Here is a 56,732-nt window from a genome sequence, read left to right on the forward strand (position 1 = left end):
CCGTGATGACTAAGGTTGGTTTACAATCTTCAATGCGACCAAGGAGTGCTTCTGGAGAAAAACCACCAAACACTACGGAATGTACGGCTCCAATGCGAGTGCAAGCAAGAGTGGCGATGGCAAGTTCGGGAACCATGGGAAGGTAGATAAGAACCCGGTCTCCTTTTTTCACTTTGAACTTTTTTAAAACGTTTGCGAAGTGATTCACTTCCCTATGTAAGTCGTGGTAGGTGAGGACCTTGGATTCGTCTGGATTGTCACCTTCCCAGATGAGAGCAGCTTTGTTTTTTAAGGGAGAGTTGAGGTGTCGGTCTAAACAATTGTAAGAAACATTGAGTTTTCCACCCAAAAACCATTCTACTTTCGCTTTCGCAAAGTCATGTTTTAAAACTTTTGTCCATTTTTTAAACCAAGTTAGGCGTTTTGCTTGTTCCGCCCAAAATGTTTCAGGTTTTTCGATCGATTCTTTGTATTTTGCTTTGTATTCTTTTAAGCTAACATTTGCAAGTTTGGCAAATTCTTTGGATGGTGCCACGATTCTTTCTTTCGGCATAATGTCCCTCTAGAGGAAAAAGACTGAACTTTTCCATCAAAAAGTCCAGCATGAATCTGAAAAAAAGAATTTAAAAAATGAACTTAGTGGGAACCGGTTCGGATCAAATCTAAAAATTCGCTGCGGGTTGTTGGATCCGTTTTAAACAAACCAAGTAAACTAGAAGTGAATAGTTCTGAGTTTTGTTTTTCCACACCACGCATCATCATACACAAATGTTTTGCTTTGATGACAACACCTACTCCCAGTGGATCCAAAGTTTCTTGGATGGCTTGTGCAATTTGGTCGGTAAGGCGCTCCTGTACTTGCAATCGTCTCGCAAAGACATCGACAATCCTTGGAATTTTACTGATCCCGATGATTTTTTTATTCGGAATGTAGGCAACATGTGCCCTTCCGTAAAAAGGAAGCAGATGGTGTTCACATAAGGAATACATTTCAATGTCACGAACAAGGACCATACCCGTCGTGTTTTCTTCAAAGATGGCACCATTCACCAATTGGTTGATGTCTGCTTTATACCCACTGGTTAAAAAATCATAAGCTTTTTTGACACGATTAGGTGTTTTGACGAGACCTTCTCGATTTGGATCTTCACCAATTTGTTTTAGGATTTCTTCGATTAAGTTTTCCATCCGATTCCTTTTTGAAAGTAAGTTCCTTGTGAACCTGCTTTTCAAAATTTGAATGCAGAATATTCACTACTTATTTGACTAGACTTGAGTTCTAAGGAAAACATACATTTCCTTTTTTTGATTCGAAAGGACATAATCAACATTCAAATGCAAAAAAAAATTGGATACGATGCAAGGATGATCGAAAATTCTGGGATCGGAATTCGCATCCAACATATTTTAAAGTTTTGGTCCTTAAACTCAAAGGAAGCCAAATTGTATATCTTTGGTGATCCAAGTCGTTTAAAAAAATACGATCTTCCAAAACATGCGGAAATCATTCCCTATCTAACAAAGATTTATTCACCGAAAGAATTTTTTGGTCATCCTAAAATGGCTGAAATGGATGTATTAGACATCCCTCATTTTAATGTACCACTTCGTTACCTTCGCAAGTGTATTGTTACCATCCATGATTTGATTCCATATCATTTCAAAGAAACTCATGCATCCATCGCCAAACGAATCTACTTACAAATTGTACTACGGTCCATCAAGTGGTTTGCAAAATCCATCATCGCTGTTTCAAAGTATACAAAAGATGATCTTATCAAAAGTTTTGGATACCGAAGTGAAACGATAACCGTTGTTTACAACGGAATTGATCTACATAATTTTGCAAAACACCCAACTGCAAAAGTGAATTCTTTTTTAAAGACTTATCATTTACCAAAACAGTATCTTTTTACGGTAGGGATTGGTAAAACTCACAAAAACTTTCCCTTTTTATTGTCCAATCTCGAAGTACTATGGAAGCAAGGAACTCTCAAACTTCCCCTAGTGATTGGCGGAATCAGTAAAGAGATTCCAAACGAACTTTTAGATTTCCAAAAAGAAAATCCAAATCGAATTTTCTTTTTAGAGCACCTTCCCTATGATTTATTACCTCTTGCTTACCAAGGTGCAACGTTGTTTGTGTACCCTTCTCTCTTTGAAGGGTTTGGTTTCCCCGTCCTAGAAGCTCAAACAGTGGGAACCGTTGTTTTGTCTTCGGATGCAAGCGTCCTACCAGAGGTATTACGTGACTCTGCCATTTTTTTTGACCCAAAAAACAATCAGAGTTTCCAAACGAAACTAACATCTCTCCTTTCAAACCAAAAATTGCAGAAAGAGACCCAAAAGAAGGGCCTTCTCAATGCCAATCGTTTCCTTTGGAAAAATGTCCTAAAACCTTACTACCAACTCTACCAACCGATTCTTAAGGAATCGTAATTATGGTAGAAGGTTTCATTTTTTGCCATCAAACTTTTGTTTTATGGTATAACACATAAGAAGTAACTAAAATTCCAAAGACCACGAAGGGTGCGATGACCATTGAAATTGGATCTCCACTTTGCGAGTGTGCAACGGCCGCCGAAATAAATGTAATTCCAAAACCAGCATACGCCCATTCTTTGATTTGCGATGGTATTTTTGGAAGTAAGAGAACGATGGCTCCCAATACCTTTGCAATTCCAAGTTCCACCCGAAAGTAATCAGGGAATCCAAGGTGTTTGAAACCATCTACAACTTCAGAGTTTGTAAAGTAACTGACAGCACTAAATGCCATCAAAGCAGAAATGGCCACTGTTGTGACCCAATAGAATATTGTTTTTACATTCATTTGATTCTCCACTAATTTACATTCAATAGTAACTATCTTTTATATAGTAACTATTTCTTAGATAGACAAATATTCGAATTGGAGAAAAAGAATCCTCAAATCTAGGAAATTTCGTTCGGTTGACGATACGGCTAGGGATGGAGAAGTTAGAAGCAGAGTGCTAAAAGGAAAAACTACAGACTGCCATCCTGACCATACGGAATGTGCCAATCTCATCTTACCTTTACGAGATGCTTTGGAGATCTTGAGTGGAAAATGGAAACTTCCCATCATTATGTCCTTATCATTCGGAAACAAACGATTCAAAGAAATAGGAGAAGAAATCCCTGGGATCACTGACAAGATGTTGTCAAAAGAACTGAAAGAATTGGAAAAAATCCAACTCATTGACCGAAAGGTCATCGATTCCTTCCCACCGGGCGTGGAATATTCCATCACTGCCCATGGCAAATCTCTGGAAAAAGTCATTTTGGAACTGACCCAATGGGCAGTCACCCACCAACAAAAAAACCAACCTTCCAAAAAATCGAAGAAGTAAAAATCTCCCATTTTCTTTCCAAAAGTACTTGTCAGTTTCTTTGCAAACTTCGAGACTGATTCTCAGAACCATGATCAAGTGTCACTGTGCAGAAGTTTTCTTTGAGACCATCTTAAATGTTGTCAAAGAAACGAACCGCCCCATACTAGAAGTCGCCCGTGAGATGGGAGCGGCTGATACGTGTACGGCATGTGTTCCGGATATGTTAGCCTTCATCGAGCAGGAATTGGAAGGTCAACTTGCAGGAAATTCAAATCATTGATTCCGATTTAATCGGATCCCTCGTCACAAAAGCAAAAAACGCAGAACGAAAACGAACGAACCATAACTTCCACAAACAACAGGAAGTGTACCAAAGGTTTCTAAATGTTTTATCAAAGGACACTTATATCCCACCTCACAGACATTTGTCGGATCCAAAACCGGAAACCTTTGTTGTCCTCGAAGGAGAAATTGGTTTTTTGATCTTCAAAGAAAATGGTGAAATCCAAGAATACCATAAACTCTCTTCCAAGGGACCAAAACGAGGGATAGATTTACAACCAGGTGTTTGGCATAGTTTGGTTTGTTTATCGGAGACAGCAGTTTGTTTTGAAGGAAAATCAGGACCTTATGATCCAACTGTTGATAAAGAATTTCACGCCAAATACCCATTGGAAGGTGAAACAAAAGTTTCAGAAACGATCAAATACTTTGAGTCTCTTTTTTTATGACTCTGATGTTTCGAAAATCAATTCGATTCACTCAATTACTTATGTTCACGATTCCCTTTTCTTTTTTTTGTAAATCATTACCCTCCGTGGTTCCAGTGAAGGATCATACATTGGAATCCATTGTTTCGGATGGAATCATTCGAACATTTCGTTACTACATTCCAAAAAATAGACCCAATACCCGACTTCCTATTGTGTTTATTTTACATGGTGGCGGAGGGAGTGGGGAAGGCATGATTTATCTATCACGAATGTCTGAGAAAGCAGAAGAATATGGTTTTATTGCCGTATATCCGGATGGATTCGCAAACAGGTGGAATGACGGAAGGAATATCCCACACTCGTTGACAGATAAACGGAATACAAAAGATGTTCTTTTCTTTCGGGATATGGTGCAGTTTTTGGACAAACAGATTCCAGTTGATTACAGTCGTATCCATTCAGTTGGGATATCCAATGGAGGATTTATGACACAGCGTCTGTTATGCGAAGCACAAGATTTGTTTCGATCTGGCTATTCGGTAGCTGCTGTGACGTCCAAGGGAATACAAGAAATTTGCCCGAATCCACCCACAAAATCCATTGGTTTTATCATGGGAACCGCTGATGATGTGATCCCCATTCATGGAGGAACCGTTTCGATTCCAAAGGATATGACTCCCAATGCAAACCGCATTCCTGCGGGAGAGGTTTTGTCCTTTGCGGATTCTCTACACTATTGGAGTAAAAGTTATACCTGTAAAACAGAGTCGAAAGGCAAAAAAAGGCATCTAAACCAATTTTGGAAACGAGATATCGAATACACAAAATATTCGGATTGTACACACGATGAAGTCGTAGAAGGGTATTTGATCCCAGGTGGGGGTCATATTTGGCCAAATGGTTTCTACTATCAAAATGAAAAACAATACGGTTATTTGAGTAAGGACTTGGATGCTAGAGAGATTGTGATACAATTTTTCCGAAAGGCCGAATCTAAAGAAAAGTTGGTAAACAATGCACCATTCGGAAATTAGAAATTCTTCTACTGTTTTTACCACATTGGAAACTGGATCTGGAGATCCCGTTTTATTTTTACATGGCTTTCCAGATAACCATAAAACGTTTTCACCCATTATGGAGACCATTGGGAAAAAAGGATTCCAGTGCATTGCACCCGTTATGCGAGGCTATGAAGCATCTACAATTTCCCATGCAAACAAACTCCATGTTGTTGATTTGGTGAATGATATCCTTGGGTGGATGGAAGATCGCCGTTTTGATACCGTGCACTTAGTAGGGCACAATTGGGGAGCAATCATCGCCTATGCCGCTGGGATGTATTATCCCAATCGTATCAAATCCATCACAAGTTTAGGTGTACCTCTTCTCAAAACTTTCCAAGATTCTTTTTTATGGGCACCTCTCCAAACCATTCACTCCTGGTATGTTGCTCTCTTCCAAATCCCTTATATTGCGGAGTTAACCATCAGATCCAATCAATTTGCTTTGGTTGATTTTTTGTGGAAAGATTGGTCACCTGGATTCACTCCGAACCAAGACCACTTGGCCGAAATCAAAGCCAATTTCCAAAACCCTGGAATCCTTTCTTCTGCCCTTGCTTATTATCGAAACTTAAATGATTTGTTCACCGAAACAGGAAGGGAAAGTATCGTTGGGATTTTTGATACCCATGTGACGGTTCCAACCCAAGTTCTTTATGGTTTGAATGATGGTTGTTTCCACAAAAATTTATTCGAACACCTTCTCGATGAAACCGATTTCCCAAGAGGATTTCGTAAAATCGGTTTTGACCATGCAGGTCATTTTCTCCATTGGGAAAAGCGGGACGAAGTCACCAAACTGATCTTAGAGTGGTTAGAAAAAAATAAATAGAATTTGTTAGATTGATTCGTCCCATAGGGACAGGAGACTGATTATGTTTCAAAATATGGGATTATACGATCGAATCATTCGTGTTGTTGTTGGACTTGTGTTAGGTGGATTGTACCTCGGTGGCGTTGTAGAAGGAACCACTGCAATTGTATTATTTGTGATAGGGCTTGTGATGATTGCAACCTCAGCAATCGGTTTTTGTCCTGCTTACTTACCTTTCAAAATTTCCACAAAAGGGAAATAAGGAAGGGAAACTTCTATACTCCTTTTTACCAACTCACCTTTCGGAAGTGAGTTGGTTGTTTATTTTTGTAACCTCACCAATGCTTCATAGTGATTGGTTCTCGGAAAAAAATCAAAAAGATGCAAACTGTCTATCTGGTATCCAAGCTCTTCCAATGAAGTGGTATCCCTTCGAAGTGTGTTCGGGTTACAACTGGAATAAAGAATCGTTTTTGGTTGCAAATGGGTTACACTTTCAATGAGTCCTTCGGAAAGCCCGGCTCGCGGTGGATTTACAATCCAAGTGGAATATTTGTTTAAATATTTTGGCAAAGGTTTCAAATACAAATCCATCACTTCATACACAAACGAATTTGCACCATTGGTCTTTGCATTTTGTTTTGCATATTGAATGCTTTTGTCATGGGATTCAATGCCATAAAGGGTTTTGATTTGATCACGAAGGGCAATGCCTATCGTCCCACAACCACAAAAGAGTTCCAAAACATTCGCTTCAATGGGAAGCAAACGTTTGATGGTTTGGATCCAAGTGTCCAATAAAAACTGATTGATTTGGAAAAATCCTTTTGAGGGAACCTTTAACCTCGTATTCAAAAAATGAAAATTCGTTTCTTCTAAATCATAAAAAACAACTTTTTCTTGCGATAAACGTAATGAGATCGGTTTTTCTTTTTTTTGGATCAAGGAATGGTTCTGGTTTTTTTTATGAATTCGAGTTTGAATTGGATGAGGAGTTTGTTTCTGATTCCATTTGGATCTTCGAATTTGGTTCTGTTTCCAAATTTCATTTGTCTCATCAATTAACAATCGTTTATCGACGTTTTTACATAGATTAGAAGAACTTGGAATGATGTTGTGTGAATTTTTTGCAAAAAAACCAATTTGATTCCCTTCCACCTGCCATTGTACATTATTCCGATAGCCTTCACTTGGACCAAAGGAAACTTCAATTTTCCCCTTTGCATTCGGAAACATAAACTCTAAGAGTGAGGTTTTGAGTTTTAACTCTTCCTCATAAGAAATATGGCGGTAACTACATCCTCCACATTCCAAATAGTCGGGACAATCGGATGGAATTCGTAAGGGGGAAGGCTCGATGACTGTTGCTACAATTCCAAACCACTCTTTTTTCCCTTGTTTGGACAGGGTTATGTCTACCGTCTCTCCCGGTATCCCACCTTCCACAAAGACAGCATGTCCATCATGGTGAGCGAGACAGTAACCACCATTTACCCACTTTTCTAATTTTATCCGCAACTTTTCCATTCTCTTGGACCATTCATTGAATATTCATTTGACACTGCACTCGCATTTAACATAACGGATAGGTACTCTTGGAGAAGTGGCTGAGTGGTCTAAAGCAGCGGTCTTGAAAACCGTCGTGGTAATCCCACCGTGGGTTCGAATCCTACCTTCTCCGAGTCGCTGGAGACGTGCCTGAGTGGCCGAAAGGAGCGGTTTGCTAAACCGTCGTACGAGCAATCGTACCCAGGGTTCGAATCCCTGCGTCTCCGATGTTACCGCCATGAAAATCACCCAATTCAAAGAAACATTACAAACCCTAAAAGCTTACCTTCTCACCGATGAGGCGGCGAAAATTTTTGCGGCATTACCATTGTATTTTTCTTGGGTTCCCATTTTCACTTGGAAACGCCAATTCCCTGAATTTGTAACGCTTTCTTTGTACTCTGCAGTTAATACTTGTTTGTTTTTATTGGGTATTTTACTTGCTCAGGTGCTTTCTTTACTCCCTTTTGTGGGTCTTTACTTTGCAGCAACCATCCACCTGGTCTCCATTCTACTTTATCTAGGAATTGCGGGATTTTTGATTTACTCCATCCGCTTGCAAAAAACCATAGTGATACCCGTTCTTTCGGACTGGGTAAAAATGCTTCAAGCATTCATTGCGCCCATAGCTCAACTGGATAGAGTATCTGACTACGGATCAGAAGGTTAGAGGTTCAAATCCTCTTGGGCGCGCGTGTTTCACTATGAGTCGTTTTTAGAACGATATTCAAAAGAAATTTCAAAATACCAAAACGAAATACCCTCGTATTCAGAAATTATCAAACAAGATGGAAACTTAGTTTCTTCTTCTTTTAATTCCGTAGAACAAACATTAAATCCTACAAAACATAGCGAACTTTTAGCCATTGAAATGGCACTTGGTAAAATTGAAGGTAGGTATCTCACGGAACATATTTTGATTACTGCTTTGGAACCTTGTTTGCTGTGCGCAGGAGCCATCCTACGAGTGAAAATACCAGAAGTAGTCTATTTTGTGCCGGCAAAGCCCGGTGAGGGCATTTCATCTTACACCACAGAATCCATTTACCTCATGAACCATTTTCCGAAATGCACTCTCATCCCCAAGTCGCACATAAAATTTGAATTTCTGAGTTTTTTCAAAGAGAAAAGGTAGAATTCTAAAGACCGTTTCTTTTTATGGAAGGCAGTAGAAATCACTGGAGAGATGTCAGAGTGGTCTATTGTGCATGCTTGGAAAGCATGTGTGCCAAAAGCACCCCGGGTTCGAATCCCGGTCTCTCCGCCACTTTTTCTAGCTTCATTCCGATTAAAACCCACACCCTTGGAAATTATTTCATTGCTTCTATGCCATGAATTTTCATACTCAAAGGGAAATCTAAAATTCGAATCCTCCTGAAAGTTGAATGTAGAATCACATGAGCGAAAACCACCAAGTACTCTTTCGAAAATACCGACCACAATTCTTTCGAGATGTGATTTACCAAGACCTAGCTGTTGGTTCTTTACAAAACGCATTTAAATCCAAAAAAATTGGCCATGCTTATATCTTCATTGGGCCACGTGGAGTTGGAAAAACTACCATTGCAAGGATCCTAGCCAAAAGGCTTAATTGCGAGAATCCTGATGGTGTTGAACCCTGCAACGAATGTACATCTTGTTTGGAAATCACAAAGGGAAATTCCAATGATGTTTTTGAGATTGATGCAGCTTCCAACAGTGGAGTTGATAATATCCGTGAACTACGAGAAAATGTAAAATTCAATGCAATGGGAGGTAAGTACCGAGTTTATATCTTGGACGAGGTACATATGCTCAGTGGTGCAGCTTTCAATGCCCTACTCAAAACTTTGGAAGAACCACCAGCCCATGTTGTTTTTATCTTAGCAACCACCGAATACCATAAAATTCCTGAAACTATTTTATCCCGCTGTCAAGATTTCCATTTTCGAAAAGTACCTGTTACTGTGCTGCAAAACTATATTGAAACCCTTTGTACAAAAGAAGGATTAAAATATGATACCGAAGGATTGTTTTGGATTGCAAAAAAAGGAGATGGTTCTGTTCGAGATACTCTCTCTTTTATGGAACAAGCAGTCATATTTACTGATGGTAACTTAACCGGCGTTAAGTTACGTAAAATGATTGGGTATCATGGAATTGATACATTCACTGATTTTCTAAACCAATTGATTGATTCTTCTCAAAGTGCACAAATATTTGAAACCTTAGAAAATTTATTCCAAGCAGGGATAGATTTAGGAAAATTTATCTGGGATTTCATTGAATTTTTAAATTCACTCTTACTGATTAAAGATAATTTAGCAGACCGCGAATCAATCAACATCCCTCAGGAAGATTTACAAAAACTCAAACAAAACTATAGAGAACTTGACCGTGAGATTTTGGTTTTGCTTGCGGAACGGATTTTTTCTATTCATGAAAAACTAAATTTAATGAAACTACGAAGTTCTTACGAAATGAAAGTGTACTTAGAAATTCAATTTCGTAAATTGATTTTGGACAGAGAAAAACCTAGTGTCTCTGGACTTTTAGCAAAAATATCAGAACTCACCAAACTCGTCCAAGGTGATATTAGTGTGTTGCCTGACAATGTGGAACATATAAAAAAACAATCAGCTTCTCAAACACCATCCGCGAGTAACACAAAAAAAGAACCATCATCGACGGTGTCACAAGCGATCATTGAATCACCAACGATTTCAAAACAACCCCTTACATCGAATCCAAATGTGGTTAAAGAATCAGATCCAATTGCAAAAAAAACAGAAAGTCCGATCCAAACTCAACCTAGTGCCACTTCCACCTCTTCAGAGGAGGAAATGGAAAAACTTTTAAAAGAAAAATTTTCTGGGATGGAAGTGGATCCAAACCAATTCAAAAATTTATAAGTCCAAAGGTAAGTATGGGAATTTTTGACCAAATGAAACAAATGCGAGAAGCTTTCTCGCAACTTGGAAATATCAAAGAAAAACAAGAAGAATTGCAAAAGAGACTCTCTCAGATCCGTGTGACCGCTTCAGCTGGTGCTGGTATGGTAGAAGTCACTGCGTCTGCGGATGGAACTCTTACCAATTTAAATATCAATCCAATCATGTTCAATGCTGATGACAAAAAGATGTTAGAAGATTTGATTTTATCTGCTTCCAATGAAGTGCAACGCAAAGCAAAGGAAGCAATGTCACATGAAATGAAAAATGTTTTGGGTTTCAACCCAAGTGATTTCGAAGGTGTATTCAACCAAATACAAAAAGACGGAGGGTTTCCTTCTGTCTGATCCTCAATTCCAAAAACTCATCCAATCATTTTCTAGTTTACCTGGGATTGGAAAAAAAAGTGCAACTCGCATTGGATTTCATATCTTACGAATGGATCCAACTTCTTTTCAATCTTGGATAGACAACATCGAAGAAGCTAAGTCCAAACTACGTTTTTGTGATGAATGTGGAGGTTTAACAGAAGAACCAATCTGTTCGATTTGTTTATCTGACAGACGAGAAAATGGAATTCTTTGTGTAGTAGAACAACCTGAAGACATTTTTTTTATAGAAAATACAAAGGAATATTCTGGCAAATACCATGTCCTCAATGGTGCCATCTCTCCCTTAGATGGGATTGGTCCAGAACAATTGCGTATCAAACAATTAATGAACCGATTGGACTCTGGTCAAATTAACGAAGTATTGATTGCTACAAATCCAACGCTTGAAGGAGATGCAACAGCTTCTTATCTATCAACCGTGATCAAACCAATGGATATCAAAATCACAAGGATTGCGCATGGCATCACAATTGGTGGAACCTTGGAATATTCAGACCAGTATACCTTAGGCAAAGCAATTAAATCAAGACTGACTCTTTAAACGAAATAATGCGAAAGTTTTATTTACTTTCTGCTAACTCTTTAATTTTTAATTTTGCCATTTTCAACCATTCGATGGAACTCTCATAGTAATCCTGAGAGTTTGGTAGAGGAGAAAAATCACCGATTTCAAAATCTAAAACGATTTCTCCATTTGATTTTAAAGAATATCGATAACTAACATCATATTGGGAAGGAACTAAGTTTACTTTAGGTAAATATAAATTTAGTTTTAATATTTTCATTTCTTCAAATTCAGTCACCACCATCTTGGCATGTCCTTCCCATTCGATAACTGAATTTAATGTCAGTAGTCCGCCTGTATAATTTTCAGGAATATCGTCCCATTCTTTGATAAACTTTGGATTCGTTAGTATATCCCATACCTTTTGGATAGGTGCATTGATGGAAATCTGATTTATTACAGTTAACATCATTTTCTCCGTTATTTTAAAAAGAAATCCATCTCATTGAGAGCTATTACAAATCATCCAAAAATGAAAAAAACTAAATTTTAGAATCGATGTTCAAACACGATAAATGCCTCTCGTAACACCCTTCCATACTTTGAATCTAACAAAACAAAGAGTGCATCACCTGCGACAAAATATCCTGATCGAAAGATGATTTGAAAATCTGAAGTTACGTTATAACGAATATTAAAATTATATTCCATACCCATATAAGTGGAAGTTCGATAACCATTTCTTTCACTAAATTCTCGATTGATTCGAATCTCAGGCGATTTTGTAGCCCATAGTTGGTAATAACCGAGTGTAAACTGATACGGACCAAAGGCTATGATATTGGAATAAAGTCCATATTCATTCAAACCTGAAAAACTTGATCCATTAAACAATGCATAACCACCTGTAAAGTCCGTTGCTATATTTGAAATTGAAAATCTAGGAGCAAGAGTTCGGTAACCATTTCCTTTTAAATTCGCTTCTTGTCCATTTTCATCATAACCTGGTCGGCCAGTTGTTCCTAAAGCAATTAAGTTAAAGTTTAAAGATTCATTCCATCGGTAGGTAAATTGAAAATCATACATACCTCCTTTGATAGAATGGCGTCTTGTTGTATTATAAATCGTGACATCATTCGCATCGTTAACTGCATTCAATTTTTTTACAATGCCAGTATTCAAAATTCCATGAACAATGAAGGAAAATTTTTGAAAATTGAATTCATTATGGAGTCCATACCAAGCAAGCCTTGCGGTTTCATTATCGGTTTTATCATTATCATCTAAAAAATATGCATACACTTCGTTACGAATGTTGCGAAAGTATTCAAACTTCAATCGGTTATAATAAATGTTTGAACTTTGATAATTTTTATCAGCAAATCCGTTTTTATCGACATCCAAAAAACTTTGGTCACGTGCACGCAATACTCCACCTTCCAAAGACAAACGCAAAAATTGAAAATTTTTTAAAATACTAACGCCTGTTCCAGTGGAAAATAAAACACGTCCCTGTGCCGAACTAAATAATTGTTGTCCAACTTTGATAAATAATCCAGATTCGGGGATTCGAAAATTTAAATATAAAAAGTTAGTTTGGACATTAACAGCAGCGGTTCTCCCTCTTTCACCACCTGACCCAGGACCTACGAGACCAGGATCAAATCCATCAGGACCCGTTGCTCTCAGACCTCTACCACCAAAAGGGATATCACCTACTTGCATTCCCCAGATTCCTTCTACATATTTGTTTGCAGAAAAACTCATATTATAAAGAAATCTTGAATCATAATAACTTACATCTTCTTTGCGACGAGTGATTTGACTTGGTAATCCTTGTTGCCTTCTTTCTAAATCAGATTGTATTGTTTGTTGTTCTGATTCTAATCTTTCGGCATTTTCTTTTTCTAAATTGGTAATTGGAGTGACTGGAGTTTTACGTTCTAATAATACATCTCTGCCTACATTGGTAGCTCGAACACGAAAGGATCCATTAAAATTCATTATGGTTCTTTGTGATTCTTCTTCTTGTGAATACAAAAATCCAAACGGCATCATTAAAAATAAGCAAACGGTAATAAAACGAGTTAACATTTTGTATTTATTCTTTTTTGACCCATTTATTGGATTTGAAATATTTGTTAATTAACTGTTGGATTTTTCCAGTTCGCTTTAGCTCTTTGATGAAAAAATTTAAGTGATACAGGAACTCAATATCCCTTTTGCCCACTGCCATACTAATATGATCTTCTTGGACAACGCCTAATATAGGTAAATAGTTTGCTCTAAGTGAGGAATCTTTTTGTAATAAAGCCTGGATATAAAACGAATCAGCAACGAAAGCATTCACATTGTTTTTCTTTAGTTCGCTTAATGCGGCTTCATTTGTAAAATAAGAAAAGACTTGTGCTTTAGGAAAGGTATCACGTAAAAATTGATGGTTCGAACTATTTGCAAGAACGGAATAAGAAATACCTGTAATATTTGTTAGGTCATTCAAATTACGAAATAACTGTACAGTGACAATCTGTCCCTCAGGCTCAGGAGGGAGTGCGGTTCTGTTTACGAGGGCAGCCGGTGTGGAAATGAGATAGGGATCTGTGAAATAAACATCTCGGAACCGATTGATCGAAGATGAAATTCCTGCCATTGCAACTTGAGTGTCTCCTTTTTCTAACATACGTGCATGTTGGTCAAAGGTTCGTAATGGAATGATTTTTAAATCAACATCCAAAAATTTTGCATATTCGTTCGCAAGTTCGACGTCTAGTCCCGGATAAAATTCATTTACTGAAACAGTAAGAGTTTTGGTTTTTTTTATTTTCTCTAACGTAGGACTTGTTTGCCCCAAAAGAAATGTTGGGACAAACGCAATCAGGAAAACTGTTTTCCAAACGAAAGGACGGAAAATAAGGAACATCCCATTAACCTTCTTTTTCGAAATGGAAACGGCAAGGAAAAATTAAGGATTGAGCAGAACAAATTCCGTTCTTCGATTTTTTTTAGAAGAGACTTCGTCGGTTCCTTGTACAACCGGTTGTGTTGGTCCTTTGCCTTCTGTCACCAAACGATTGGGATCAACTCCTTTAGAGACTAAATATTGTTTTACGGATTCAGCTCTTTCTTTTGATAAAACCATATTATCATCAAACGTTCCCGTTAAGTCCGTGTGACCAATGATTTTCATTTTTTTATCCGCATTTTCATGTAAATAATCTACGATTGCATCGAGAGGAACGGAAGACTCTGGTTTCAAAATGGAAGAGGCTCTTTCAAAATATACAGAATCTAAGGAAATTTTCTTAGTTTCTTCTAATTTTTTCTGCACGATATTTTCTTGTTTTGGAACGGAAGCGGTGAAGATATCAAATGATTTTCCTTCTACCCTCCTACAAAAAAGAAATGTTTTTTTCACCTGTTGGAAAACAATGTATGCTTCATCTTCCGCAGAATTGATGGGTTCTCCTAAATTCTCTACATCAGTAAAATTCTCTCCTTCAATCTTTGCCATATACAAATCGAATCCACCATACCCGCCAGGGCGATTGGAAGCAAAAAATAGGATTTTACCATCATCATTGAAGGCTGCCGCAATAGTCGCATTACCATCATTAATGGGGCTAGGAAGTAATTTAGGTTTTGTCCACTCCGAGTTTTTAAACTGGCTGTAGTAAACTTTTGCCAAGTTTGGTTTCCCAAAAGGATAACGTGTAAACAGCAGTGTATCACCTAACAAATGAGGATTTTCTTCAATCTCTTCTGTGTTGATTACCGGTGGCAAAGCGATAGGAGTTGACCATTCCTTACCATTCCAATTGGAAACATAAAGATCTCTTGAAATTCCCACTTTTCCATCCGGTAAAACCACCTCAACGGATCCATCTCGATTGGAAGATAGGAGCAGGGTTTTACCATCACGTGAGATAAAAGGACTTTGGTCATCGAATGGTGAATTTATAACGCTGACTTCTTCTGGAAAATCCCAACTTCCATCCTTTTTCCGATCTGATTTGAAAATTTCCGTATAACCTCGAGTGGATCGTTTTGAGTAAAAATATAATGTTTTTGCATCAGGTGTCATTGTAGGACCAAATTCTTGGAACTCGGAATTGATCGGTCCCTGGATTGGTGCCACGATTAAAGTTGGTTCTCGATCTGCTGATTGGCTCGAAATGGAGAGACTGACGGATAAGAAAATGAATAGAAAATGAAAGAGAGATAAAAAAGAAAATTTTTTATTCCGTACAATGGAATGATAATCAAATATTTCGCCTTTAAGCGAATTACGTTTATCATGGATTTTTTCCGAAATAAGTGAATTACGATTAACATCATGTTTTGTGATGTTATTTGAATTTCGAAAATTATGCAAAATACGTGATGTAAATGAATTACGCATAACAGTCAAAATTTGCGAAAAAAGCGAATTACTCTTAGCAATGAATACTGCGATCGTATACGAAATTGAATTTTCAAAAAACAATCGGTGCATATGCGATTTTCGCTTAACAACCAAATCTCGCAATTGGTACGAATTTCGTTGCTTGCCCAAATTGAAATAATGATAGGCAATAGAAATAATCTTAAACTGAAACACCTTAGTTTTGACTTTTGAGAAGAAACGTGTGGGCATTTGACACCTCGGTCATCTGCCCAAAAATTCTCAACGAATGTATTGTTTTAATACATCCGGAATTTGGAAGGTTCCATCTTCTGATTGGTAATTTTCAATCACTGCTGCCAGTGTTCGACCGATCGCAAGACCAGAACCATTCAAAGTATGGACGAGCAGGTTTTTTCCTTCCTTTGACTTGTATCGAATTTTTCCACGTCTTGCTTGATAGTCTTTGAAGTTAGAAACCGAAGAAATTTCCATAAATCGACCAAGTCCTGGCATCCAAACTTCGATATCATAGGTTTTAGAAGACGCACTCGACATATCTTTACTACAAAGTAACATCACTCGGTAAGGGAGTTTTAATTTTTGCAAAATGGATTCTGCATCCTTTAACATCTTTTCATGTTCTTCGTTCGATTTTTCCGGTTCTACAAATTTAACGAGTTCCACTTTTTGAAACTGGTGAACCCGTACGAGACCTCTTGTATCACGGCCATACGATCCAGCTTCTCGCCTGAAACAGGAAGTGTGAGCACATACAGAAATCGGTAATTCTTTCTCTTGGATGATTTCATCCCGGTAATAATTGGTAAGAGGGACTTCAGCAGTTGGAATGAGGTTCAGACCATCTTTTTCCAAACGATAAAAATCTTCTGCAAATTTAGGAAGTTGTCCGGTTGCCGTCATCGACTCATCATTTACAAGCACTGGAACCCACATTTCTTCATATCCATTTTCTGATGTATGGGTATCGAGCATTAGATTCATCAATGCTCGTTCCAATTTTGCACCTAAACCGCGATAGGTGTAAAAGCGAGCACCTGAAAGTTTCACTCCCCTTTCAAAATCAAAAATGCCTAATCTTTCTCCGATATCAAAATGGGTTTTTGCTTCAAAACTAAGTTTTGGAATTTCACCCCACTGACGAATGAGTACATTGTCTTCTTCTGATTTTCCTTCTGGAACGGATGGATCTAGTAAATTTGGGAAACCCAAATTCAGTTCATGTAAGGATTCTTCTTCTTTTGTCAGTTCTTCTTCGATCGCTTTGATTCGATCTCCCACACCTTTCATCGAATTGGAAATTTCAGTGATGTCTTTTCCTTGTGACTTCTGAATTCCAATTTCTTTGGAAACGCGGTTGCGCTCTGCACGAAGTTCTTCCACTTCTAATTTTAGTTTTCTTTGTTTTTCAGATACGGATTTGATTTTTGCTTCTATATCAGAAGAAACCACTCCTCGTTTTTGTAAGGTGGAAAGTAACTCTTCTGGGTTTTGAACGATTCGATTGATATCAAGCATGGTGATAGGCCTTTCTTTCTGTAAATTTTATTGAATTCTGATAGATACGATCTGCTACTTCTGCATTTGGTTCGGTGCGTAGGCTAAACATTTTTTCTAATACATAAGGCAAATGTGAAGAATCATTTCTTTTCCCTCTATGGGGCATTGGTGATAAAAATGGTGCATCTGTTTCGATTAACATTGATTCGAGTGGAATTTTTTTAGCTGCTTCTTGAATATCGGTAGCAGATTTAAACGTCACAATGCCCGAAAAAGAAATATAATACCCAAGATCGACAAATTGTTTAGCTGCTTCGTAATCATATGTAAAACAATGGATCACACCAAACGCTTTTGTTTTAAATTCTTTCAATGCTTCATAAGTATCGGAGAATGCATCGCGAGAATGGATGACAACTGGAAGTTTGTATTCTGATGAGAATTGTAAAAACTTTCGCAATACATCGTTTTGTTGGAAACGAGTGCTTGCATCATGGTACAAATCGACACCGATTTCACCGATTGCCGCAAAATGTGGATCATAGATTCGGGATTTGGCTAAATCTAAAATTTGGTCTGCGTTCGGAAATTCATGTGTTTCTGTTGGATGACAACCAATCGAATACGAAATTTGTAACTCATTGGTTGAATGTGTTTCAGAAATACGAACTGCTTCGATTGAACTTGGCAAATCAATGCCAATTTGAACCAGTCGGTCTACTCCAACCTTTCGGGATTTCTCCAGGGTTTCTTCGATGCTTTGTCCTTGTTCTCGAATTATGTCTAAGTGGCAATGTGTGTCTATGGTCGAATATCCCATAAATAGCAAGATTTGTAATTTCCACTGGATGAAAATGAAAATTCAATCGAAAGATATAGTGGGTAGATTAACTTTTGTTTAAATCATCGTAGGTCTATAACGAACGTGGAAGTAAAACAAAGATTACATTTAATTTTTTACCGACTTCGGTATAAAGTCCAGGAATGGAAGCTTAAGTTATCCCAACGTTATGAGGATTTGGACAAAAAAGGTCGTGAAAAGTTGACGATCATGGTCATTCCTCACACGGACCGCAAAACCATTAACTTCGTTATCTCTTACAAAGCCATTTCCATCTTTATTGGAATCATGGTAGTCTTACTTGTCATTAGTGCTGTAAACGTATTATCGCATAGTGGATCCATCCACCAACTCACAGAACTCAATCTTACAAACAAAGACTTTATCAGACAATCCTCGAAAATGAAAGAAGAGGTGAACTCTCTTCATGAAACAATCCAATACTACTACGAAAGAATTTCGAATCTTTATATCAAATTAGGTGGAGATCCATCTCGTGTTTCCAAAGGGATGGGTGGACAAGCAGGTCAGTTCCTTGCACTGCAAGGCACACCGCAAACCGACATCACAGATGAATCATTTCGCATCAAAGAAGACATTCACAATCTAAAGTTATCATCTGAACTATCTGAAGAGATCATCAAACTCATTAAAAAAAGAAAGAGCATTATTAAAAACACACCATCGATTTGGCCGACAAGGGGGTATGTCTTATTTCCTTTTGGTAAGTACATCTCTCCCATTACTGGAAAAGAAGAAATCAATCGTGGTTTAGATATTGGATCCTTTCCTGGTGCAGAAGTGATCGCAACGGCACCTGGTTTGGTGTTTGATACAGGGTATTCACCTGCCACTGGTTATTATGTAAAAATTTCCCACAGATTTGGATGGAAAACGATTTATTCTAATTTGGATCGTATCCGTGTGAAGAAAAACGAAAAACTCTCCAAGGGTGACATTCTTGGTTATGTTGGAAAATCTCCTGAAAATCCGATTTACCACCTCCATTATGAAGTACATGTTGGTACTCAGGCGTTGAATCCGTTTTCGTTTCTCAACCAAATCCAAGAATAATGTCGAACCCATCTACAGAAGAAGAATTTTTAGTTAATAGCATCATTGGAGAAGGGGCTGAGTTCACTGGTGAATTTAAGTTCCCTGGCCTCATACGAATCGATGGAAAATTCCGTGGAGTCTTAGAAACCACAGGAAAGGTCCTTATCGGAAAATCAGGAATCGTCGATACAGATATCAAAGCACGTGTGGTGGTTGCCGGCGGAGAAATTCGTGGCAACATTTATGCAACAGAACGTGTGACACTACTTTCCAGTTGCCGCCTCGAAGGAGACATTGTCACTCCAAGGCTCATCGTTGAGGAAGGTGTAGTGTTCCATGGAAAGTGTACGATTAACCCCACTCGTCATTAGGCGGGTTTATGATCATCCAAAACAACAACCCTAAGCCTGTATCCACTCAGACAAAAAAAGGTTCTAAAGACAAACTCTCTTCGCCTTCAGCTCCCATTGATGAATCCAAACAAAGTTTTTTGGAAATTTTAGAATCCATTGTTCCAGCAGGAAAAGAAGAAACAAGAGAACTGAATGAACTTTGGAAAGATTTACCCGATTTAGAAAAAGATCTTATCAAAGACCCAAACCATAAAAACCTTGAGTCTTACAAAAAACACATCAAACAAATCGCTGAATTGATTTTGAAAAAAAATTATAAGGTGATGCAGGCGCCACAACGTGGCCGTAACGACCAGAAAGATGTACGGTATGTAAAGGTAGTTGATGAAAAATTGGATTTATTGGCAAAAACAATGTTTTCTCCCAATAACAGTGCCTTTGTTATTTTGAAACAATTAGATGAAATAAGGGGTCTACTGATTGATCTAAAAGGATAATTCTTTGCAAACACCCGACCGACCTAAGTCAAAAAATCTTCGTGTACTTTCCAAAACATTTTCTTATCTCAAACCATACCGATTGCAAATGATCCTTTCTTCCTTTGCACTTTTGTTCACAGCAGGAGTCACTTTAGGACTTGGACAAGGTTTAAGGCATTTGGTGGATGCTGGATTTTCAGCACGATCCAAACAGGAATTAGGTTATGCTTTGGTTTTTATCATCTTTGTTGGAATCCTTCTCGCTATTGGAACTTACATCCGCCATTATACTGTTTCTTGGATTGGGGAACGAGTTGCCTCTGATATCAGAAAAGATGTTTTCCAACATATCATTTTCATCCATCCCAGTTTTTTTGAATCGAACTCACCAGGAGAAATCCAGTCGCGCATCACTACCGATACCACTCTCATCCAAACAGTAATTGGTTCCTCTGCTTCCATTGCTCTTCGGAATATTCTAATGTTTGTTGGTGGCATCATTTTTCTTTTTATCACCAATGCAAAACTCACGATGATTGTACTTTTCAGTGTACCGTTCATTGTATTTCCAATTCTGTTTTACGGCAAAAAAGTCAGAAACTTATCAAGAAACACACAGGATAAAATTGCAAACATTGGAACCTATGTAAGTGAATCCCTTCTCAATATAAAAATCTTACAATCCTTCCACCACCAAAACGTAGACATTCAAAAATTTTCGGAAACAGTAGAAGATGCATTTTCTGTGGCAGTTGCTCGAATCAGACAACGGGCGCTACTCATTGGAACTGTGATCCTTTTCATACTCACAGGGATAAGTTTTATGTTGTGGGTAGGGGGAACTGATGTCCTCGAAGGAAAGATCACGGGTGGGGAACTCATCGCTTTTTCATTTTATGCCATCATGGTTGCCAATAGTGTGGGGGCAGTTTCGGAAGTACTCGGTGATTTACAAAGAGCAGCTGGTGCTACAGAACGACTTATGGAATTATTATTATCCGAATCAGAAATCAAAGACCCAAATTTTCCAAAACCGATTTCAGAAATTTTCCAATCCATCGATACACATCCAAACCTAAATGGATCCAAAAAACAAAATGGTCTCACCATCCATTTAGAAAACTTGGAATTTTCTTATCCATCAAGGCCAGAACACAAAGCCATCAAAGGAATGAACTTAGAAATTCCAGCTAACAAAACAACGGCGCTTGTTGGTCCTTCAGGTGGTGGGAAAAGTACCTTATTTGAACTCATCCTTCGTTTTTATGATCCAACATCTGGAAAAATTTCCATCAGTGGAATCGATACCAAAGAATTAAAATTGGAAGATTTACGTTCTCTCATTGGTTTTGTTCCGCAACAACCCATTCTCTTTAGTGGAACACTCCGTGAAAACATTGCTTATGGAAAACCCAATGCAAGTTTTGAAGAGATCAAGTTAGCAGCGGAAAGTGCCTACGTAACAGAATTTTTTAACCAACTCCCCCAAGGTTATGATACCAATTTGGGTCATCTGGGAACTAGACTTTCGGGTGGTCAAAAACAACGGATCGCGATTGCAAGGGCCATCCTTCGCAATCCAAGAATTCTTTTGTTAGATGAAGCTACTTCCGCACTTGATTCCGAATCCGAACAAATGATCCAAAGGGCACTCGACCATTTGGTAAAAGAAAGGACTACCATCATGATCGCTCATAGGCTTTCGACAGTAGTTAAATCAGATCAGATTGTAGTGATTAGAGAAGGGGAGATTGAGTCCGTGGGAACACATGACGAACTCATAAAACAAAGTGAGTTGTATGAACGATTGGCGAAATTACAATTTCACACCGAGCTGCTCTAAGATTCTTTCCATATCAGATAAGTTCGCATACGAAAAAACAATCTTTCCTTTTCCGTTAGTTTCATTATGAGAGACTTCCACTTTGGAACTAAATTTGTTCCGTAACTTCGTTTCAAGTTTCACAATGCTTGCATCTCGTTTGTCAGGAACCTGGGATGAAGACTTCGATTTTTTATCTGGGTTCAATAAATTGGAAACATAGTTTTCCACTTCGCGAACATTCCAACCTTCACTAATCACTTTCTCTGCCACTTCTAATTGTTTTTTGTAATCAGGGATCGAAAGGAGTGGGCGGGCTTGACCCTCTGAAAGTTTACCTTCCTTTACCCTATCTTGTAATGGTTTCGGTAAGGAAAGGAGTCGTATCAAATTTGAAATGGTAGCTCGATTTTTTCCAACACGAGTTGCAAGATCAGTTACCTTTAATCCTCGTTTGTCGATGATTGCCTGGTAAGCATACGCTTCATCCATCGGATTTAAATTTTCCCTTTGGATATTTTCTATCAGTGCAAGTTCCATCATATCTGCTTCTGAAAGATCTCGGACAATGGCTGGAATTTTTGCAAAGCCAGCAAGTTTGCAAGCACGTAACCTTCTTTCGCCGGCTACCAAAATGAATCCAGACCCAGAAGGATTCTTTTGCACAACGATGGGTTGGATCACACCATGTTCAATAATGGTATTCGATAACTCTTGGATGGAAACATCCGAAAATTGTTTTCTTGGTTGGTGAGGGTTCGGTGCAATTTCAGAAACTTTGATCTCACGAAGACCCGATTGTTCCTCTTTGGAAATCTCAACATTGTTTTCGTTGACTGGGATTAAATTCCCAAGTCCTCTTCCTAAAACTTTTCCTTTGCCGAGTGCCATAACTTACGCCCTCCCTACAATTTCTTCCGCTAAACTTTTATAACTTTTTGCTCCAACTCCATCTGGATCATAGTAGTTGATGGGTTTTCCAAAAGAAGGTGCTTCAGAGAGTTTGATGTTTCTTGGAATCACCGTCTCATAAACTTTCTCTTTGAAATAGTTTCTCACATCTTCAGCGACTTGGTTTGCTAAGTTGGTTCGTTTGTCATACATCGTGAGAAGAACTCCTTCCAATGCAAGTGAAGGATTCCACTGCGATTGAACGAGAGAAATAATCTGCATGAGTTGTGAAAGTCCTTCGAGTGCAAAGTATTCAGTTTGCAAAGTGATCATCACTGATTGCGAAGCACAAAGCGCATTGATAGTCAAAACACCGAGTGAAGGAGGACAATCGATTAAAATATAATCATATGATTCTTTGATAGAAGCAAGGGCATCTTTGAGTTTGAATTCTTTTTTTTCGATACCAAGAAAGTCTACTTCAAGTCCCGAGAGGTTGATGTTCGAAGGAATGATATCCAAATTATTTATGAAAGTTTTTTGGATCGATTCTCTTGCAGATAACTCTCCAATCATCACTTCATATGTTGTTTTACTCAGTGACTGCACTTCGAGTCCAAGACCAGACCCTGAGTTCCCTTGTGGATCGATATCAAGGAGTAAAACTTTTTTACCCAAATCAACAAGATTGGATGCTAAGTTGATCGCCGTTGTTGTTTTTCCAACACCACCTTTTTGGTTACTGATCGAAACGATTTTACCCATTCTTGCTTTTTGTCTCCTTTACGATTTCTTTCCATTCACGGGGGTATCCCTTTTTCGGAAGTGAATTCTTTTGCAGTATTTTGATATGTCTCTTTCCAACAAACTCTAATTCAGGAATGGGAATTTCTTTTTTCATTACGAATCCATTATTGCTGAGAACTTCTGTTTCCTTCTCCAAATCTTGGTATGGTTGTGCCAGAAAGGGACATAAGATTCCTTTTTGCTTTACCATGCGTGTTGTGACTTCCGCAATATAAGGGTAGGGCACCATTGCTCGCGAAGTCACGACATCAAAATTGGAATTGATCTCTTCTGTCCTTGCATAGATAAACTCCACTCGTTTTGAAACTTTGGACAAACTTCCAGACGTTACCTCTGTTTCCAATAAGGCAAGTTTACGTTTTTGAGAATCCACAAGGAAGACATGGGGCGCTTTCTTCAAAACCGCAAACAGAAATCCTGGAAGACCTGGGCCAGTTCCGACATCGGCAATATTTGTTTCACGTGAAACATAGCCTGCCGTTTTCATTTTCCAAACGAATATGAGTGATTCTAGAATATGCCTCTCTAGGATTTTTTCAGAATCGTTTTTGGAAAAGAAACCTCCCTTTTCATTGTCTCGCTTTAAGAAATCATAAAAGTGTTTCACCAGTTCCCAATCAAATTCGGGTTCAAGGACAGGAAATAAATCAGGTATGATGGACTGGATTTCTTCTTGGATCGTTTTTTCTGACATAATCGTATTATCGTTTTATAGAATTTCGCCGATGTCTTCTGTAGGAGAAATCATTTCCATGTTCCGTACATTTATTTTTTTCATCATCTTATCCTTTCCTATCTTGGGTTACACTCCAGGCAAATGGTCCCACAAAGATGCTTATCTTTTTAAAAAAGTGAAAAAGGTTCCCACGAAAGAGATCGTTCGGAATGCAGAAGGGCAGGTTGTTTATGTTGCTGAATATGAATACAACTCGGATGGAAAATTGATCACCGAAACATACTCTGACAAAGAAGGGAAAGGAGACGGCAAAACTACTTTTCGATACACGGAAGGTTTGCTAACAAGCGAAGAAGTTTATGACAATGGTGGTCACCTTGTCGAACGGAAAGACTTTCAATTTAAGGGTCGTGCTTTGAAAAAAATGAATGTCAAAGACCGTGAAGGAAAACTGCTGATGGTGTATTCGATCGAGAGTGATGGTGAAGGAAATGTTTTTGCCGCAGAAGGAAAAAACATGGAAACCAAAGACAATGAATCCTTCCGCTTTCAAATTGATCCCAAAAGACCTAATGTCCAAATCCAATACCTTACTGATGACAAAAAGAAAGAACTGGGAGAGATACACTTCAAGTTTGATAGCAAAGGTAATTTGGTAGAGAGAGAATTTTTCCAAGGGGAAAATCGCCGCGTTCACAAATTAAAATACAAAGCCGATGGTAGTTTGGAGTCACATTCGTTTCACGTGAAACAAGGGGACAATTGGATCTTGGAAAAGACGCACGTCCTAGTTTACGATTAATTTTCAGTATCAGTTTATCCATAACCGTTCGTGAACATACAGTCTTACGAACGGAAAGCATCCTTTCTTATCACACTCCTCTCCATTGCCTTTCCAATTTGTGATGATTCATTTCATTCACGATTCTCCGTTACAACTCTTAGCCTAATGATGGAACAGAAGAATGTTTTCTAAAAGGTTGGTTACGACAGTTGATCAGTAGCTTACAAACTATGGAATTTTGGTAGATCTCATGGCACTACACTTTCCAATCTAAGAATCATTTGGCCATTATCGTTTTGATAATATGAAAATCGAAAATTCATACAAAAGAAAACCAACCAAGAAGTGATCACTCTTGATTGGTTGTTTTGTTTTCTCGATGGATGGTAGTGTCAGCGTGAAGACTAATTGTTTAAAATTATCTTCGATCCACCAAATGATAAAGGAGTAGGTCAACATCAGAAGGATCTACACCTGAAATGTGAAGCGCTGTTTCCAAATTGAGTGGTCTGTGTTTTTCCAATTTCACGATGGCTTCGGTTTTCAATCCTTTCACACTTGTGTAATCAAAATCAGAAGGGATCTGGAAGTTCAAAAACTTCTTACGGTATTCGATTGTTTCGAGTTCCCGTTTTAAATACCCCTCATACTTCACTTCCATTTCCAATACTGCTTTTTCATCTTCATTCAAAATTGAAAGTTCAGAAACAATGGGTTCTAAGTCTTTGATTTTGATATCGGATCGTTTGAGAAAAGAAGCAAGCGAGTGACCAAATTTATAATTTGTGATCTGTTTCTCTTCCAATACTTTTGTGAGTTCTTCGGATGGTTTCATCGCCGAAACAAACAAATGAGATTTGATGGATTCTATCCTAGCGTAACGATCTCTCATATCTTTGTATAAGGATTCTTCCACTAAACCCATCTCATATCCATACTGCATAAGCCTTTGGTCCGCATTGTCTTGTCGGAGGAGTAGGCGGTACTCGGCGCGACTTGTGAACATTCGATAGGGATCCTCAACACCTTTGTAAACAAGATCATCCACGAGTACTCCGATATAGGATTCACTTCGTTTGAATAAAATTGGTTCTTCTTTTCGAACCGAACGAATCACATTATATGCTGCGACAAGTCCCTGTGCTGCCGCTTCTTCATAACCAGTAGTTCCATTGATTTGTCCGGCATGGTAAAGGCCCTTTACCTTTTTTGTTTCAAGGGTTGGATTGAGTTCAGTTGGATCAACATAATCATATTCAATCGCATACCCAGGTCGCATAAGTTCCACTTCTTCTAAACCCTTGATGCTTCGAAGAAACTTCCATTGTACTTCTTCCGGTAAACTTGTGGAAACACCATTGAGATACATCTCGTTTGTTTCATAACCTTCTGGTTCGATAAAAATTTGATGTCTGTCTCGTTCTGCAAAACGAACAACCTTATCTTCAATCGAAGGGCAATACCTTGGGCCTATACTTTTGATCTGACCAGAATACATCGGAGAATATTCCAAGTTTTGTTTGATCAGTTCATGAGTCGTGTCATTGGTATAAGTGATGTAACAAGGGATCTGTTTTCGATCGATCTTCTTTGTGGAAAAAGAAAAGGGACGAGGGTTCTCATCACCATCTTGGATTTCAAGTCCTTCAAAGTTGATGGAGTTTTTGTGAACACGAGCAGGGGTTCCTGTTTTCAAACGACCAAGTCGTAATTCAAAACGGGCAAGTGTATGAGACAATCCTTTCGTAGTAGGCTCACCGATACGACCTGATTCTTTTTGATAGGTTCCAATATGGATCACACTCGATAAAAATGTACCTGTAGTTAAGATCACATGTTTCGTATAAAATGTAAAACCACGACCTGTAATGACACCAGTCACTTGGTTTCCTTCCACAATCAAATCTTCAACGGTATCTTGTCTGATCGAAAGCTGTTGTAATTTTTCCAACTGGTGTTTGATCATGAGTTGGTATTGTTTCTTCTCTGCTTGTGCTCGTGGTGCCCAAACAGAAGGACCTTTGGAAGTGTTTAACATTTTAAACTGAATCCCCGTTTGGTCGATCACTCGTCCCATAAGGCCACCGAGGGCATCCACTTCACGAACCATATGTCCTTTGGCAATCCCACCAATCGCTGGGTTGCAACTCATCTGACCAATGGTATCTAAGTTCATTGTGATGAGTAAGGTTTTGAGTCCTGCTTTGGCCGAGATATAAGCAGCTTCTGTTCCGGCATGTCCGGCACCAACAACGATACAATCAAATTGGTTGGGATAAAAGGATGGATTCATATTATGTCTTCTTAGTGTAACGATTTTTATGTCTTATGAAATTAAAGGAGAGATAAGACTACTCTCTAGAACGATATCAAAACCATCGGCCTATGCTTCGAGAGAAAAAAAGATAAAATTCATTTTCTAATTTCGAAACTCCTGAAGTTTGGAAGGATAGGAATCTCAATGGCTCAGAATTCATTCCCTTATACATACTTTGAAGGTAAAATTGTACCTTCCGAAGACGCAAAAGTCAGTGTCCAAACCCACGCCCTTCAATATGGCACAGGTGTCTTTGGAGGAATCCGAGGTTACTACAACGAAGCGAAACAAAATCTTTTTGTCTTTCGATTGCCTGAACATTGCAAACGTCTCGTGAACTCCACAAAGATCATGCAACTTCAAATCAAAATCACACCAGATGAAATCCAAAACATCATCTTGGATCTTCTTCGCAAAAATGAAGCGAAACAAAATGTATACTTACGACCTTTTATCTATACATCAGCCTTACAACTTTCACCGCGTTTCCATGATGTGAAAGCAGACATCACAGTGTATGCATTAAAACTAGATGATTACCTCGATACACAAAATGGACTCACAACAATGGTTTCCTCTTGGCAACGATTCTCAGACAACCAAATCCCAACTTTATCCAAAGTCAGTGGTGGCTATGTCAACTCTGCTCTTGCAAAATCAGAAGCCGTCCAAAACGGAATGGATGAAGCCATCTTCTTAGATGCAAGAGGGTTTGTATCAGAAGGGTCTGCTGAAAATCTTTTTATCGTTCGTGATGGAGTGATCCATACACCAACCATTCCTTCCTCGATCCTAGAAGGGATTACAAGAAGGAGTATCATTCAAATTGCAAAAGACCTTGGTTACCAAGTAATCGAAAGAGACATTGCTAGATCGGAACTCTATATCGCTGATGAATTATTTTTTTCAGGAACTGGTGTGCAAGTCGCTTGGGTGAAAGAAGTGGATCGTCGTGTGATTGGAAATGGAAACATGGGTCCCATCACAAAAAAAATCCAATCTATCTTTTTTGAAACTGTACGTGGCGACGAAGCTAAGTACATGAATTGGCTCACACCGGTTTATTAAAACAAAATGGCAGATACGTTGTTTTCATTTGAGCAGGTGTCTGGCCAAGATGTTGCGCTAACCTATTTAAATTCTTTTTTAAAAGATAGATCCAAAATTCCTGGTTCTCTTATTTTTTACGGCCCTGATGGCGTGGGAAAGTGGCTCGCTGCCGAAAGGTTTGCTCGTCATATTTTATGCCTGAATGGGACATCTTGTGGGAATTGTGATTCCTGTAGGCAATTCATGAAGGGAGTCCATCCAGACTTCATTCAATTTCCTAGACGAAAGAATATTGCCATAGGAAAGGAAAAGGATCCCGAAGAGTTAACAATCCGTTGGTTACTTTCTACAAGAATTCCTTACAAACCACATACCTCAGAATATCGAATTGTCCTTTTTCCTGAGGCAAATCGAATCAATAATGAGGCGGAAACTACTTTATTAAAAACGTTAGAAGAACCACCACCTCATACAAAATTCATTCTGATTGTTAATGATCTTCATAATTTAAAACCCACCATTGTCTCTCGTTCAGTGTGCATTCCTTTCCATTACCTTCCTCAATCCGAAATCAAAAAAATCAGAAGGGAAGAATTCACGGAATCAAAATTGTATTATGGAGGTTCTCTCAATCCATTTGAAATTGCTGATGAATATTTAGAAGAATGGCATGAAAATGTTAGGGAACATTGTCATGATTCCATTTTATTATTTAAATTAGAAAACTGGGTGAGAGACCAATTAGCTGAATTTCGATCCAACAAAGAAGGACTAACAGGAATCGATTTTTTAGAAATCATTTGTTTGTTATTACTGTTTGAATATAGACAAAAAAACTTTGAAGCCAATGTGGGAAGGATTGAAGCCATCCTAGATTTTAAAATGAAACTCCATTACGAAATTCCAGCTCTTGAATATGTTCTTTTATCACAACTTTTCTTGCGACTCGCAACTTAAGAAAAAAAAGATCCAACAAGTTTTGTTAAAACATCATTTCACAGTTTCCTTCTTTTATCTTCTGAAATCATTTTCAAAAGAAGAAGTTCATTTGAAACGTGAAATGAAACCACCTAACAAACATAAGACATTTTTTCTCTGTCAAACAAATAAAGTGACATAATTTTTTTATTCGGTTCGACTATTTTTCGGAGTTTGGAACGTTTTCCGATTTTTCATTTGAATTCTACCTACTTGCTAAAAGTATAGTACCCGATTTCACATTTAGGGCGGGGAAGCTTGGACAAACGTTGGGAAGAAATTTTAGAAGAAATATCGAAACAGATACCTCCCAAGTACTTTTCCAATTTCATTGTCCCACTCCGCTTCGATAAGTGGGAGAACCAAGTGGTTCACTTAATGGCACCCTCCAGCGGGATCAAACGCCATGTGGAAACAAAATACATCAGCTTCATCGAAGATGCGGTTTACCAAATCATCGGAGACAAATTTAAAGTTTCCATCCTTACCGAATCAGAAACATCTTCACATGTTTTAAAAGAAGTCATCCAATCAAAATTCGATGATTCTGATTCCGACCTCAATCCTGAGTATATCTTTCAAAATTATATCACATCTGATTCCAATCGTATTGCTTACACTGCCGCCAAAACTGTGGTGGAACAACCTGGTAAATACAATCCTTTGTATTTGTTTGGTCCCGTTGGAGTGGGAAAAACACATTTACTCCACGCCATTGGCAATGAGATCAAAAAAAAAGATCCATGGAAAACCGTTCGTTATGTAAACAGTACTTCATTTTTAAACGAATTCATTTTTACGGTTCGGCAAAACAATCGTGAGTCTCTCGAATCGTTTAAAATTCGTTACCAGTCATATAATGTTCTACTATTTGATGACATTCAATTTTTGAATGGTGGTGCCGAGAAAACCCAAGAAGAGTTTTTTGCTCTTTTTAATTTTTTATACGATCGCAAACGTCAAATCGTCATCGCATCGGATAGACCAAGTTACGAACTCCCTCTCCATGAGAGACTGAAATCTAGATTTGTACATGGTTTACAAGCGGATATCAAATCACATGATTTAGAATTACGTAAGTCGTTACTCAAAAATAGTTTTTCTGAATTTAATATTCCTGCAAGTGACAACTTAGTCCATTGGCTCGCCGAACGATTAGAAGGTGATTCCCGTGCCCTCATTGGAATTGTAAACGATTTGGTGATGTATAAAAAAGCCTATGAGTATTTTTTGCTCACGGAAGACAAAATCAAAGAAATTGCCGAAGCACGTTTCCTAACGAATAAAAAACGAATTGGATTCAGTCCTGATATGGTCATCGATTTGGTTTGTGAACGGACAAACGTCGCTAGAAAGGATTTACTTGGAAAAAGCCGGAAGGCAGATTTTATCCCACCTAGGCATCTATGTATGCTCCTCCTCCACGATGTTTTGCATGTGCCCAAGGCCCAAATTGGTCGTATTTTTTCCACGACTCATTCTACCGTCATCCACGGGATTGATAAGTTTAAGGAACGTATGAAGACGGAACCCCAATGGGAAGACCTTTTTCATACCATCAAACACAAGATTAGCTTCCAATAAACTGTGACTAACAAGAAGACAGACTGTCTATAAACTGTCGATAGGACATAGTCTCGACTTATGGTTCCAAAATTGTCGCATCAACTGTTCAAAGCGACATAAATATTCACACTTGCCAAATGGAAAAAAACTGACATAATTCAATAAAAATTGAACTTTCCAGGCTTTATCGACATACTGACAGAACCAACGGAAACGACATAATATATATAAAGATATATAATATAAATAAGAAGAAGAGGAAAAATGAAATTCACTGTCAATACTACAGAATTCCTAAAAGCAATTAACTCAGTGGATGGAGTGATCTCAGTACGTGAGATTAAGTCGGCTCTTTCCAATTTAAAAATACAAACTGGGGAAAACGAAGTGTACCTTTCTGCGACTGATTTGGAGATCGCAATCAAAACTTCTGTTCCTTCCACCATTGGAGAAAAAGGAACGGCATCACTTCCTGCAAAACAACTCTCTAGCATTTTTAAAAATTTGAACTTTGATACTAGTTTACTGACAACAACGGAACAATCGGAGAATTCAGAAACAACCATCACTGATGCTTCTGGTAAAATGGACACAAAGTTTAAAGTAAACGGAATTGATTCTGAGGATATCAAAATAATTCCAAAAGTGGATGAAGCGAGTGTTGTCGAATTTCCTTGCCAAACCATTCGAGAAATGTTTCGTAAAACATCTTACGCTATGGCAATCGAAGAAACACGTTTTGTATTCAATGGATTGTTTTTAAAACCAGATAACACTGATTTAATTGTTGTGGGAACAGATGGACGTCGTTTATCAAAAATTGTCCGTAAATTTCCAAAACAATTTCCATTCAAAAATGGAGTGATCATCCCACATAAAGCTGTTCGCGAAATGTTAAAAATGATGGAAGGAAAAGAAACGGCAAAGATCGGATTTGTGGAAGAACAAATTTATGTTTCTTCTGGAAACGTTGAACTTCTTTTTAAACTCATTGATGGAAACTTTCCTGATTACGAACAAGTGATTCCGAAACAAACCACTGAATCCGTTCGTGTTGTGAAAGCTGACTTTCTTACATTTTTAAAACAAGCTTTGATCTCAGCTGAAGAACCATCGAAACAAATTCGTTTGGCTTTCAGTAAAGGAAATGTAAACATTAGTTCTTCAAATCCAGGAACAATGATGTTCGATCACAATATGCCTATTGAATACAATGGTGAAGCGATTACCATCGCGTTTAAAGGTGATTATTTAAGTGATGTTGTGAAAGCTGTGGATGATCCAGAAGTCATTTTAGAATTCACTACTTCTAGTGCTCCTGTATTGTTTAAGGATCCTTCTGACAGCGATTTTGTTTCTGTCATTATGCCAATGAAACTTTGATGTTTCTAAAAAGAATTTACATCAAAAATTTTCGAAACCACGAAGAAACCCAACTCACATTCAAATCACGTCTTGTCTTCTTCATTGGAAACAATGGAGAAGGGAAGACAAATTTACTCGAATCCATTTCACTTTTATCCTATTTAAAAAGTTTTCGTGAATCAGACCAAAATCAACTTTTACGTTGGGATACTTCGGACACATTTATCCGAGCTGAATTTGAATCAGAAGGGAATGATTATTTATTTGAATATGGAATCGAACATTCACAAAACAAACGTAAAAAATTAAAAGTGAATGGAGAAGAATTTAAAAAAATCTCTGACTATGTAGGTTACTTTCGTTCCATCGTAATGAGTCCACCAGATATTTTAATCATTGAAGATGGGAATGTGGAACGACGAAGATTTTTAGATGCATTCATTTCCTCTACCAATCGTTATTATTTAAAACAACTCATCGAATATGAGAGGTTGATCAAACAAAGGAACGCAGCATTAAAAAAAGAAAATGTGAGTGAAAGGGAAATCGGAATTTGGGATGAACCGATCATTGAACACGATGCGGAAATCAGAGAAATTAGAACTAAAACCATTCAGAGTTTAGCAGGATACTTTCATCAAAATCTTTTACAACTGAGTTCAGGAAAGGATCCATTCCATCTAACATATAAACCAAATGTATCTTGTAAAGAAGAACATAGGCAAAGGTTATTCGATAATTTACGAAAAGACAAATCTATCGGTTACACAAGTTGTGGAAACCATCGAGATACTCTTCCCATCGGATTTGATGATAAAGATTTAAGTGGTTTTGGATCCCAAGGCCAAAAACGAAGTGCCGTCATTGCTCTAAAAACTGCCTGTTTTCAAATGATCCGCGATACAACGGGAGAAGCTCCAGTCCTTCTCATTGATGACATCATCCGTGAACTCGATGTGAAACGAAGGGAATATTTTGTGAATTTGATCTCTGAGTGTGGCCAGGCATTTTTCACCACAACAGATTTGGAAGGGATCAATGAATATGTCGGAAACCTAACTGTTGATAAAGAAATTTATCAGATTGAATCTGGAAAAGTGAAGGTTTTCACAGCCACATGAAAAAAGTAGAACTCACTGAACTTTTCCAAAGCCTTGAAAAAATGGGACTCGACCGAGAATCGGTTTTCCAAGACCAAATTTTAAAGAAACTTCGTTTACAATGGAATGAAATCGTAGGGGATGTATTCGGAAAACAAAGTTTTCCTAAATCTTTGGATGGTAAAAAACTGACAGTTGTTTGTCGACATTCGATGGTTTCTCAGGAATTGGAGTTCCAAAAAGAAGAATTGTTACAAAAAATCAATCGAATCGCAAATCCTATTTTCTTAGAAAAAATCCATTTCAAAACAGGGAATGAATTCCAAAATCCAAGGTCCTAAACCTTCCGTTTGACCCCGATTTCACTTGCCCTTCGAGGGTCTTTTTAGGATACTTCCTATAGGGTATCTCAAAATTCTATGTCCAACCAAACCGATCAAAACGCCTATTCAGCCTCAAAAATCAAGATCCTAGAGGGTCTAGAGGCGGTCCGGAAACGTCCCGGAATGTACATCGGAACCCAAGATGAATCCGGCCTCCATAAGATGGTGTATGAGGTCGTAGACAACTCAGTGGATGAGGCGATGGCTGGCCACTGCTCAGAAATTGATGTCCGTATCCTTCCAGAAAATATCATTGAAGTTCGGGATAACGGTCGTGGGATTCCAACCGGAATCCATCCAGACAAAGGAAAATCTACCATTGAGGTGGTTCTCACTATCTTACACGCTGGTGGAAAATTTGAAAATGATGCGTATAAGGTTTCGGGTGGTTTGCACGGGGTTGGGGTATCTGTTGTAAACGCTTTATCTACCTATTTGGAAGTGGAAGTCCACCAAGATGGAAAACTCCACTACCAAAAATACCAAGCTGGTGTACCGATGGAAGATGTAAAAATCATCGGGGAAACCACACATCGAGGAACAGTTGTTCGTTTTAAACCTGATCATACTATTTTTACGACCATTGATTTTTCTTTTGATACACTTTCTGCCAGGTTTCGAGAAATCGCTTTTTTAAACAAAGGACTTCTGATTCGGATTGAAGACCAAAGAAAGGAAGAGATCGCAAAACACGAGTTTAAGTTTGACGGTGGAATTGTATCCTTTGTGGAATACATCACCGAATCCAAACACCCTCTTCACAAAGTATTACACTTTGTGGGAGAAAAAGAAAATGTTTGGGCTGAGATTGCCCTTCAATACTGTGATACATACAGTGAGAATATATTCTGTTTTACCAATGCCATTAATAATAACTTAGGTGGTACCCACTTAGAAGGATTTAGAACAGCTCTTACGAGAACTCTTAATGACCATCTGAAAAAAGACCAAACCTTGTTTAAGAAGCAACCCAATGGTTTACAAGGGGATGACATCAAAGAAGGAATTTGTGCCGTTATCTCTATTAAAATTCCACAACCTCAGTTCAATTCACAAACAAAAGAAAAGTTAGTGAATGCGGAAGTGAAGGGTCTTATGCAAACCATAACTGGGGAAGGACTCAATCGTTACTTTGAAGAAAACCCTGCCGTAATCAAAAAGATTTTAGAGAAATGTATCTTAGCATCAAAAGCGAGAGAAGCGGCAAGACGTGCACGCGACTTAACTCGACGTAAAACTGTTTTAGAAGGTGGTGGCCTTCCTGGAAAACTCGCAGACTGTTCCGAAAAAGATCCTGAACATTGTGAACTCTTCCTTGTCGAGGGGGATTCAGCGGGTGGATCTGCCAAACAAGGTCGCGATCGTAACACACAAGCTATCCTTCCTCTTAAGGGTAAAATTCTAAACGTAGAAAAAGCACGTTTGGATAAAATCTTATCGAACGAAGAAATCCGAACTCTAATCACTGTTATGGGAACAGGTATAGGTGATGATGAGTTTAACGTAGATAAACTTCGATATCGAAAGATCATTATCATGACCGATGCCGATGTGGATGGTTCACACATTCATACGCTTTTATTAACTTTTTTCTTTCGATACATGAAACCAGTGATCGAACGTGGTTCTCTCTATGTCGCCCAACCACCATTGTATTTACTCAAGTTTGGTAAAGAAGCAGTGTATGTTTACTCTGATCGTGAAAAGGATGAAATCTTAAAATCCAGACCAAACGACAAAGTAGTCATCCAACGATACAAAGGACTTGGAGAGATGAACCCTGAACAACTTTGGGATACAACAATGGATCCTAAAGAACGAGTGATGTTACAAGTGAAACTACAGGACTTTGTAGAAGCTGAAGACACATTCAACATCCTAATGGGTGATGAAGTGTCACCGCGACGTCGTTTCATAGAAGCAAATTCGTACAAAGTAGCAAATTTAGATCTTTAATCGGAATTAGGAAAATCAAATGACCGAACAAAACGGCCAAGAAAACGAATCAAATAAAACCTTAGCACTCAATTTATCCGGTAGACCAGACGTAGCCGGTGCCTTAAAAGCTGGAGTCAGGGTCATTCCGGTTGAAATCGAAGACCAAATGAAGGAAGCTTACCTCGATTATGCGATGAGCGTTATCGTTGGTCGTGCACTTCCCGACGTACGTGATGGATTAAAACCGGTTCATCGACGGGTTTTACATGCGATGAATGAAAGGGCATGGCGTTCCGACAGACCTTATGTAAAATCAGCAAAGATTGTCGGGGAAGTCATTGGTAATTACCACCCACATGGTGACTCTGCTGTTTACGAAACAATGGTTCGTATGGCGCAAACCTTTTCAATGCGTGAAACATTGATTGATGGTCAGGGTAACTTTGGATCCGTCGATGGGGATAATGCTGCGGCCTATCGTTACACGGAAGCACGCCTTACTAAACTTGCCGAAGAACTTCTAAAAGATATTGAAAAAAATACCGTTAGTTTTTCACCAAACTTTGATGATACAAGACAACAACCAGATGTTTTACCAGCCAATTTTCCGAACATCTTAGTCAATGGTTCGACGGGAATTGCTGTGGGGATGGCAACAAACATCCCTCCGCATAACTTAAAAGAAGCGGTCAATGCTGTCATTGCAATGATTCAGAATCCGGAGATTACACTTCCGGAACTTATGAAGATATTACCTGGGCCAGATTTTCCAACAGGTGGGATCATCATCGGTGGAGAAGGTTTGTACCAAGCCTATGCGACTGGAAAAGGTTCGATTCGGATTCGTTCCAAAGTAGAGATCATTGAAAATAACAAAGGTCGTGAGATCATTGTCATCCATGAAATCCCATACCAAGTAAATAAAAAGAACCTACTAGAGAAAATTGGAGATTTGGTGAATGAAAAACTCATCGAAGGTATCTCTGAAATCTTAGATCTATCAGATCGTAAAGGAATTCGTGTTGAAATCCATGTGAAAAAGGATGCCAACGCACAAGTAATTCTAAACCAACTCTTTAAGCTCACACAACTACAGGTGAGTTATGGAATCACAATGCTTGCCATTTTGGACAACCGTCCAAAAATATTCTCTTTAAAAGAAATTTTAAAATCTTATGCAGAACATAGACGAGAAGTTGTTGTCAAAAGAACTGAATTTGATTTAGACAAGGCACAAAAACGAGCTCATATCTTAGAAGGTCTAAGGATCGCTCTTGAAAATATCGATGAAGTGATCCGTATCATCCGTGCATCAAAGGATGTGAAAGAAGCACAAAGTTCCCTTATGGCAACGTTTGCTCTATCGGAATTACAAGCTGATGCAATTCTTGAGATGCGCTTACAACGTTTAACATCTTTAGAAGTACAAAAAATCATTGATGAATTGGAACAAGTTCGACTCCTGATTGCTGATCTTGAAGATATTTTGGCAAAACCAGATCGAGTAAAATCGCTCATTTGTGATGAATTAGGAAAAGTTTCCCAATCCTTTGGAAATACTCGTTCAACAGAGATTAGCTTGGAATCACTTGAATCTTCAACCTTTAATGCAGAAGATTTGATCGCTGATGAAGAAGTGGTTGTACAACTTTCTGAAGACATGTTCATCAAACGACTTCCTATGGACACTTTCCGCCGTCAAAAACGAGGTGGAAAAGGAGTACAAGGTATCTCCACCAAACGAGAAGACTTTGTCAAAAAACTAAGTAGTGCAATGACTCATGACAATTTAATGCTCTTTTCCAATAAAGGAAGAGCATTCCTGATGAAAGTGTATGAGTTACCAATTGCAACCAAAGAAGCTCGTGGTAAATCTCTCAAAGCTGTTATCAATCTAAACGATGATGAAATCATAACTTCCTTATTTACCTTTAGAAATTTTGATGATTCATATCTTCTAATGGTAACGAAAGAGGGATTTGTGAAAAAAATCCAATTGGATGAATTCACAAACACCAAAAAATCCGGAATCATTGCAATCGGACTTCGTGATGGCGATGAACTCATCGATGTAATTGCAAATCCGAATAACTATGATGTATTCATCGGTAGTAAAAATGGTCTCGCAATTCGCATGAATTTAAATGAACTTAGATCTCAAGGTAGAACTGCTTCCGGTGTCACTGCCATGAAATTGGAAGATGATGATGCGATTGCCGGAATCACAAAAGTAGAACCTAACACACATTTATTCTGTATTTCAGAAAATGGATTTGGAAAACGTACCGACTTTGAAGAATTTTCTACCAAAGGTCGTGGTGGAAAGGGTATGACTTATCTCAAGATTGGTGAAAAAAATGGAAGGGCAGTGGGTATCTCTTCTGTAAAAGAAGAAGATGAACTCCTAGTCATCACACAATCTGGTATGGCTATCCGAGTAGAAGTGAAAACAATTTCTATGGTTGGTAGGTCTGCTATGGGTGTCAAAGTTGTGAATACAAAAGATGACGATTTCGTAAAAGACTTTGCTGTCGTTCGTGAATCAGATTCTGATCAAGTGGAATCTTAGACGGGTATTTGTTAGATGGTAAGGATAGGAAATGTAACAATCGAAGGTGATGTGGCATTGTCACCTATGGCAGGCATTTCTGATAGCCCTTACCGTCAGATAACAAAACGATTTGGTTCTGCTTTTTCTTATACGGAATTTGTATCCACCGAACAATTGAAATTAGGAAATACAAAGTCATTAGATATGTTTCGGTTTGTAGAATCAGAACGGCCCATTGTCTTCCAAATCTTTGGATCAGATTTAAATACAGTGGTCCATGCTTCAGAAATCGCAGCCGAGAGAAAACCAGACATTATTGATTTAAATATGGGATGTTCTGTATCCAAAGTATCACATAATGGATCTGGAGCTGGTCTTCTCAAAAACATTCGTTTGGCGGGACAAATGATTGAAGGGATTCGAAAACAAACTGGACTTCCTGTGACCGCAAAAATCCGTTTGGGATGGGATTCAGATTCACTCAATTATTTGGAAACAGTCAAAGTATTAGAAGATTCTGGAGTATCCGCTATTTCAGTCCATGGAAGGACAAAGGCGATGGCCTATACTGGTTTAGCTGATTGGAACGCCATCGGAGAAATCAAGTCACGTGCCAGTGTTCCGATATATGGAAACGGAGATGTACAAACGTATCAGGAAGCGATCAGGAAAAAACAACAGTTTGGTGTTGATTTGGTTCTGATAGGAAGAAAAGCAATTGGAAACCCTTGGGTATTTGGGAAAGTACCAAAGGAGTTAGTTTCATGGTTTGAAATCAAATCAATCATTTTGGAACACTTAGATCTTATGTTGGATTTTTATCCATCAAGTGATGATTATGCATTAATTTTATTTAGAAAACATTTTATCAAATATATAGAAAATACAGGATTCCCAGAAGAACAAAAAAGAAAATTACTGATGTTAACTTCTGTGGATGAATTTAAAGACACTTTAGAATCAGTGAAAATTGATTCTAAATTTTTGGAAACAAGCGAAATCAAAAACGAGAATATAAACTGTGAAACGTTTGTAAGTCTTGTATAAGGAAACTGAAATGGCAGATTCAAAACAATCGATCTTCTCTGATAGTTATAGCAAATACGGTGGGGCGAAACAAAAACGTAAAGATGCCCGAGTCAAATTGGATGTTCCATGTACAGTCGAATTGGTAAAATCCAAAACAGGACCAGTCACTGGACATCTCTCTGATTTGGGAACTGGTGGACTTGCCTTCCAAACAACCGCGATATTTTATGAAGGGGATCATGTGAGAATCCAATTTTCTCTGAACCAAAATCCATTAGAAATATTAGGAACAGTCCACCGATCTTCTGGTAAAACAACATCAGTGATTTTCAAACCACTCGCTGCTACAGAACACAAAGTGGTACAAGAGTTCATTCACAAACATTACTTTGATCCAAAAGTGAAAAAATAATTAGCTTACCATGTTAATGGAATGAGGAAGGATTTTTTATCTTCAGACCAAATTGTTTTTGAATAAAAAAAAAGCCTCCTGAATGGGAGGCTTTTTCGTAACAAAACGATACTACTAAATTACTGAGCAGCAGTCGCTTTTGCTTCGAGAGCTTTTTGTCCACCTGCATATCTTAGGTATCCAACACACTGGCATTCTTCCCAAGTCTCAGGTTCTCCTACGTTTGCACAGATACCTGTTTCATTGTTAAGAGAGCAGCAGTCATAAACCCCAACACCTTTGATCGTTCCTTTAGATTCAGATACGATTACAGAACCAGTAGATTGACCATCGGACACACCAGAAGCTTGCTCTAAGTATTCACCCAAGATTTTTTTCAAACCATCACCAGCAACTTGTAAACGAGCTGCTTCACGGCAAGTGGATTGTTTCATTGCTACTGAATTTGCTTTGATCGCTTTGTCAGATGCACGTGCAGAAAATTTCATGTAAAGATAATCGAATTCTTTTTCTTTTCCTTTGCAGTACTCAGCAGGGCTTTGACCACGTTTTGCAGCCGCCGCGTCTGGGGCACAAGCCCAACCTTCAAAAATCCAACCATTTTTACCTACGGTCGTAGCGTCTCTTCTGCCTCCATCGTTGGATCCGCAAGATACAACAAATGCGATAAGAGAGGCACATACGATAAGTGATTTCTTCATAAAGAATCTACTCCTTTTCCGAAGAATTTGATCTGATTCAAAACCGTTGTCAATCTTTTATCAAAGAAAACGAAACTGACTTGTAGGATAAAGATTTACATTTTCGCTTCATAGACCGATTCTAATTTTATGTCTCGATTCCTGTGTTCGCATGTTATTGCATCGTTGCTTATTTTTTTTGCGTTCTTCCCTAAAAATGTTTCTGCGAAAGAAATTTCTATCCTACCTGCATACATTTCAGGTGAAGTACCACCTGTTCTCGGGACAAAACGTGAGGCTGGTTTTGAATTGTCCCGCCTTTCGCGACATTATCTAAAAAGAAATTTTTTTACTGAAATTACAGATCCGAAAATCATCGAAACGTATTTATCAGAAACGGAATGGAACGAGGAAGCTGATCTCAAAGACCAAGATTTTACAAATTATTGCCACGAATGGGATTCTCATTTTGTAGTGCAGGACCAAATCGATTTCGGGAATCCGATTTTAGTAAAGACAAACATCTTTAATTGTAAAAATTTAAGTAAACAGGTTATCCAATCGAAATTGATTTCTAACTTTGTAATGGCGTATGAAAAACATACAGAAAAAAGTTTTCGATTTTTACCACCTCGGTTTTATGAAAAAAAGAGTAAAACACCTGTATACTATGAAATCAATTTATTTCTGGATATCCATTCCTCTTACGCTTACTACAAAAAAGACATTTTAAAAAGTTTAACAGCGATGTATGACCAAGATGGTTTGTATCTTGGAGTCACGTTAGTCAAAAAGGACAAAACACTTACAGTTCCACCAACAAAAGACCATTCAGAAATCAAAAAAATCATGGAAGAAACGGGATGGCAAGGTTCAAACCAAACCGAATCAATCATTTCTGCATTACAGGGAATGAAATCGAAGTTACCTTCAGGTAAAAAAGAATCTCGAAAATTATTTTTATTACTTTCATCCAGCGTGAAGGATAAGTCTGGTTCGATTATCATGGCGTTAAATGACCTTAGGCATATGGAAATTGAAACCATCATTTTAGTTCCAAATCATTCTGACTTAAGTACAATTCGTGAAATACAAAGAATTGGGAAGGCAAGTAATTCACATGTCGTGGGGATCACCGCTTACCAAAAAATTGGAACCCAAGATGGATATGAATATTTGTATTTAAATCAGTTCAATGTATATTCTTCCATAGAAGAGTTACAATATCCCTTTCAATGGAACCAAACAAATATCAAAAAATTTGATGCTTCACTCGTGAGAGCTGCCATAGACGTTGTTTCGCCTTACAATCTTTATATGGCTTATGAAAAAATTGCCGAAAAACGAGTTCTTGAAAAAGAAGAAGTAAAAACCGATTTAGAATATATTTTAAGAACAGAATCCAATTCTGAGTTAATCGAAAAGGATCGTTTCCAAACAGTCCTTGTGGAATCAAAAGGTGAAGCCATTTGGATCCAATTGCCGTATGATGTTCAAGTCACAAAAGGAAAGGAATATTTAATCCAAACAACATTTATTTTAGATCCATTGTCCACTTGGGGAATTAAAAATGTTCCAGCGGAAACAAACTTATTAAAAACGAATTACACATATCCTAAGACATTGATGGTAAAACCATCGCAGGCAAAAAAGTTCTTAGATCTAAATAAAATTAGAGAGTTTAATGGTTATTTGCAAGGTACAGTGAGTGTCATTAAAAAAAGGTAACGGTTTTCAGGAATGGATCACCAAAGGGTCTGACATTGAAAAAATAAAAAATCAATGGATCGAAATTTCCAATTCTTCCTTACCCATACTCATTGTGGGAGAACGAGGAGTTGGAAAATCGTTTTGGATCCAGAAAAGTTTAGAAAAAAGAAATATCTCAGAATCATCAATTCTCCGTTTGGATTTCTCATTCCCAAATTCTTTGGAAGAAAAATTGGGAAAACTCAAATCGATCAAACCAAACCAATCTGTTGTGATCGACTGGATCACAAACGCTTCAAAAGAAGAAATGATTTCCTTACAACAATGGTGGAAAACAGAAAAATACAATGAAAAATCCAAACTTTATCTCTATTGGGAAATCCATTCAGAAGAGATGGATACATTCACTCAAAAAAGTATATATTCAGAGTTTTATGAACAGTTTAAGTCATTTCGTTTTGAACTACCAAATCTAAAAAAGAGAATTTCGGATTTACCAATCTTTGTTCACAGTTTTTTAGAGGAAGCAAATCAAAGTTTAAATAAAAAAATCACTTCGTTAGACGAAGATTTTTATATATTTTTAAAAAACAAAATCTTTAGCCGAAATTATACTGAACTAAAAGATTTAATATTTGCTTTGGTAGGATTTTCCTCAGGCAAACATCTTCATTGGAAACAAATTCCTTCCCATTTTTTTGAAAATTCTTTATCAGAGTTGGACATCCAACCTGGAATCAGTTTGGAACAATATGAAAAAGAAATCATCAAAGCAAATTTAATTTATACGAAAGGCAATCGGGAAAAAGCAGCGAAATTATTAGGAATTTCGGAACGTAATTTATATAGAAAATTACATGAATTTCATTTGGAAGACTTATCTTGAAGCAAAGCAAATAGATGCATGATTTTTTGTATGAAATAGTTTTTTCCTTCTTCGTCCCGAAGTCCTGATTTGAATTTAATATTCATTTCAATCACTTGTTCATAAAAAAGATCCAAAATTTTATCAGTAAAATTTGCTGAGTCGGAAACTAGTTGCCTCCTGACAAAGTTTTTACGTGCTTCCGAAAAACTTCCTGTTTTCAATAGGTCATCCATAATGGGAATTGGAACTTCTCCGTTATGCCTTGCGCGGATCACTTTGACCTTACGAATTTCATCCAATTTGTACGTAAGCCTTGTTAAAAAATTAAGAATTTCAGAATTTTGATCCCCAAATTTGGTAAACTCTTTGAAAAAATCTCCTTTGCGTTTTTGTACAAGCGATTCTACAAGAACATTTGTATTCAATTCATTTTGACTAAATAGAACTGAATTTACATCTTCTAATGTAAACTTTGATCGATGTAAGTATTGTTTCAATTTTTTTACACTTTTAATATAAGCACCAACATTTGCTGGTGTGCGATGAATGAATTCATCCGTTGCATTTTGTTCAAAGTGAACTTGTTCTTGGTCACATACTTCTTTGAATATTTTTGGATAGTCATTTGGATACAAAACTTTGGTTTTGAAATGGCTAAGAGTACCTTGGAATAGTTCAGTGAGTGATTTGGGAATATCCTTTCCATCATAGTGGATCAAAGCATATATTTCTTCCGAGACCGAAGTGATATTTTTACGAAAACCAGATGCGTAGTCTTTCCATTCATTTGCTGCTTTTGCATCTAAAATCGGTTTGAATAGGGCAGTTGCATTTTTGATGATGATGAGTTTACGCGGATAAAACATATCGGGTGTAAACAGTTCGGCAAATAATTTTGTTTGGTCTCCAGATTCTGGAACAATCAAAATGACCTCAAAAGTTCCCAATGCTGTTTGTAAAACTTCCCGGTAGTGTTCGACAATCAGCTCAAACTCATAGGAATCTTCCCCAGCATAGGCAAAAAACTGGGGGATTTGGCTTACAGGGGTTTTGAAAAGTTGAAAAAGTGAGTTATATTCCCTGGCTTGTGATTTTTTTGTTTCCATTTTCTTAAATCAGGTCTAATCTTACAACTGGACTGAGGCGATAATCATAGTATGGAAATCTCAAGTAATGTGGCAAGAGTTTCAGGATTAGGAGAACCGTATATGTATGTTTCTCCAACATACAATACACAAGCCGTCGAGCAGGTAGAAGCAATCCAAGCTCGTTCCTACCAACCCAAATACCCAAGTTCCGAAACGAAAAACCAAGCTCAAGAAATCCAATCCACACCAGAAGCGAAAGCGATTTACAAACCCGGTAATCTCGTCAATCTTTACGCGTAATCGATTCTAACCACGAGCTCATCCAATGATCGTGGAGACTAAAAAAACTTCGTAACGGAAATCCCATCACATTTGTATATGACCCAAACCATTCCTTAACGGGTCCCCCCGTATCTTGGATTCCGTAAGAACCAGCTTTATCAAAGGGCAAACACCGAGTGATATAATCTTGGATTTGGGTCTTGTTCCAATGGTGGAAGAGAATTGATGTTTCTTCATAAAAAAACTTCATTTTCGAATTGTACCAAAACGCAGCACCAGAATAGACTGAGTGTTTTTTGCCGTTGAGTGTGTTTAAAATCCGAAACGCATCGGCTTCATCTGTAGGTTTATGAAGAATTTGATTTTCATATACGACAATTGTATCTGCCGATAAATAAACATTCTTTGGTTCTAAATGACTTCCAAGTTTTGAGTGAACCATTCGTTCTAAATAATTCAGTGGAGTTTCCTTCTCCTTTTGGGCTTCATCAATGTGTTCAGGTTCAATTTGGAAAGTAAAATCCAAGTCGGAAAGGATTTGTTTTCTTCTGGGTGATGCAGACTTTAATATAAACAAATTCTTGCCATTCCTTACGGGATATTGTTTTCTTAGTTCATGGTGAGTCCAAGGTTTTTTACGATTCTTTTGTGGGTATTTGTTTTATCCATTGATTGCAAACGAGGGTATTCAGAAGACATCCAAGATTGTAATCCAATTGCAGATTATTACGAAAAAGGTACCCATTATATCCGAAGGGATTTAGTAAAAGATGACAATACTCTCGACTATAAAAAATTAATGGAAGATATGCGACCGCAAGCTAGCGAATGTTATCCGTCCAATCATGAGGTAAAATGAATTTATTTGATGTAAAAGGAAAAACTGTACTCATCACGGGGGCAAGCCGTGGAATTGGAAAATCTTTAGCGATTGGATTTCGAGATGCTGGTGCGATTGTCTATGGTGCAGGATCAAAACCAGAATCCATCCATTGGATGGAGAAAGAAGGGATACATGGTGTGGTTTTGGATGTTCGAAGCGAAGGAAGTGCTTATGAAATCATTGGACAAATCAAATCGAAACATGGACGGTTGGACACACTCATCAACAATGCGGGTATCGCAACTAATACGCCTGCATCAGGTTTTAAAGAAGATGAATTACAAAATATAGTGCAAACCAATTATGTAGGTGTTTTTCGAAATTGCCAAGCCTATTACAAACACCACAAAAAAGAAGGTGGTAATATCATTAACGTTGCATCTGTTTTAGGAATGGTTGGTAGCAAACTTGCTTCTGTGTATTCGGGAACAAAGGGTGCTGTCATCACACTCTCAAAAGCACTTGCTATTGAGTGGTGTAATAATGGTTACCGTGTCAATGTCATTTGCCCGGGACTTATCGATACGGATATGACAGATATGATCAAAGATAAAGAATTTATCATGAAACAAGTACTTGCTGGAATTCCAATGGGTAGACTTGGGAAACCAGAAGATATTTTGGGTGCCGCAATTTATTTGGCTTCCGACTCTTCAGCATATATGACAGGACAATGTATCGTGTTAGATGGCGGGCTTACAGCTCAATAGCTGAAAAATTTATGATCATTTACCTCCATCCAGAGAATCCAGAAATCCGAAAACTCAAACAAATTTCGGAACGGTTGAAGGATGGAGCCATTTATATTTTCCCAACTGATACAGTGTATGCGATCATTGCAGATGCAAACTCCAAAACAGCCGTTGAAAAAATATATTCCATTAAAAAATTACCCAAAGATAAACCACTTTCTTTACTTTGTAAAGATATTTCGATGGCTTCCCATTTTATCGAATACCTTCCCAATTCGGCATATCGGTTTATGAAACGAGTCACTCCAGGACCGTTTACGTTTGTTTTAAAGGCAAATAAAAACTTACCAAAACCTTCGATTGCCCATCACAAAGACAAACAAATAGGAATTCGAATCCCAGACCATATCTATCTAAAAGAACTTTTAAATATTCATGACTCACCTCTGACATCAACTTCAGCGTTCAGTAATGATGAATTCATCATCGATATTGATGATTTAGAAACGATTTATGGACATCTTGTAGATGGGATTGTAGACGGTGGAATTGTGAAAACTGAATTATCAACGATGATTCAAATTCATGATGATTCCATTGAACTCATCCGTGAAGGTAAAGGATTTGAACTCATTCAAAACGAAATACAAAGCCTAGAATAAATTTGCTCCAATTCCTGGAATTTTTTTCAGATAGGATTCGTATTCCATCATTCGTTTTTCTAAATGTTTTGGTAATTGGATGGGTATTTCGCGTTGTTTGTAGTTTTGGATGGGTATGATCGTATAATTTCTTGGATCTACCCAAACAGACTTTGTTTGCACCTTTTCTATCTTTTTAACCAACTCTTTACCAAGCTCCAATGAGAGTGTAATCGATAAAATCACACCTCCATCCGTAAACTTTCGATTCTGTGCTGATAAAAAATTCCCTAGTGAATAAGCTACTAATCGTTGTTCATTTGCCTTTTGGTCTTGAAAAAAATCTAGTTTTTGAACTACATGCGGGTGGCCACCAATAATGATATCAGCCCCTGCTTCAAATCCTAAATTTACCCATTTCGATTGGGTTTTATCTGGTGTTTCGGAATATTCCGTTCCATAATGATACCAAAGGATGATAAAATGGGCTCCGTTTTCCTTTGCAAAGCTTACATCAATTTTGATTTGTTCTTCACTTAACAACCGTACGACACGGCCATCGCGAACTGGTATTCCATTCGTGGAATATGTATAATTGTAAATTGCTATTATGATTCCATTTACATCTTGGATGAAATCTTTTCGATTTTGATAATCCTCATAAGAATAATAAGTTCCAATAGGGACCATTCCATTTTCTAAAACAGATCGAATCGTGGTATCAATCCCTTTGCTACCAGTATCTGCAGAGTGATTATTGGCAGTTGATACAATATCGAATCCAGCTTTTTTTAATCCATGAACATAACCGACGGGACTTGCAAATCTTGGGTAACCTGAAAATTCACTTGGAATGTCTGAGATCGTTGTCTCTAAATTTCCCAATGTAAGATTTGCGTTTTGTAAAATATCTGCAACATATTCGAAACTTTTAAACGAGTTATATGTTTTTGTTTTGGAATCGAAATAGGAGGAAATCTGAGAGGAATGGCACATAAGATCGCCAACAAACAGAATTCTCACTTGCCGAGTAGGAGTGAAATCAGGGAGAGTGTAACACGAAAGGAAAGTGATTGTGAACAGAAGAATGAAAGATAATCTATTTATCGTTTTTGCCATTGGTATAGTTTTCATTCTACTGAATTGTAAATGGGAAAAAGATTATAAACGTGCTGCATATCTCTCAATGCAACCTGACACGGATTTGATCCTTGCCCCCTATCCATTTTATATTTTTGATCGAGAGGCACGGGATGCAATCACTCTTTCACATTATTCAAAGGAAGAAATCAAAAATATATTAGAAGAACACGAACTTTCTTGGGATACATTGAGCGAACAATGGAAATTGGAATTAGAAGAAGAAAATTTTACGAAGGAAGTTAATTACACTTCTCATTACACCCAATACACTTACGATACTGAAATTCCGATTTGGATTTATGGACCTAAATGGTTTCAAAACGGTGTTTACTCTGATGAAATATTCCAACAACACATTCCATCCCTGTATGCAAAAATATTAGAATTTGATTTTTCTAACAAACTTAGTTTGGATGCGTTTGAAAAAATTTTTAAAATTCAAAACGAGAAACCAGAAATCATTGTTACCATCGTAGTAGACCAAGGTGGCAGGCAACTCTACAAAGCACATAAAGGTGCCTATCCGTTTTTGGAGTCACTCTCTTCCAACTCCGTATATTTTAAAAAGGGAAAAGTGGCACACCTAGAATCACATACTGCTGTCGGTCATATGGCAATCGGTACAGGTGCATTTCCAAAGGATGCAAAAGTATTCTCAAATGAAATTTATACCTACTCAGAAGGGAAGGTTAAGCATCGTCCCGTTTACCAAGGAACCAACAATTCGTTTGACTTGAGTGAACTAAAATCTTCTAGTTTTGCTGATGAATGGGATTTGTTCCAGAATAATGAACCAGTTATCATTAGCCAATGTTATGCGAATCGAGCAGCAGTAGGTATGGCAGGTCATGGAAAAGAATTTAACATAAATACAAAAAAACAAAATTCACTCCAACCTGATGCAGATTATGTATATTGGCAGGATGTTAAAAATTTAAATTGGTCAACGTATTCGAATGCTTTTGAGAAACCTCTGGCAACTGGAAAGTATAATTTATACCCATTTTATCTAGCCAATAAAACAAATATCAAAACACATTTTGAAGCAAGTAACCCAATTGACTTTCTTTCCAAAATACACCATTTCCAAGGATCAGAATTCCAAGTCAAAATGGATGGTGCTCTATTTCGAGAAACAATTGAAGAAACAATTGTCAAAAAAAATAAACACCAAGATGGGAAAACGGATTTAGCGTATTTAACCTTAAAAGCTACCGATGCAGTAGGGCATCTTTATGGATGGGAAACAAAAGAAGCAAAACAGGTTTTACAAGCAACTGATGAAGAAATCAAAACAATCTTTGAATTTTTAAAAACTCATTATGGAGACAACTTTGTTTTACTTGTAACGGCTGATCATGGAGCTGCACCGATGCCAGAGATTTCTAACGGCTTATTCTTAACTCATGAAACATTTTTTAAATCTGTGAATGAATTACTTCCCGAGTCAGAAAGAAACAAATCTTCTCTTATTAACTGGATTACTCATTCCCAATTGTCCCTAAACAAAGATTTAATGAAACAGTATCAAATCAGTGAAGACACTATCATTCAAAAAATTCTGTCAATAGAAGTGAACCAAAGGAAGTTTTTTCGGAAAATTTGGAAACGAAATGAAATACCGAATGTATCGTTTTAAAATACATTCGATTCATGAGATCACTTTTTTTTAAGAGAAGTATCTTCCTTTTTAAAGTCTTTTAATTTTAAAAATACTTTGATTTCTTCAAAATCGATTCGATCCAAACTGACTGTTACAGGATCTCCAATAAAAAAGATTTTTGAATACTTTTTGGAATAAAAAGAAAAATCATTTTTAATCAATACTTCAAACTCATCCGTAAACTCAGATTTATCAAGAACTCCCTCTAAGTTTGAAATATCAAGTTCCACAAAAATTTGAGAAGGGCGAATTCCGACGATAAACCCTTTAAATTCTTTGATGCCAGTTGATTCTAAATAACGAAAGGATTTGATTTTTACAATATCTCTCTCGGCATCCGCGGCCCTTCTTTCTTCTTCGGAACAGTGTAATCCCATGACAGCTATTTCATTTTCAGAATAAACTTTTTCCGATTCTAATAAGGTAGCTTGTAATACTCTATGGACCACTAAATCCGGATAACGCCTGATTGGTGAAGTAAAGTGACAATAGTCTTTAAAACCTAATCCCCAGTGGCCGAGTGGGTCAGCACCATAATAAGCCTGCATGAAACTACGTAGGAGTAAATAATTGAATATTTTACCCACAGAATTGTCTTGGATTTCTTTTACGGCCTTCATGATTTCAGGATAACTTGTATCATGGATTTGTACATTGTAACCGTTCAATTGAAGGAAGTGATTGAGAGTTTCTAATTTCTCCTCATCCATTGGTTCGTGGATTCGGTGAAGGGTTGGAATCTTTTTTTTGCGAAGGAATTCATCAACTTTCAAATTTGCAGACAACATCAATTCTTCAATGAGTATATGACTGGTAAGACGTTCTCGATTTTCGATTCCAATTGGTTCTTTACGTTCATTCCATGTAATGGTTGTTTCTCGTAAGTTTAAATCGATACGACCTGTTTTCATCCTATGTTTACGTAGGGCATCGGTGAATAGTGAAACTTGGTACATCCAATTATTTGGATCTTGTGCCTTTATTTCTTCTTCTGCCATTTCATAGGTATAACGTTTTTTTACTTTGATGATGGATTTGTAGAATTTAGCATTATAAATTTCACCTGTTTTGCTTGCTTCCAACTCGACCGTAAACGCCAATCGATTTGTATTTGCTACAAGACTACACAGGTCTTCCGAAAGTATTGGTGGTAACATTGGAACGACACGGTTTGCTAAGTATACCGAAGTTGCTCGTTCATAAGCTTCTTTGTCTAATGCGGAACCTTTTTCCACGTAATAAGATACATCTGCAATGTGGATCCAAACTCGGAGTCGATTTCCTTCGTCCACAAAACTAATGGCATCATCAAAATCTTTTGCCGTAATTCCATCAATTGTTACTGCGTATAATTCGCGTAGGTCAGTTCTATTATTCCAATCAGATACAGTTTTTTCAGATACTTCTTCAGGGAAATCTAACGGAATAAAATCAGGATGTACCGGATCATAATTATATTTCATAAGGATCCGTTGTAAGTCGCCATCCTCTTTTGTGTCCGATTCAAATCGAATGAAACTAACATCATATAAATTGTCTTGAGGCTCCGCACCTTCTTTCAATTTTACGATGAGCACATCGTCGATATTGATTGCATCAAAACTATCTTTTAAAATGGATTTAACGTGAAGGACTCCTTCTTTCCCATCACCCAACATATCTAAAAAATTTCCAAAAACAAATTTGTTTGTTTTTTCTTTGACTCGCATTCGATAAAGGATACGGCCTCGTTTGAGGACCTTTGTCACTTCAGCTTCTAAACGATCTTTTTTCCCGATTCCTAATGGAATCACTTCTACTTTGTCTCCACTGATTGCAGTATTTGTAAGTGGACCTGGAACAAAAATTTCATTTTTAGAAGGTAAGGAAATGAAACCGTCACCTCTTCTGGAAATCGAAATTCTACCAGTTAGGCGAAAGGGACTAGCAACTGTTAGGTATTTTTTGTTTGGAATCAATAATCCTTCGATTTCAAGTAAATTACAAAGTTGGTCTATCAGAAATTCGATTTCTTTCCTTGGTACTTTTTCTTTACGTTTAAAGGATTTTACTTTTTTAGATTTTGGGTCGGGTCGTTTGAATTCACTCGATTCAGTGAATTTTTTTTTGATCTCTTGTCTTGTGATATCTTTCCCAGCTTTTTGGTCTAGATATTCGATAATTTTTCTTTGTATTTTATAGGTATCCATAATTTCATTTTTGATCTACATAGGTCCCACGAATGTAATTGGGTAGGAGAGATAAATAGTCGTAATCTTTTAGATCGATTTGTTTGATTTGTTCCAAACTATACTGCAGTATAGACGATAAATTTAAGTTTGTCGCTTCAATTTTTATCGCATCTTTTGGATAAAAATTGGGAAAAGTTCCAGTGTAGTACCAATTGTTAGGTGTCTTACCAATTACTTCAAGTGATTGGATGATTTCGGTAGGCGTTTGGTCTTTAGTTTCTGAAAAATTGACACCATTCATAAATTTTGTGTAGTACTTTCCCTGTTTACCATCCAAACAAATGAGTGAAGTTTTTTCTAATTGTCTTTTGGAATCAACATTACTAGGATTCTCATTTTCCATGCCAATTAAATATAAGTGGGCGCTATCGAAACCGACCACTGGAATGCTCCATAACTGACTTAAATCACGTGCTGTAGTTACTGTTATGCGAATTCCTGTGAATGAACCCGGACCATTTGGTACAACAATACAATCGGGTTTCTTTATATTAGAAGTTTGGAGAGCCGTTTGGATCATAGAGACCAAACGATAGGAAGCCTCTTTAGGTGAAGATTCTATTAAATTGTTATTTAAATGGACAGCTTTGGTTTCATCTAGGAAAGCCGTAAGTACATGAATCCAATCTTGGGTTGTATCAAAGTAAAGAAGATTCACGAAACTTCCTCTTCCGACCATTCGATTGTGTAGGTACGATTTTCAAAATTGTTTGAAGCAATTGTGATATAAATTCGATTTTCTTTTGGGAGAATGGATTCTGCTTTTTGCCACCATTCAATGGCTGAGACATCCTCTTTTCCCCAGATTTCCTCAAATCCCAGATTTTCCATCTCTTCCAATGAATGGATTCGGTATAGATCAAAATGCACCAAACTAAACTTATGCGAATCATATACATTGTATAAAGAAAAGGTAGGCGAATTGATGGAACTGTTTGTACCATATCGAGAAAACCATTCTCGGATAAAAGTTGTTTTACCGGCACCCATTTCACCAGTAAAAAGGAGAATGGGTTTTTTGTTTAAAGAAAGGTAAGATGTGACAATAGAATCCAAACTGGAGAAAACTGGTTGTAATTCTGTTTCCCTCAGTGAGAGAAAATTTGCCTTCATTGTTTAAAAAATTTCTCCACATCGAAGGAATCAAATTGGTAAGCAGTACGACAAAATTCGCATGTGATTTCGATTTTACCCATCTCATCAATGATAGAATTAGCTTCTTGTTCCCCCAGTGATGCGATGATGTCCGCAACTTTGTGTCTCGAACAATCGCAAAGAAACTCAGGAGATTCTTTGCTTAAAACTTCCAAAGAAGAACCAATTTCTTTTTCGAGGGCTAACAAAATCTCATCAATATTTAAACTCCAGAAAGATTCTTTTGTTATGAGTGAATTGATTTTGGATCTTAAAAAAACAAAACTCTCTTCCGTTGCATCTGGTAATGCTTCAAAGAAAATTCCTTTCGCTGAAAAATCATTGCCTGGAAAATCAAATGGTATCACATCCATTCCAACTATCGCTTTGATTTGTTCTGATTCCGTGAGGTATTTGATAAAATTTGCTTCGAAAGTATCTTCAATTAAATTGGTATAAGACTGGTATGTATCAGATTCATAATCCCAACGGATTACTTTCATAATCCCTTGTCCAAGGATGAATTCATTTCGAATGTCTCCATCTTCATGACCTGCCGAATAGGCAACCGATTTCATTTTTCCATATCGATCACTGTAAGCTAATGCTTGTTTATTGGATTCATCCTTCCATTGGATGCTGACTTTTTGTTGGTTCTTTGTCATTTCCGCGAGGAAAAGTGCACCCATCATCGTTTTGGATAAAAAAACAGACATTTCCTTGTTCAAGGAGTGGAGGAACATAGGTTCCTTGGCGGTTTCAGTAAGATTCACAATGGTAAATCGATAGTGATGAGTGTTTGAGATTCCTAAAATAACTTGGTCAGACATTATTTGATTGAAAGAGGTGTTTTCTGATTCAGTCTGTGTCACAAGATAGATTCGGCAATCGCAAAAAGGAAAAATATGATCTTTGGAGCCTGTTATTACCCAGAACAATGGAACCCTAAGGACTGGGATGAAGACCTTAAAATCATGAAAGATATGGGTCTTTCTTCGGTTCGCTTAGCAGAATTTGCATGGGGACTGATGGAACCAAAAGAAGGGAAATTTGATTTCTCCCTTTTTGATGCAGTTTTAGAGAAAGTGCAAAAGCATGGGATGACAGCGATCCTAGGCACTCCTACCGCCACCTTTCCTCCTTGGTTGTACCAAAAATTTCCTGAAATTGTTCAGGTTTCAAAAGGTGGAATCATACGAGGGATCGGAACAAGGCGACAGGCTTGTTTTTCATCGCCTGCTTATAAAAAAGCGACTGAACGCATCGTTACGGCCATGGCAAAACACTTTGGAAACCACCCTGCCGTTGTCGGTTGGCAAATCGACAATGAGCCAGGCCATGAAGGTTCCGATGTAGACTATTCAACACTAGCAGAAAAAAATTTTAGAGTTTGGTTAAAACAAAAATACAAAACTCTCGATTCGCTTAACAAACGTTGGGGGAATATTTTTTGGGGTGTGATTTATTCAGATTGGAATCAAATTCCTTTACCAGGGGCACATGTAGCCAGTAATTTTAACCCGGCCATGATTCAAGATTATTACCGCTTCCAATCGGATGAATTGGTTTCCTACATTCATTTCCAAGCCGAGATCATAAGGAAGTATAGTAAAGGAAAACCTCTCACTACAAATTTATATCCATCTCCATTTTTACCCGTAACGGATATGTATGAAATGTTCAAAAAATTGGACTACGTCTCTTGGGATAATTATCCTGTTTGGGGGAACCAACAAGAACCTTATCCACACCCACTTGTCACAGCCACCCAACAATACTCTCGTGGTTTAAAAGACAAACCATACACTGTGATGGAACAATTTTCAGGTGTCCAAGGTCACGATACCTTAGGTTACCTACCACCACCTGGACAAATTGGGCTATGGTTGACCCAAGCCATTGTCAATGGTGCCAACCAAATTTATTTTTTTCGGTATCGAACCGCTAGGTTTGGGCAAGAACAACTTTGTTATGGAATTCTCGACCATGGCAAAAGGAAAACTTCCAAATACTATGAATTAAAAAAAACGATCGAAGACATTAAAGAGTTTGCTGAGGATATAGCCGATTCGCCTTATCCTGCAGAGGTGGCGATCCTTCACGATATCGAAAATTCGCGGAATTACAAACACCAACCGTTGAGTGATGGACTTCGGTTTGCCCCAGTTCCTTTTGCGGAAGTTGGGTATGACATTGAACTTGCGACATGGTTTGCAGGGACCAATGTTTTAAATGTAAACGCTCACTCTTTGCCTATTCATGCAGAAACTGACCTTTCGAAATACAAAGTTCTTTCCGTGCCATTGTATACAATGTTTGCACAAGATACCGTAGAAAGATTAAAAACATACGTTGAAAATGGTGGAACATTGGTTCTTGGGTACAGGTCTGGGATCAAAGACAAAGACCACTGGATGGTTGAAGAACCAGTGCCAGGCGTTTTTTCTAAAATGGCAGGAGTGGAAGTGTTCCAATTTGAAGCACCTGCAACGGATAAGGTGGGGATTCGAATGGGATTTTGGCCTCTCAAAGGTTCTAAATTTTGTGAAATCCTAGAACCGACGACTGCGAAAGTAATCGCCCGATACCGCGATAAAAAGAAATTCTATTCTGGAAAACCGGTAATCACAGTAAATTCGTTTGGTAAGGGAAAGGTCTATTACGTAGGTACCTCGCTCACTCCAGAAAGTTTTGTTTTGTTTTATCGCAAAGTTTTAAAAGGAGCAAGGGTGGATTTTAGGTTTCTCGGATCTACCATTGAAAGGCATACCCGAGAAGGAAAACGTTATAATTATGAGATCACGATGAACCATTCCAATCGATATAAATTGGCTGGATTCTCAATTTTAAAACCGTTTGGATATAAAATCAAACGGATTCAAAAATGAAACCTGATTTGAAATCAAAAAATGAAAATACAAGATTATAGAACCATCAATCGAATTTTAGGAGATGTTTCTGACAAAAACAAAGCGGGGGAACTGTTTGTTGATAATTTACATTCCCCTTACATTCAATTTTCAGAACGATTTACAATCAATGGAACTTCGATCACACAACCAGAGTTTGGTGATATAAAAGACTTTGTCCATACCGTAATCAAGTTATTACCAGAAGCAGTTGAAGGGACAAGTTTGTTACCAGAACCAAGGCCAAAACGAGAAACAGGTAAATTGTTTTTTGTTAGGCCAATGATGTTTGGTCCCTTTCAATTTTTGTATGTGTTTTCTGTAGATATGTTGTATTTGGGTGGAGCCAAATCAGAAGAAATCAAACGTGCTGGTTCACAAAATATGACACCAACGATCATCACTGATCGTTTGTATTTCCAAGTAAAAGTCATTCCCATAAAAACCCTAAAAGAAGAGGGAGAAAATGTCATCGATTTCGAAGCGAAACGTTTCCAAGGGGGAGAATTTCGCGTAGAGTCAGAGCGGGATGAAAACAAACCCATCCGAAAATTTTCCGAAATTTTTGATGAAATCGATTTTTCCGATACGGAGAGTAAAATCAGAGAGGAATTGGGGATCACTTCAGAGATTTGGAAATTGGGCAGAATTTATAGTCCAATCGGAATTGATTATTTATCCTTATCGCTTCGGTTTTTGGAACCAAGCCTTCCCAAAACCATCCATCATTTTAAAAAGTTTTACCAAATTCTAGAAAATACCAACCAAACGATTCCTGAAGAAACGTTAAGAATGTTTCATGAATATCTTTCTTCTTTTGAAGTGGATAGGACGGTTTCCAAGTCTGGGAATATTTTATGGAAAGTACATCAGAAATTAACCGATAATGGATAAGTAAATCAATATGGGCATCTCCTCACCAACTATTAATTTTCCCGTCGATGAAACCATCAAACGCATCGAGTATGTCAAAGCCAATGCCATGGGTATCATCCATGAAGCTAAAAAAATCCAAAGAGAAGTGTCGGCCATTCGTTCTGATACAGATGCTGATGAAAAAGAAAGGATAGATGCCGCCGATGGTAAGTTAGGCGAAATACTCATTCGATTTTTGCAAAAATCTTTCCCGAAAGATGGAATTCTTTGTGAAGACAAACCTCCTATCGATGGAGGAGAATTCAAATGGGTACTTGAT

Annotated in this window: 58 protein-coding genes and 4 tRNA genes (2 of these 62 cut by a window edge); 40 read left to right on the plus strand and 22 right to left on the minus strand. The window is 37.7% G+C overall.

The annotated features are described in order from the left end of the window. On the minus strand, positions 1 to 553 hold the 5' end (the start) of the coding sequence (gene acs / locus LEP1GSC202_RS05525) for an acetate--CoA ligase (protein WP_015677285.1). It extends 1,412 nt beyond the left edge of the window; 553 of the gene's 1,965 nt are visible here — the first part of the coding sequence; it begins with the start codon at positions 551 to 553; its stop codon lies off the left edge, out of view. An 83-nt stretch (positions 554 to 636) separates the two neighbouring features. Further along, positions 637 to 1,188, minus strand: coding sequence for a GTP cyclohydrolase I FolE (gene folE / locus LEP1GSC202_RS05530; RefSeq protein WP_012390367.1), 552 nt, complete (start codon positions 1,186 to 1,188; stop codon positions 637 to 639). 147 nt (positions 1,189 to 1,335) lie between these two features. Between folE and LEP1GSC202_RS05535 the strand changes: the two genes are divergently transcribed. Next, positions 1,336 to 2,439: a glycosyltransferase family 4 protein gene (locus LEP1GSC202_RS05535; protein WP_015677155.1), complete on the plus strand. Its 1,104-nt coding sequence runs from the start codon at positions 1,336 to 1,338 to the stop codon at positions 2,437 to 2,439. 28 nt (positions 2,440 to 2,467) lie between these two features. On the opposite strand, the gene LEP1GSC202_RS05540 is transcribed toward LEP1GSC202_RS05535, so the two are convergent. Continuing rightward, positions 2,468 to 2,830, minus strand: coding sequence for a DoxX family protein (locus LEP1GSC202_RS05540; protein WP_015676520.1), 363 nt, complete (start codon positions 2,828 to 2,830; stop codon positions 2,468 to 2,470). 157 nt (positions 2,831 to 2,987) lie between these two features. Between LEP1GSC202_RS05540 and LEP1GSC202_RS05545 the strand changes: the two genes are divergently transcribed. From LEP1GSC202_RS05545 to LEP1GSC202_RS05570, 6 genes are all read left to right on the plus strand, one after another. Continuing rightward, positions 2,988 to 3,368 (plus strand): winged helix-turn-helix transcriptional regulator, encoded by a 381-nt coding sequence (locus LEP1GSC202_RS05545; RefSeq protein ID WP_039928238.1) that lies wholly within the window; start codon positions 2,988 to 2,990, stop codon positions 3,366 to 3,368. 70 nt (positions 3,369 to 3,438) lie between these two features. Then, positions 3,439 to 3,630 (plus strand): (2Fe-2S)-binding protein, encoded by a 192-nt coding sequence (locus LEP1GSC202_RS05550; protein WP_039928241.1) that lies wholly within the window; start codon positions 3,439 to 3,441, stop codon positions 3,628 to 3,630. Next, positions 3,608 to 4,081, plus strand: coding sequence for a WbuC family cupin fold metalloprotein (locus tag LEP1GSC202_RS05555; protein WP_015677338.1), 474 nt, complete (start codon positions 3,608 to 3,610; stop codon positions 4,079 to 4,081). Before LEP1GSC202_RS05550 ends, LEP1GSC202_RS05555 begins: the two co-directional genes overlap by 23 nt. A gap of 5 nt (positions 4,082 to 4,086) precedes the next feature. Continuing rightward, on the plus strand, positions 4,087 to 5,097 hold the full coding sequence (locus LEP1GSC202_RS05560; protein ID WP_015676861.1) for a CE1 family esterase: 1,011 nt from the start codon (positions 4,087 to 4,089) through the stop codon (positions 5,095 to 5,097). Then, positions 5,078 to 5,956, plus strand: a complete 879-nt coding sequence (locus LEP1GSC202_RS05565; RefSeq protein ID WP_015676794.1) for an alpha/beta fold hydrolase — start codon at positions 5,078 to 5,080, stop codon at positions 5,954 to 5,956. Before LEP1GSC202_RS05560 ends, LEP1GSC202_RS05565 begins: the two co-directional genes overlap by 20 nt. A gap of 43 nt (positions 5,957 to 5,999) precedes the next feature. After that, positions 6,000 to 6,200: a YgaP family membrane protein gene (locus tag LEP1GSC202_RS05570; protein WP_015677400.1), complete on the plus strand. Its 201-nt coding sequence runs from the start codon at positions 6,000 to 6,002 to the stop codon at positions 6,198 to 6,200. Between the two features lie 59 nt (positions 6,201 to 6,259). Here the strand turns inward: LEP1GSC202_RS05570 and LEP1GSC202_RS05575 are convergent, their stop codons facing one another. Next, positions 6,260 to 7,465 carry a class I SAM-dependent RNA methyltransferase gene (locus LEP1GSC202_RS05575; protein WP_015676584.1) on the minus strand — a complete coding sequence of 402 codons (1,206 nt, stop codon included), beginning with the start codon at positions 7,463 to 7,465 and terminating at the stop codon, positions 6,260 to 6,262. Between the two features lie 70 nt (positions 7,466 to 7,535). On the opposite strand from LEP1GSC202_RS05575, the gene LEP1GSC202_RS05580 reads away from it, so the two are divergent. The 8 genes from LEP1GSC202_RS05580 to recR all read left to right on the plus strand — a co-directional run bounded on the left by LEP1GSC202_RS05580 (position 7,536) and on the right by recR (position 11,349). Further along, positions 7,536 to 7,619, plus strand: a tRNA-Ser gene (locus LEP1GSC202_RS05580). Positions 7,620 to 7,626: 7 nt separating this feature from the next. Next, positions 7,627 to 7,713, plus strand: a tRNA-Ser gene (locus tag LEP1GSC202_RS05585). Positions 7,714 to 8,105: 392 nt separating this feature from the next. Beyond that, positions 8,106 to 8,179, plus strand: a tRNA-Arg gene (locus LEP1GSC202_RS05595). Between the two features lies 1 nt (position 8,180). Beyond that, entirely contained in the window at positions 8,181 to 8,621 is a 441-nt protein-coding gene (locus LEP1GSC202_RS05600; RefSeq protein ID WP_015677235.1) for a nucleoside deaminase, read from the plus strand. A gap of 45 nt (positions 8,622 to 8,666) precedes the next feature. Then, a tRNA-Ser gene (locus tag LEP1GSC202_RS05605) sits at positions 8,667 to 8,753 on the plus strand. Positions 8,754 to 8,883: 130 nt separating this feature from the next. Beyond that, the gene (dnaX, locus tag LEP1GSC202_RS05610; RefSeq protein ID WP_015676503.1) at positions 8,884 to 10,377 is read left to right on the plus strand and encodes a DNA polymerase III subunit gamma/tau; all 1,494 of its coding nucleotides are present in this window, start codon (positions 8,884 to 8,886) and stop codon (positions 10,375 to 10,377) included. A 14-nt stretch (positions 10,378 to 10,391) separates the two neighbouring features. Continuing rightward, positions 10,392 to 10,763 carry a YbaB/EbfC family nucleoid-associated protein gene (locus LEP1GSC202_RS05615; protein ID WP_015677086.1) on the plus strand — a complete coding sequence of 124 codons (372 nt, stop codon included), beginning with the start codon at positions 10,392 to 10,394 and terminating at the stop codon, positions 10,761 to 10,763. Next, the gene (gene recR / locus LEP1GSC202_RS05620; protein WP_051125290.1) at positions 10,684 to 11,349 is read left to right on the plus strand and encodes a recombination mediator RecR; all 666 of its coding nucleotides are present in this window, start codon (positions 10,684 to 10,686) and stop codon (positions 11,347 to 11,349) included. The genes LEP1GSC202_RS05615 and recR overlap by 80 nt, the downstream gene beginning before the upstream one ends. 19 nt (positions 11,350 to 11,368) lie before the next feature. On the opposite strand, the gene LEP1GSC202_RS05625 is transcribed toward recR, so the two are convergent. The 6 genes from LEP1GSC202_RS05625 to LEP1GSC202_RS05650 form a co-directional block, all read right to left on the minus strand. After that, positions 11,369 to 11,782, minus strand: a complete 414-nt coding sequence (locus tag LEP1GSC202_RS05625) for an SRPBCC family protein (protein WP_015677184.1) — start codon at positions 11,780 to 11,782, stop codon at positions 11,369 to 11,371. Between the two features lie 80 nt (positions 11,783 to 11,862). Then, positions 11,863 to 13,407, minus strand: a complete 1,545-nt coding sequence (locus tag LEP1GSC202_RS05630) for an alginate export family protein (protein ID WP_015676495.1) — start codon at positions 13,405 to 13,407, stop codon at positions 11,863 to 11,865. A 7-nt stretch (positions 13,408 to 13,414) separates the two neighbouring features. Further along, positions 13,415 to 14,233 (minus strand): substrate-binding periplasmic protein, encoded by an 819-nt coding sequence (locus LEP1GSC202_RS05635; RefSeq protein ID WP_015677026.1) that lies wholly within the window; start codon positions 14,231 to 14,233, stop codon positions 13,415 to 13,417. Positions 14,234 to 14,275: 42 nt separating this feature from the next. Then, the gene (locus tag LEP1GSC202_RS05640) at positions 14,276 to 15,805 is read right to left on the minus strand and encodes an OmpA family protein (RefSeq protein ID WP_015677557.1); all 1,530 of its coding nucleotides are present in this window, start codon (positions 15,803 to 15,805) and stop codon (positions 14,276 to 14,278) included. Positions 15,806 to 15,976: 171 nt separating this feature from the next. Beyond that, entirely contained in the window at positions 15,977 to 17,233 is a 1,257-nt protein-coding gene (serS, locus tag LEP1GSC202_RS05645) for a serine--tRNA ligase (RefSeq protein ID WP_015676971.1), read from the minus strand. After that, positions 17,226 to 18,035: a TatD family hydrolase gene (locus LEP1GSC202_RS05650; RefSeq protein ID WP_039928247.1), complete on the minus strand. Its 810-nt coding sequence runs from the start codon at positions 18,033 to 18,035 to the stop codon at positions 17,226 to 17,228. The genes serS and LEP1GSC202_RS05650 overlap by 8 nt, the downstream gene beginning before the upstream one ends. 105 nt (positions 18,036 to 18,140) lie before the next feature. On the opposite strand from LEP1GSC202_RS05650, the gene LEP1GSC202_RS05655 reads away from it, so the two are divergent. From LEP1GSC202_RS05655 to LEP1GSC202_RS05670, 4 genes are read left to right on the plus strand one after another with little or no spacing between them, the layout of a single operon-like run. After that, complete coding sequence (locus tag LEP1GSC202_RS05655; RefSeq protein ID WP_015676790.1) at positions 18,141 to 19,130, plus strand: M23 family metallopeptidase; 990 nt, start codon at positions 18,141 to 18,143, stop codon at positions 19,128 to 19,130. Then, entirely contained in the window at positions 19,130 to 19,483 is a 354-nt protein-coding gene (locus tag LEP1GSC202_RS05660; RefSeq protein ID WP_012390385.1) for a bactofilin family protein, read from the plus strand. Before LEP1GSC202_RS05655 ends, LEP1GSC202_RS05660 begins: the two co-directional genes overlap by 1 nt. Positions 19,484 to 19,491: 8 nt before the next feature. Next, positions 19,492 to 19,962 (plus strand): YaaR family protein, encoded by a 471-nt coding sequence (locus LEP1GSC202_RS05665; protein ID WP_015676377.1) that lies wholly within the window; start codon positions 19,492 to 19,494, stop codon positions 19,960 to 19,962. 4 nt (positions 19,963 to 19,966) lie between these two features. Further along, positions 19,967 to 21,787 (plus strand): ABC transporter transmembrane domain-containing protein, encoded by a 1,821-nt coding sequence (locus LEP1GSC202_RS05670; RefSeq protein WP_015676608.1) that lies wholly within the window; start codon positions 19,967 to 19,969, stop codon positions 21,785 to 21,787. Here LEP1GSC202_RS05670 and LEP1GSC202_RS05675 read toward each other — a convergent pair. Genes LEP1GSC202_RS05675 through LEP1GSC202_RS05685 form a run of 3 tightly spaced genes read right to left on the minus strand, consistent with a single transcriptional unit; the run spans position 21,761 to position 24,158 of the window. After that, positions 21,761 to 22,657 (minus strand): ParB/RepB/Spo0J family partition protein, encoded by an 897-nt coding sequence (locus tag LEP1GSC202_RS05675; protein WP_015677372.1) that lies wholly within the window; start codon positions 22,655 to 22,657, stop codon positions 21,761 to 21,763. The genes LEP1GSC202_RS05670 and LEP1GSC202_RS05675 overlap by 27 nt on opposite strands. A gap of 3 nt (positions 22,658 to 22,660) precedes the next feature. Continuing rightward, entirely contained in the window at positions 22,661 to 23,422 is a 762-nt protein-coding gene (locus tag LEP1GSC202_RS05680) for a ParA family protein (RefSeq protein ID WP_015676834.1), read from the minus strand. Continuing rightward, a complete protein-coding gene (locus LEP1GSC202_RS05685) occupies positions 23,415 to 24,158 on the minus strand; it encodes an RsmG family class I SAM-dependent methyltransferase (protein WP_015677332.1) in 744 nt (247 codons plus the stop codon). Before LEP1GSC202_RS05685 ends, LEP1GSC202_RS05680 begins: the two co-directional genes overlap by 8 nt. Before the next feature lie 58 nt (positions 24,159 to 24,216). Here LEP1GSC202_RS05685 and LEP1GSC202_RS05690 point away from each other — a divergent pair, with 58 nt between their 5' ends. Beyond that, positions 24,217 to 24,942: a hypothetical protein gene (locus LEP1GSC202_RS05690; RefSeq protein ID WP_039928603.1), complete on the plus strand. Its 726-nt coding sequence runs from the start codon at positions 24,217 to 24,219 to the stop codon at positions 24,940 to 24,942. A gap of 400 nt (positions 24,943 to 25,342) precedes the next feature. On the opposite strand, the gene mnmG is transcribed toward LEP1GSC202_RS05690, so the two are convergent. After that, the gene (gene mnmG / locus LEP1GSC202_RS05695) at positions 25,343 to 27,217 is read right to left on the minus strand and encodes a tRNA uridine-5-carboxymethylaminomethyl(34) synthesis enzyme MnmG (RefSeq protein WP_015676850.1); all 1,875 of its coding nucleotides are present in this window, start codon (positions 27,215 to 27,217) and stop codon (positions 25,343 to 25,345) included. 168 nt (positions 27,218 to 27,385) lie between these two features. Here mnmG and LEP1GSC202_RS05700 point away from each other — a divergent pair, with 168 nt between their 5' ends. The 10 genes from LEP1GSC202_RS05700 (at position 27,386) to LEP1GSC202_RS05745 (ending at position 39,613) form a co-directional block, all read left to right on the plus strand. Beyond that, positions 27,386 to 28,309 carry a branched-chain amino acid transaminase gene (locus tag LEP1GSC202_RS05700; protein WP_015677380.1) on the plus strand — a complete coding sequence of 308 codons (924 nt, stop codon included), beginning with the start codon at positions 27,386 to 27,388 and terminating at the stop codon, positions 28,307 to 28,309. Positions 28,310 to 28,315: 6 nt separating this feature from the next. Then, positions 28,316 to 29,248 carry a hypothetical protein gene (locus tag LEP1GSC202_RS05705; protein ID WP_015676835.1) on the plus strand — a complete coding sequence of 311 codons (933 nt, stop codon included), beginning with the start codon at positions 28,316 to 28,318 and terminating at the stop codon, positions 29,246 to 29,248. Positions 29,249 to 29,527: 279 nt separating this feature from the next. Continuing rightward, positions 29,528 to 30,853: a chromosomal replication initiator protein DnaA gene (gene dnaA, locus LEP1GSC202_RS05710; protein ID WP_015676499.1), complete on the plus strand. Its 1,326-nt coding sequence runs from the start codon at positions 29,528 to 29,530 to the stop codon at positions 30,851 to 30,853. Between the two features lie 246 nt (positions 30,854 to 31,099). Further along, on the plus strand, positions 31,100 to 32,218 hold the full coding sequence (dnaN, locus tag LEP1GSC202_RS05715) for a DNA polymerase III subunit beta (RefSeq protein ID WP_015676874.1): 1,119 nt from the start codon (positions 31,100 to 31,102) through the stop codon (positions 32,216 to 32,218). Next, positions 32,218 to 33,321 (plus strand): DNA replication/repair protein RecF, encoded by a 1,104-nt coding sequence (gene recF, locus LEP1GSC202_RS05720; RefSeq protein WP_015677434.1) that lies wholly within the window; start codon positions 32,218 to 32,220, stop codon positions 33,319 to 33,321. The genes dnaN and recF overlap by 1 nt, the downstream gene beginning before the upstream one ends. After that, positions 33,318 to 33,641 (plus strand): DciA family protein, encoded by a 324-nt coding sequence (locus LEP1GSC202_RS05725; RefSeq protein WP_015676933.1) that lies wholly within the window; start codon positions 33,318 to 33,320, stop codon positions 33,639 to 33,641. The genes recF and LEP1GSC202_RS05725 overlap by 4 nt, the downstream gene beginning before the upstream one ends. 78 nt (positions 33,642 to 33,719) lie before the next feature. Beyond that, on the plus strand, positions 33,720 to 35,639 hold the full coding sequence (gene gyrB, locus LEP1GSC202_RS05730) for a DNA topoisomerase (ATP-hydrolyzing) subunit B (RefSeq protein ID WP_039928251.1): 1,920 nt from the start codon (positions 33,720 to 33,722) through the stop codon (positions 35,637 to 35,639). Positions 35,640 to 35,658: 19 nt separating this feature from the next. Further along, positions 35,659 to 38,190, plus strand: a complete 2,532-nt coding sequence (gene gyrA, locus LEP1GSC202_RS05735) for a DNA gyrase subunit A (RefSeq protein ID WP_015677356.1) — start codon at positions 35,659 to 35,661, stop codon at positions 38,188 to 38,190. A 15-nt stretch (positions 38,191 to 38,205) separates the two neighbouring features. Next, positions 38,206 to 39,219, plus strand: coding sequence for a tRNA dihydrouridine synthase (locus LEP1GSC202_RS05740; protein ID WP_015677258.1), 1,014 nt, complete (start codon positions 38,206 to 38,208; stop codon positions 39,217 to 39,219). A gap of 10 nt (positions 39,220 to 39,229) precedes the next feature. Continuing rightward, positions 39,230 to 39,613: a PilZ domain-containing protein gene (locus tag LEP1GSC202_RS05745; RefSeq protein ID WP_015677493.1), complete on the plus strand. Its 384-nt coding sequence runs from the start codon at positions 39,230 to 39,232 to the stop codon at positions 39,611 to 39,613. Positions 39,614 to 39,732: 119 nt separating this feature from the next. Here LEP1GSC202_RS05745 and LEP1GSC202_RS05750 read toward each other — a convergent pair whose 3' ends face one another. Further along, the gene (locus LEP1GSC202_RS05750; protein ID WP_015677091.1) at positions 39,733 to 40,314 is read right to left on the minus strand and encodes a lipoprotein LipL21; all 582 of its coding nucleotides are present in this window, start codon (positions 40,312 to 40,314) and stop codon (positions 39,733 to 39,735) included. A gap of 129 nt (positions 40,315 to 40,443) precedes the next feature. Between LEP1GSC202_RS05750 and LEP1GSC202_RS05755 the strand changes: the two genes are divergently transcribed. Next, positions 40,444 to 42,021, plus strand: a complete 1,578-nt coding sequence (locus LEP1GSC202_RS05755; protein WP_039928253.1) for an LIC10012 family protein — start codon at positions 40,444 to 40,446, stop codon at positions 42,019 to 42,021. After that, a complete protein-coding gene (locus LEP1GSC202_RS05760) occupies positions 42,002 to 42,889 on the plus strand; it encodes a helix-turn-helix domain-containing protein (RefSeq protein WP_015676830.1) in 888 nt (295 codons plus the stop codon). Before LEP1GSC202_RS05755 ends, LEP1GSC202_RS05760 begins: the two co-directional genes overlap by 20 nt. Here the strand turns inward: LEP1GSC202_RS05760 and holA are convergent. Further along, positions 42,868 to 43,977, minus strand: coding sequence for a DNA polymerase III subunit delta (holA, locus tag LEP1GSC202_RS05765; RefSeq protein WP_015677274.1), 1,110 nt, complete (start codon positions 43,975 to 43,977; stop codon positions 42,868 to 42,870). The genes LEP1GSC202_RS05760 and holA overlap by 22 nt on opposite strands. Before the next feature lie 51 nt (positions 43,978 to 44,028). Between holA and LEP1GSC202_RS05770 the strand changes: the two genes are divergently transcribed. Further along, positions 44,029 to 44,259, plus strand: a complete 231-nt coding sequence (locus LEP1GSC202_RS05770) for a hypothetical protein (protein ID WP_039928256.1) — start codon at positions 44,029 to 44,031, stop codon at positions 44,257 to 44,259. Here the strand turns inward: LEP1GSC202_RS05770 and LEP1GSC202_RS05775 are convergent. Further along, on the minus strand, positions 44,243 to 44,818 hold the full coding sequence (locus LEP1GSC202_RS05775) for a Maf family protein (RefSeq protein ID WP_015677388.1): 576 nt from the start codon (positions 44,816 to 44,818) through the stop codon (positions 44,243 to 44,245). The genes LEP1GSC202_RS05770 and LEP1GSC202_RS05775 overlap by 17 nt on opposite strands. Positions 44,819 to 44,857: 39 nt before the next feature. Here LEP1GSC202_RS05775 and LEP1GSC202_RS05780 point away from each other — a divergent pair, with 39 nt between their 5' ends. Genes LEP1GSC202_RS05780 through LEP1GSC202_RS05790 form a run of 3 tightly spaced genes read left to right on the plus strand, consistent with a single transcriptional unit; the run spans position 44,858 to position 46,478 of the window. After that, positions 44,858 to 45,100, plus strand: coding sequence for a hypothetical protein (locus LEP1GSC202_RS05780; RefSeq protein WP_015676736.1), 243 nt, complete (start codon positions 44,858 to 44,860; stop codon positions 45,098 to 45,100). Continuing rightward, the gene (locus LEP1GSC202_RS05785; RefSeq protein WP_015677156.1) at positions 45,097 to 45,834 is read left to right on the plus strand and encodes an SDR family NAD(P)-dependent oxidoreductase; all 738 of its coding nucleotides are present in this window, start codon (positions 45,097 to 45,099) and stop codon (positions 45,832 to 45,834) included. The genes LEP1GSC202_RS05780 and LEP1GSC202_RS05785 overlap by 4 nt, the downstream gene beginning before the upstream one ends. A gap of 11 nt (positions 45,835 to 45,845) precedes the next feature. Then, a complete protein-coding gene (locus LEP1GSC202_RS05790; protein ID WP_015677313.1) occupies positions 45,846 to 46,478 on the plus strand; it encodes an L-threonylcarbamoyladenylate synthase in 633 nt (210 codons plus the stop codon). Here the strand turns inward: LEP1GSC202_RS05790 and LEP1GSC202_RS05795 are convergent. Further along, a complete protein-coding gene (locus LEP1GSC202_RS05795; protein WP_425256013.1) occupies positions 46,470 to 47,591 on the minus strand; it encodes a CapA family protein in 1,122 nt (373 codons plus the stop codon). The two genes, LEP1GSC202_RS05790 and LEP1GSC202_RS05795, sit on opposite strands and share 9 nt — an antisense overlap. Here LEP1GSC202_RS05795 and LEP1GSC202_RS05800 point away from each other — a divergent pair. Beyond that, a complete protein-coding gene (locus LEP1GSC202_RS05800) occupies positions 47,545 to 49,239 on the plus strand; it encodes an alkaline phosphatase family protein (RefSeq protein WP_244147641.1) in 1,695 nt (564 codons plus the stop codon). The two genes, LEP1GSC202_RS05795 and LEP1GSC202_RS05800, sit on opposite strands and share 47 nt — an antisense overlap. Before the next feature lie 20 nt (positions 49,240 to 49,259). Here LEP1GSC202_RS05800 and LEP1GSC202_RS05805 read toward each other — a convergent pair whose 3' ends face one another. From LEP1GSC202_RS05805 to LEP1GSC202_RS05820, 4 genes are read right to left on the minus strand one after another with little or no spacing between them, the layout of a single operon-like run. Continuing rightward, a complete protein-coding gene (locus tag LEP1GSC202_RS05805) occupies positions 49,260 to 51,452 on the minus strand; it encodes a ribonuclease R family protein (RefSeq protein WP_015677168.1) in 2,193 nt (730 codons plus the stop codon). Positions 51,453 to 51,456: 4 nt separating this feature from the next. Next, positions 51,457 to 52,152 (minus strand): tRNA (adenosine(37)-N6)-threonylcarbamoyltransferase complex dimerization subunit type 1 TsaB, encoded by a 696-nt coding sequence (gene tsaB / locus LEP1GSC202_RS05810; RefSeq protein ID WP_015676450.1) that lies wholly within the window; start codon positions 52,150 to 52,152, stop codon positions 51,457 to 51,459. Then, complete coding sequence (gene tsaE, locus LEP1GSC202_RS05815) at positions 52,149 to 52,607, minus strand: tRNA (adenosine(37)-N6)-threonylcarbamoyltransferase complex ATPase subunit type 1 TsaE (RefSeq protein ID WP_015676689.1); 459 nt, start codon at positions 52,605 to 52,607, stop codon at positions 52,149 to 52,151. Before tsaE ends, tsaB begins: the two co-directional genes overlap by 4 nt. Further along, positions 52,604 to 53,458: an Hsp33 family molecular chaperone HslO gene (locus LEP1GSC202_RS05820; protein WP_039928264.1), complete on the minus strand. Its 855-nt coding sequence runs from the start codon at positions 53,456 to 53,458 to the stop codon at positions 52,604 to 52,606. The genes tsaE and LEP1GSC202_RS05820 overlap by 4 nt, the downstream gene beginning before the upstream one ends. Positions 53,459 to 53,533: 75 nt before the next feature. Here LEP1GSC202_RS05820 and LEP1GSC202_RS05825 point away from each other — a divergent pair, with 75 nt between their 5' ends. The 3 genes in view from LEP1GSC202_RS05825 to LEP1GSC202_RS05835 are tightly spaced (at most 21 nt apart) and all read left to right on the plus strand, a layout consistent with a single transcriptional unit that may run on beyond the window. Beyond that, positions 53,534 to 55,516 (plus strand): beta-galactosidase, encoded by a 1,983-nt coding sequence (locus LEP1GSC202_RS05825; protein WP_015676656.1) that lies wholly within the window; start codon positions 53,534 to 53,536, stop codon positions 55,514 to 55,516. 21 nt (positions 55,517 to 55,537) lie between these two features. After that, on the plus strand, positions 55,538 to 56,431 hold the full coding sequence (locus LEP1GSC202_RS05830) for an LIC_10030 family protein (RefSeq protein WP_015677261.1): 894 nt from the start codon (positions 55,538 to 55,540) through the stop codon (positions 56,429 to 56,431). Between the two features lie 10 nt (positions 56,432 to 56,441). Continuing rightward, a protein-coding gene (locus LEP1GSC202_RS05835) for an inositol monophosphatase family protein (RefSeq protein WP_015676353.1) crosses the window boundary here: on the plus strand, positions 56,442 to 56,732 show its 5' portion. Its footprint extends 552 nt past the window's final position; only the first 291 of its 843 coding nucleotides appear in the window; the start codon lies at positions 56,442 to 56,444; its stop codon lies off the right edge, out of view.

The sequence above is a fragment of the Leptospira yanagawae serovar Saopaulo str. Sao Paulo = ATCC 700523 genome (assembly GCF_000332475.2).
GTDB classification, from domain to species: domain Bacteria; phylum Spirochaetota; class Leptospiria; order Leptospirales; family Leptospiraceae; genus Leptospira_A; species Leptospira_A yanagawae.

What these genes read in the sequence shown, in the direction of transcription:
- folE (WP_012390367.1), bottom strand. Translation starts at nt 1,188, where the DNA reads ATGGAAAACTTAATCGAAGAAATCCTAAAACAAATTGGTGAAGATCCA.
- LEP1GSC202_RS05535 (WP_015677155.1), top strand. Translation starts at nt 1,336, where the DNA reads ATGCAAAAAAAAATTGGATACGATGCAAGGATGATCGAAAATTCTGGG.
- LEP1GSC202_RS05540 (WP_015676520.1), bottom strand. Translation starts at nt 2,830, where the DNA reads ATGAATGTAAAAACAATATTCTATTGGGTCACAACAGTGGCCATTTCT.
- LEP1GSC202_RS05550 (WP_039928241.1), top strand. Translation starts at nt 3,439, where the DNA reads ATGATCAAGTGTCACTGTGCAGAAGTTTTCTTTGAGACCATCTTAAAT.
- LEP1GSC202_RS05560 (WP_015676861.1), top strand. Translation starts at nt 4,087, where the DNA reads ATGTTTCGAAAATCAATTCGATTCACTCAATTACTTATGTTCACGATT.
- LEP1GSC202_RS05565 (WP_015676794.1), top strand. Translation starts at nt 5,078, where the DNA reads ATGCACCATTCGGAAATTAGAAATTCTTCTACTGTTTTTACCACATTG.
- LEP1GSC202_RS05570 (WP_015677400.1), top strand. Translation starts at nt 6,000, where the DNA reads ATGTTTCAAAATATGGGATTATACGATCGAATCATTCGTGTTGTTGTT.
- LEP1GSC202_RS05575 (WP_015676584.1), bottom strand. Translation starts at nt 7,465, where the DNA reads ATGGAAAAGTTGCGGATAAAATTAGAAAAGTGGGTAAATGGTGGTTAC.
- dnaX (WP_015676503.1), top strand. Translation starts at nt 8,884, where the DNA reads ATGAGCGAAAACCACCAAGTACTCTTTCGAAAATACCGACCACAATTC.
- LEP1GSC202_RS05615 (WP_015677086.1), top strand. Translation starts at nt 10,392, where the DNA reads ATGGGAATTTTTGACCAAATGAAACAAATGCGAGAAGCTTTCTCGCAA.
- recR (WP_051125290.1), top strand. Translation starts at nt 10,684, where the DNA reads ATGTTTTGGGTTTCAACCCAAGTGATTTCGAAGGTGTATTCAACCAAA.
- LEP1GSC202_RS05625 (WP_015677184.1), bottom strand. Translation starts at nt 11,782, where the DNA reads ATGTTAACTGTAATAAATCAGATTTCCATCAATGCACCTATCCAAAAG.
- LEP1GSC202_RS05630 (WP_015676495.1), bottom strand. Translation starts at nt 13,407, where the DNA reads ATGTTAACTCGTTTTATTACCGTTTGCTTATTTTTAATGATGCCGTTT.
- LEP1GSC202_RS05635 (WP_015677026.1), bottom strand. Translation starts at nt 14,233, where the DNA reads ATGTTCCTTATTTTCCGTCCTTTCGTTTGGAAAACAGTTTTCCTGATT.
- LEP1GSC202_RS05640 (WP_015677557.1), bottom strand. Translation starts at nt 15,805, where the DNA reads ATGCACCGATTGTTTTTTGAAAATTCAATTTCGTATACGATCGCAGTA.
- serS (WP_015676971.1), bottom strand. Translation starts at nt 17,233, where the DNA reads ATGCTTGATATCAATCGAATCGTTCAAAACCCAGAAGAGTTACTTTCC.
- LEP1GSC202_RS05650 (WP_039928247.1), bottom strand. Translation starts at nt 18,035, where the DNA reads ATGGGATATTCGACCATAGACACACATTGCCACTTAGACATAATTCGA.
- LEP1GSC202_RS05660 (WP_012390385.1), top strand. Translation starts at nt 19,130, where the DNA reads ATGTCGAACCCATCTACAGAAGAAGAATTTTTAGTTAATAGCATCATT.
- LEP1GSC202_RS05665 (WP_015676377.1), top strand. Translation starts at nt 19,492, where the DNA reads ATGATCATCCAAAACAACAACCCTAAGCCTGTATCCACTCAGACAAAA.
- LEP1GSC202_RS05675 (WP_015677372.1), bottom strand. Translation starts at nt 22,657, where the DNA reads ATGGCACTCGGCAAAGGAAAAGTTTTAGGAAGAGGACTTGGGAATTTA.
- LEP1GSC202_RS05680 (WP_015676834.1), bottom strand. Translation starts at nt 23,422, where the DNA reads ATGGGTAAAATCGTTTCGATCAGTAACCAAAAAGGTGGTGTTGGAAAA.
- LEP1GSC202_RS05685 (WP_015677332.1), bottom strand. Translation starts at nt 24,158, where the DNA reads ATGTCAGAAAAAACGATCCAAGAAGAAATCCAGTCCATCATACCTGAT.
- LEP1GSC202_RS05690 (WP_039928603.1), top strand. Translation starts at nt 24,217, where the DNA reads ATGTTCCGTACATTTATTTTTTTCATCATCTTATCCTTTCCTATCTTG.
- mnmG (WP_015676850.1), bottom strand. Translation starts at nt 27,217, where the DNA reads ATGAATCCATCCTTTTATCCCAACCAATTTGATTGTATCGTTGTTGGT.
- LEP1GSC202_RS05700 (WP_015677380.1), top strand. Translation starts at nt 27,386, where the DNA reads ATGGCTCAGAATTCATTCCCTTATACATACTTTGAAGGTAAAATTGTA.
- LEP1GSC202_RS05705 (WP_015676835.1), top strand. Translation starts at nt 28,316, where the DNA reads ATGGCAGATACGTTGTTTTCATTTGAGCAGGTGTCTGGCCAAGATGTT.
- dnaN (WP_015676874.1), top strand. Translation starts at nt 31,100, where the DNA reads ATGAAATTCACTGTCAATACTACAGAATTCCTAAAAGCAATTAACTCA.
- recF (WP_015677434.1), top strand. Translation starts at nt 32,218, where the DNA reads ATGTTTCTAAAAAGAATTTACATCAAAAATTTTCGAAACCACGAAGAA.
- LEP1GSC202_RS05725 (WP_015676933.1), top strand. Translation starts at nt 33,318, where the DNA reads ATGAAAAAAGTAGAACTCACTGAACTTTTCCAAAGCCTTGAAAAAATG.
- gyrB (WP_039928251.1), top strand. Translation starts at nt 33,720, where the DNA reads ATGTCCAACCAAACCGATCAAAACGCCTATTCAGCCTCAAAAATCAAG.
- gyrA (WP_015677356.1), top strand. Translation starts at nt 35,659, where the DNA reads ATGACCGAACAAAACGGCCAAGAAAACGAATCAAATAAAACCTTAGCA.
- LEP1GSC202_RS05740 (WP_015677258.1), top strand. Translation starts at nt 38,206, where the DNA reads ATGGTAAGGATAGGAAATGTAACAATCGAAGGTGATGTGGCATTGTCA.
- LEP1GSC202_RS05745 (WP_015677493.1), top strand. Translation starts at nt 39,230, where the DNA reads ATGGCAGATTCAAAACAATCGATCTTCTCTGATAGTTATAGCAAATAC.
- LEP1GSC202_RS05750 (WP_015677091.1), bottom strand. Translation starts at nt 40,314, where the DNA reads ATGAAGAAATCACTTATCGTATGTGCCTCTCTTATCGCATTTGTTGTA.
- LEP1GSC202_RS05755 (WP_039928253.1), top strand. Translation starts at nt 40,444, where the DNA reads ATGTCTCGATTCCTGTGTTCGCATGTTATTGCATCGTTGCTTATTTTT.
- holA (WP_015677274.1), bottom strand. Translation starts at nt 43,977, where the DNA reads ATGGAAACAAAAAAATCACAAGCCAGGGAATATAACTCACTTTTTCAA.
- LEP1GSC202_RS05770 (WP_039928256.1), top strand. Translation starts at nt 44,029, where the DNA reads ATGGAAATCTCAAGTAATGTGGCAAGAGTTTCAGGATTAGGAGAACCG.
- LEP1GSC202_RS05780 (WP_015676736.1), top strand. Translation starts at nt 44,858, where the DNA reads ATGGTGAGTCCAAGGTTTTTTACGATTCTTTTGTGGGTATTTGTTTTA.
- LEP1GSC202_RS05785 (WP_015677156.1), top strand. Translation starts at nt 45,097, where the DNA reads ATGAATTTATTTGATGTAAAAGGAAAAACTGTACTCATCACGGGGGCA.
- LEP1GSC202_RS05790 (WP_015677313.1), top strand. Translation starts at nt 45,846, where the DNA reads ATGATCATTTACCTCCATCCAGAGAATCCAGAAATCCGAAAACTCAAA.
- LEP1GSC202_RS05800 (WP_244147641.1), top strand. Translation starts at nt 47,545, where the DNA reads ATGAAAGATAATCTATTTATCGTTTTTGCCATTGGTATAGTTTTCATT.
- LEP1GSC202_RS05795 (WP_425256013.1), bottom strand. Translation starts at nt 47,591, where the DNA reads ATGAAAACTATACCAATGGCAAAAACGATAAATAGATTATCTTTCATT.
- LEP1GSC202_RS05805 (WP_015677168.1), bottom strand. Translation starts at nt 51,452, where the DNA reads ATGGATACCTATAAAATACAAAGAAAAATTATCGAATATCTAGACCAA.
- tsaE (WP_015676689.1), bottom strand. Translation starts at nt 52,607, where the DNA reads ATGAAGGCAAATTTTCTCTCACTGAGGGAAACAGAATTACAACCAGTT.
- LEP1GSC202_RS05820 (WP_039928264.1), bottom strand. Translation starts at nt 53,458, where the DNA reads ATGTCTGACCAAGTTATTTTAGGAATCTCAAACACTCATCACTATCGA.
- LEP1GSC202_RS05825 (WP_015676656.1), top strand. Translation starts at nt 53,534, where the DNA reads ATGATCTTTGGAGCCTGTTATTACCCAGAACAATGGAACCCTAAGGAC.
- LEP1GSC202_RS05830 (WP_015677261.1), top strand. Translation starts at nt 55,538, where the DNA reads ATGAAAATACAAGATTATAGAACCATCAATCGAATTTTAGGAGATGTT.